A 57671-nucleotide genomic window follows, 5' to 3' on the forward strand; every position below is an offset into this window, starting at 1 on the left:
AATCACGGGTATTCCTGCTGAGCGCATCGTGCAACTGGCTCGTGAAATCGCCACGGCTAAACCCGCGTTTATCAGCCAGGGATGGGGGCCTCAGCGCCACTCAAACGGCGAGCTGGTTTCGCGCGCAATCGCCATGTTATCGATCCTGACGGGTAATGTGGGAGTCAACGGTGGTAACAGCGGTGCACGCGAAGGTTCTTACAGCCTGCCATTTGTGCGTATGCCGACCCTGGAAAACCCGGTGCAAACCAGTATTTCGATGTTCTTGTGGACGGATGCTATAGAACGCGGCCCAGAAATGACTGCGACTCGCGATGGTGTGCGCGGTAAAGATAAGCTCGATGTGCCGATTAAAATGGTCTGGAACTATGCCAGTAACTGTCTGATTAACCAGCATTCTGAAATTAACCGCACCCATGACATCCTTCAGGATGACAAAAAATGCGAGATGATTGTGGTTATCGACAACCACATGACTTCTTCTGCGAAATATGCGGATATCTTGCTCCCAGATTGCACCGCTTCTGAACAGATGGATTTCTGTCTTGATGCATCTTGCGGCAACATGGCTTACGTGATTTTTGCAGGTCAGGCCATCAAACCACGCTTTGAGTGCAAAACCATTTATGAGATGACCAGCGAAATCGCCAAACGAATGGGGGTTGAGCAGCAATTTACCGAAGGTCGCAACCAGGAAGAATGGATGCGTCATTTGTACAAACAATCGCAAGAAGCTATTCCTGAACTCCCGAGTTTCGAAGAATTCAGCAAGCAAGGCATCTTCAAGAAACGTGACCCGGAAGGGCATCACGTTGCCTATAAAGCTTTCCGTGAAGATCCGGCGGCCAACCCACTGACGACCCCTTCCGGGAAAATCGAAATTTACTCTGAGCAACTGGCTGAGATTGCCGCGACCTGGCAACTTAACGAAGGAGATGTCATCGATCCTCTGCCGGTTTACAGCGCTGGCTTTGAAAACTACGGCGATCCTTTGGCAGAGAAATGGCCATTACAGATGACCGGTTTCCACTATAAAGCCCGTACTCACTCAACCTACGGCAACGTGGAAGTGTTGAAGGCCGCCTGCCGCCAGGAAATGTGGATCAACCCGATTGACGCCCAACAGCGTGGGATCAAAAACGGTGACATGATCCGCATTTTCAACGGACGTGGTGAAGTCCATATCAACGCGAAAGTGACACCGCGTATCATCCCCGGTGTTGTCGCGATGGGGGAAGGGGCATGGTATAGCCCTGATGCCAATAAAGTGGACCATGCTGGTTGCATTAACGTGCTGACTACACAGCGACCATCGCCACTGGCGAAAGGCAACCCATCCCACAGTAACCTCGTCCAGGTCGAGAAGGCGTAAGGAATAGCTGATGACAACCCAATACGGATTTTATATAGATTCCAGTCGTTGCACCGGTTGCAAGACCTGCGAGCTGGCTTGCAAAGATTACAAAAACTTAGGCCCGGATGTCAGTTTCCGCCGCATTTATGAATACGCGGGCGGTGACTGGCAGGAAGACAACGGTGTATGGCAGCAAAACGTCTTTGCCTATTATCTTTCGATTGCATGCAATCATTGCGAAGACCCGGCTTGCACCAAGGTTTGCCCGAGTGGCGCGATGCACAAGCGCGAAGACGGATTTGTCGTCGTCAACGAAGACGTGTGCATTGGTTGCCGCTACTGCCATATGGCTTGCCCTTATGGCGCGCCGCAGTACAACGCAGAAAAAGGGCACATGACGAAATGCGATGGTTGCTACTCGCGTATTGCTGAAGGGAAGAAACCTATTTGTGTGGAATCTTGCCCGCTGCGTGCGCTGGATATGGCTCCGATTGCAGAATTACGTGAGAAATATGGCGAACAGGCAGCGATAGCTCCGTTACCGTCAGCACATTTCACCAAACCAAATATCGTCATTAAACCCAACGCCAACAGCCGCCCTTGTGGGGATAAAACCGGCTATCTGGCAAACCCGAAGGAGGTGTGAGATGGGTAACGGATGGCATGAATGGCCGTTAATGGTCTTTACGGTTTTGGGGCAGTGCGTCGCAGGTGGTTTCATAGTGATGGCGCTGGCGTTGCTGACTGGCATCTCAGACCGCGTACTACAAAAGCGCGTGCACTGGGCGATGATTGTGCTTTGGGTTCTGATGGGGATTGGCTTTATCGCCTCCGTTCTGCACCTTGGTTCACCGCTGCGGGCGTTTAACTCGCTTAATCGTATCGGTGACTCCGCATTAAGTAATGAAATTGCCAGCGGTTCGGTGTTCTTTGCGGTGGGCGGTTTCTGGTGGTTGGTTACCGTGCTGGGAAAAATGCCTCAGGTATTGGGCAAAATCTGGATGGTGCTGACCATGATTCTGGGCGTGTTTTTCGTCTGGATGATGTGCAAGGTTTACCTGATTGATACCGTGCCAACGTGGTATAGCGTTTATACGCCGCTCACTTTCTTCCTGACGATGTTTATAGGTGGCCCGCTTCTTGGTTATTTACTGCTGCGTGTTGCGGGCGTAACGGGCTGGGGAATGCGTCTTCTTCCCGCTATTTCGCTCTTAGCGATTGCGGCGAGTGCAGTCGTTATGATGTTACAGAGCACGGAACTGGCAACTATTCACAGTTCTATTGCGCAGGCATCAGCACTCGTGCCGCAATACGGTGCGTTGATGTCGTGGCGATTGCTGCTGCTTTCTGCTGCACTAATTTGCTGGATTGTTCCACAATTAAAAGGTGGGCTGGCAAGCCCGGCAGTCCTGACGTTTGCATTCGTGCTGATGATTGCTGGAGAGCTTATCGGACGCGGAGTTTTCTATGGCTTGCATATGACTGTCGGCATGGCGATAGCCAGTTAATCAACTTCTAATATTAAATGCGCCTCCGGGCGCATTTTTTTTTACCCTCGTATAAGAAAATGTCATCTGAATCACCATGAAATTTTTCATCTAATCCGCTTCGATTCACAGTTGCAGATGCTATCAAAAACAGAGACATAGCATTTTGGCGCTGTACTTCGCTTGTCACTTGGATAAGTTTTTCAAATCGACGGCTTTCAAATCGTGCCAGGCCCCGTCAGCGCTGGATTGACAATCATTTTTCCAGTGGCATGATGCGCACAAATTATTCTCTTCCTCGCGGTTTTTTACATGTCCACCTATACCCGACCAGTGATGCTTTTGCTCTGTGGTCTGATGCTTTTGACCCTGGCGATAGCAGTTTTAAATACACTGGTTCCACTCTGGTTAGCTCACGGAAATCTTCCTACCTGGCAAGTTGGGATGGTGGGTTCATCATATTTTACCGGAAACTTATTGGGTACATTGATTACCGGGTGGCTGATTAAACGCCACGGATTCAACCGTAGCTATTATCTTGCGTCACTGATTTTTGCCACAGGCTGTGTCGGTCTGGGTTTAATGACCGGTTTCTGGAGTTGGATGATGTGGCGTTTCATCGCCGGTATTGGCTGTGCGATGATTTGGGTGGTAGTTGAAAGTGCTCTCATGTGCAGCGGGACTTCACGTAATCGTGGACGCCTGCTGGCGGCATATATGATGGTTTATTACGTTGGCACCGTGCTGGGCCAATTGCTGATAAGCAAAATGCCGACGGATTTAGCCAGCGTTCTGCCATGGGTAACCGCGCTTATTCTGACCGCCATTCTTCCGTTGTTATTCACTCGTATTGTTAACGATCGCAGTGAAAACCAGGAGGCGACATCCGTCTGGCCGATGCTTCGCCTGCGCCATGCCCGCCTTGGAGTGAACGGCTGCATTATTTCCGGGATTGTTCTCGGTTCGCTTTACGGATTAATGCCGTTATACCTGAACCATCAGGGTGTGAGTGATGCGGGCATTGGTTTCTGGATGGCAGTCATGGTCAGTGCAGGCATTGTGGGCCAGTGGCCGGTAGGGCGCCTGGCCGATCGTTTCGGTCGTTTGTTGGTGCTGCGAGTTCAGGTGTTTGTGGTGATTTTGGGTTGCATGGCAATGCTGACTCATGCCGCAATGGGGCCAACATTATTTGTACTGGGCGCGGCTGGGTTTACACTTTATCCGGTAGCAATGGCCTGGGCTTGTGAAAAAGTTGAGCACCATCAACTGGTGGCAATGAACCAGGCTCTGTTATTAAGTTATACCGTTGGCAGTTTGCTTGGCCCAACATTTACCTCAATGCTGATGCAAAGCTACTCGGACAGCCTGTTGTTTGTGATGATTGCCGGAGTGGCGTTTGTTTACTTACTGATGCTGCTGCGCAAAGCGGGGCCACATTCCACACCTATTGCCCACGCCTGATACAAAAATGGCCCTCGTTGAGGGCCATTTTTGGTGGTGCATCAAGATCAGTACATCACTTTGTGACCGTACTGCTCCAGAATCCCTTTGACGCGTTCCATGGTTTCTTTCTTCGGTGGATGTACGCCATCAAGTTTGTACTCTTCACCCATAGCGACCCATTTGTGTTTGCCCAGTTCATGATAAGGCAAAAGCTCAATCTTCTCGACGTTGCCCATATCTCGCGTGAACTCGCCGAGGCGATGTGCAGAGTCATCATCATCAGACCAGCCTGGAACGACAACGTAGCGAATCCAGACGTTAACGTTTTTATCTGAAAGATAACGGGCAAATTCCAGGGTGCGATGGTTTGAAACACCGACCAGATTCTGGTGAATCTCGTCGTTCATTTGCTTCAAATCCAGCATCACCAGGTCAGTCACTTCCAGCAATTCATCAATGACCGGGTCGTAACGGCGCACAAAGCCGTTAGTATCAAGACAGGTATGAATACCTTCTTTACGGCAGGCACGGAACCAGTCACGCACAAACTCAGCTTGGAGAATGGCTTCGCCACCTGATGCTGTTACACCACCACCTGATGCGTTCATAAAGTGGCGATAGGTCACCACTTCTTTCATCAATTCTTCTACAGTAATCTCTTTGCCGCCGTGAGTATCCCAGGTATCACGGTTGTGGCAATACAGGCAGCGCATCAGGCAGCCCTGGAAGAAGGTAATAAAACGAATACCGGGACCATCCACGGTACCGCAGGATTCAAAGGAATGAATTCGGCCAATTACTGACATTGCGGTGTTCTCTCCAGTATTGGTCCAGGCTTTACAGCAAGAACCAGGTTGAGCGCGGTCTTTAAACAGAATGCCGCGTCGAATCAATTTTGCAAGATACCCTAAACTTAGCAGCTATCTTGCAAAATCGGTTCTGACATAAGAAAAGGCCCCACCGAGGTGGAGCCTTTATTCTACGCCTTTTCAGACAAACCGTGAATTACATGGTTTGAGTGAAGGTACGGGTAATAACGTCCTGCTGCTGTTCTTTAGTCAGGGAGTTAAAACGTACAGCGTAACCAGATACACGAATGGTCAGCTGAGGATATTTCTCAGGGTGTTCCATCGCATCCAGCAGCATTTCACGGTTCATTACGTTCACGTTCAGGTGTTGACCACCTTCGATGGACGCTTCGTGGTGGAAGTAACCATCCATCAGACCCGCGAGGTTAGTTTTACGAACTTCGTCGTCTTTACCCAGTGCGTTAGGAACGATAGAGAAGGTATAAGAAATACCATCTTTAGCGTAAGCAAACGGCAGTTTAGCAACGGAAGTCAGAGAGGCAACAGCACCTTTCTGGTCACGACCGTGCATTGGGTTAGCACCTGGACCGAATGGAGCGCCAGCGCGACGACCGTCTGGGGTGTTACCGGTTTTCTTACCATAAACCACGTTAGAGGTGATGGTCAGAACAGACTGAGTCGGGATAGCGTTACGGTAAGTAGTCAGTTTCTGAATTTTCTTCATGAAACGTTCTACCAGGTCAACAGCGATGTCATCTACGCGAGAATCGTTGTTACCGAACATTGGGTATTCGCCTTCGATTTCGAAGTCTACAGCCAGGCCGTCTTCGTCACGAACAGGTTTAACTTTCGCGTATTTGATTGCAGACAGTGAGTCAGCTGCAACAGACAGACCCGCGATACCACAAGCCATGGTGCGAACAACGTCACGGTCATGCAGAGCCATCAGAGACGCTTCGTAGCTGTACTTATCATGCATGTAGTGAATGATGTTCAGCGCGGTGACGTACTGTTTAGCCAGCCAATCCATGAAGTGGTCAAGACGATCGAGAACATTATCGTAGTCCAGAACATCTGCCATGATTGGTGCTTCTTTAGGACCGATCTGCAGTTTCAGTTTTTCATCAACGCCGCCGTTGATTGCATACAGCATGGTTTTCGCGAGGTTAGCACGAGCACCAAAGAACTGCATTTGCTTACCAACGATCATTGGGCTTACGCAGCATGCGATTGCGTAGTCATCGTTGTTAAAGTCAGGGCGCATCAGATCATCGTTCTCGTATTGCAGAGAAGAGGTATCGATGGAAACTTTAGCTGCGAACTTCTTGAAGTTCAGTGGCAGTTTTTCAGACCACAGAATAGTGATGTTCGGCTCCGGAGACGGCCCCATGGTGTACAGGGTGTTCAGGAAACGGAAGCTAGATTTGGTAACCAGAGTACGACCATCTACACCCATACCGGCGATAGATTCAGTTGCCCAGATTGGGTCACCAGAGAACAGCTCATCATACTCAGGGGTACGCAGGAAGCGAACCATACGCAGTTTCATGACCAGGTGGTCAATCATTTCCTGTGCTTCAAGCTCAGTAATTTTGCCTGCTTTCAGGTCACGTTCGATGAATGCATCCAGGAAGGTGGATACGCGACCGAAGGACATTGCAGCGCCGTTCTGAGATTTAACCGCAGCCAGGTAGCCGAAGTAAGTCCACTGAATAGCTTCTTGAGCATTTTTAGCAGGACCAGAGATATCGCAGCCATATTTAGCAGCCATTTCTTTGATCTGACCCAGAGCACGGTGTTGCTCGGAGATTTCTTCACGCAGACGGATTGTTGCTTCCAGATCTTCGCCGTTTTCCAGTTTGGATTGCAGAGAGTTGAACTGAGCAAATTTGTCTTTCATCAGGAAGTCGATACCGTACAGCGCTACGCGACGGTAGTCACCAATGATACGACCACGACCGTAGGCATCCGGCAGACCGGTGATTACGCCTGATTTACGGCAGTTCAGGATGTCTTTGGTATAAACGTCAAACACACCCTGGTTGTGGGTTTTGCGGTATTCGGTGAAGATCTTTTTAAGCATTGGGTCAAGTTCGCGACCGTATACTTTGCAAGAACCTTCAACCATTTTGATGCCACCAAACGGAATAATTGCACGTTTCAGTGGAGCATCAGTCTGCAAGCCAACGATAGTTTCGAGGGACTTGTTGATGTAACCAGCATCATGGGAGGTGATGGTGGAAGCGAGGTCAGTATCGAAGTCAACAGGCGCGTGAGTGCGGTTTTCCTGTTTAACGCCTTCCATGACGTTGTCCCACAGTGTGGTAGTTGCTTCAGTAGCACCTGCCAGGAAGGACTCGTCACCCTCGTAAGGGGTGTAGTTTTTCTGAATAAAGTCACGCACGTTGACTTCATTCTGCCAGTCGCCTTTGGCAAAACCTTCCCAGGCTGTGGCTAACTTCTCATTAAGCTCGGACATTTAACACCTACCTTCTAATGTGGATTTCTTATTCCCTGAACAATGGTTAGCACATTAGTGCTTATCGCCACCGCGCAGATAAATTACCCAGTACGTCAACCCAACCAGTACACCGCCACCAATGATGTTCCCGATAGTCACGGGGATTAAGTTATCAGTGATGAAGTTCAATACGGTCAAGTGTGTGAAATTGTCCGGAGACGACCCAACTGCGGTCCAGAATTCCGGGCTTGCAAAGTTGCGTACTACGATACCCAAAGGGATCATGAACATGTTTGCGATACTGTGCTCAAAACCACAAGCAACAAACATGGCGACCGGGAGGATCATAGCAAACATCTTGTCCATCAAACTGCGGCCCGAGTAGCTCATCCAGACAGCCAGACAGACCATCAGGTTAGCCAAAATACCGAGGCATACAGCTTCAATAAAGGTGTGATGCATTTTGTGGTCTGCAGTTTGAAGTACATTCAGACCCCACGCACCATTTGCTGTCATATACATGCCTGACAACCAAATCAACACCACGAATAGCAACGCACCAACCAAGTTTCCGACATAGACGTTAATCCAGTTCTTGGCTAGCTGACCCCAGGTGATTCGCCCGCTGGCTTTCGCAACAACGATTAACACCGTAGAGGTGAAAAGGTCGGCACCGCAGATGACACAAAGGATTAGCCCTAAGGAGAAGCAAGTACCACCAATCAGTTTTGCAATCCCAAATGGAATGGTTGCAGTACCGGTGGTAGCAGTGATGTAAAAGACAAAGGCAATCGAGATGAACATGCCCGCAGTGATCGCTAAATAAAACGTGGTCAGCGGGTGTTTTGTTGCTTTATAGACGCCAGCATCTTCGGCGACTTTCGCCATAGCGGCTGGGAGCAATAGATCAAAAGGGTTGTCAGCTTTCACACTAACTCTCTCTTATTTAATTCGGCGACGAGATACTAACAAAGCATTATAGAGTAAAAATTGATATGGATCATATCTCGCCAAGCTTATAGGCCTGTTAAAAGCAGGTGATTACCTGATTTTCAGCGTAAGTAATTGATATTAATTATAAAAATAAAGTTTAAAATTTATAACGTAATTTGATATTTACCCTCGAAGCCCAGGTGAATGGTTAATTAGAAATGAGTATTTCAATAATTTTGCAACAATATTTATAGCTTAAAATAATATTATTTCACCAATATTTAACTATTGGGTCACAAATGAAATTATTGCGGTGACAATAAAAACACGGGGCAATAAAAATCGCCCCGTAATATAGCGTAAACCTGATGATTTACGCACCTTTACTCATATTTTATTACTTTATTTCCAGAAAGCCGCTTTTGCGCGTTGCAGTTTTTCATACGCGCCTAACAATGCCTGATGTGCAGGGAAAGCTTTCAGATCGCTGTCTACAGCTTGCAAGCCATAGAATGGCGCTTCACCGCTCAGAGCAGCACTTGCTGCTTCTACTGTTTCTGCGCCGTACATACGGACGAAGGCATTCAGATATTGCAGTGGTTGGCGGTCTTCTTCCATCGCCAGTAACAGCAGGGTTTGCAGGCAGCGATAGTAGTTCGCACGCTCAGGGCTGAAAATAGAGGCGTTGAACTCCATCGTCCATTCAGTCCAGATAAGCGCCTGTTCGGTATCACCACCCGCCAACGCCAGCATGGCTTTCAGCTCGCCAATACGTAGCGTGTACCAACCGTTGTCTTTACCGGTAGCCAGGCCGAGCAGTTCACGCACACGGGTGAAATCATCATGACCTTCTTCATCTAACTGCGAGATCAGACCCAGATAATCCTGCTTTTCCCACTCACTTCCTGGCAGCGCCAGAATGGTGTCGCGCAGGTGATAACCCATATTGTTATTGGCAAGCAGCAAATCTTCTGCAGGATAGATATCGGACATTCCAGGCACGATGATACGGCAAGCGTAAACATCCAGATGTTGGTAATCGGCGATGTATACTTCTTGATCTTCTGCGTCAAAGATGGCCATCAAAGTGGCGAATTCTTCTTCTGTTGTGCCGGAGAAACTCCAGTCAACAAACGGATAGTCAGCATCCTGCTTGAACATATCCCATGAAATCAGGCCGCTTGAGTCAATGAAGTGAGTTTCCAGGTTCGCATGTTCGGCCACTTCTTCGTCATCAAAAGTAGGCGGAGTGAACACGTCCAGGTCTTTTAAACCACGGCCCTGAAGCAGTTCAGTCACTGTACGCTCTAGCGCAACACCAAAATCAGGATGCGCGCCGAAGGAAGCAAAACAGGTCCCGTTTGCTGGGTTGAATAATACAACGCAGATAACCGGATATTTGCCGCCTAATGAACCGTCGTAAGCGAAGATTGGGAAACCTTCAGCTTCCAGTGTGGCAATGGATTCAACCACGCCAGGATAGCGAGCCAACACTTCCTGTGGGATTTCCGGCAGGCTGATGCTTTCCGCGATAATGCGGTTTTTAATGTAACGCTCAAAAACTTCTGAAAGCCCCTGAACACGGGCTTCGTTTGCGGTGTTCCCTGCAGACATCCCATTAGAAACATACAAATTCCCGATGATGTTCATCGGAATATAGACTGTTTCTTGATCGGATTGGCGGGTAAATGGCAGAGCGCAGATCCCGCGCTCTTCATTACCTGATTGCAGGTCAATCAGCATGCCTGCGGTGACTTCGTTTTCAGGATCGTAGAACGCACGCAGACGGTCGTCGAGAATACCTTCTGGCAACTGCTCGTCTTCAGGAATCGGGAACCACTTCTCGTTTGGATAATGCACAAACGGGCCATTGGCAATGGTTTTGCCCAACCAGAAATCAGCGAAGAAGTAATTGGTCGACAGGCGTTCGAAATATTCGCCCAACGCGGATGCTAACGCTGCTTTTTTAGTCGCACCCTTACCGTTGGTGAAGCACAGTGCGCTGTCTTTATCACGAATATGAACGGACCAGACGTTAGGGACCGGATTTAACCAGGAGGCTTCTTCTATATTAAAGCCAAGATCGGCAAGCTTGGTCTGGAAGCGAGCGATGGAATCTTCCAGGGCGGCATCTTTGCCAGGAATAAAGGTTTGAGTCATGAGGTTTCACTTTTGTCGTACGCAAAGCGCGCAATGATACGGGTTTTAGCCAACTGACGCTATCGTCAGCGGCAAGCAGGCGGCCTTAGCATAACAGGCTATGCTTATTGCTAGTAACCTACTGTTATGGCGGTATAAATGAAGAGTTTTGATCTCCAGCGGATGGCGCTAGACAAAGTCCCTTTAGATTTTCTGTGGGAAGTGGCTTTTCGTAGCCTTTACACCTTTGTGCTCGTGTTCCTGTTTTTAAAGATAACCGGGCGGCGTGGCGTAAGGCAGATGTCGTTGTTTGAAGTGTTGATAATTCTGACTCTTGGCTCAGCGGCAGGTGATGTGGCGTTTTATGACGATGTGCCGATGCTGCCTGTCTTCGTCGTATTCATGACTCTCGCTTGCTTATATCGTTTGGCGATGTGGTTGATGAGCCACAGTGAAAAACTCGAAAATCTGATGGAAGGAAAACCCGCGGTAATAATAGAAGAAGGTGAGTTTGCCTGGGAAAAAATGAAGGCTCAAAACATGACCGAATTTGAGTTCTTCATGGAACTACGCCTGCATGGTGTAGAGCATTTGGGGCAGGTTCGGTTGGCGATATTAGAAACTAACGGACAGATTAGCGTCTATTACTTCCCCGATGATTTGGTCAGGCCGGGTTTATCTATATTGCCTGAGTATTGTAGCGAGCGTTTCGAGAGGGTTCCGGAGGATGGGGATTACGCCTGCATTCGATGTAGTGAAGTGTTGACGTTAAACGCAGGAGCAAAAATTCTTTGTCCACGCTGTAAACATCATCAATGGGTCAAAGCCAGCACGGCAACACGAGTCACCTGACGGGCGTTTATCGGGTGTTTAATTCAGCGATTAGTTGATTCTGTTGTGTGATTTTGCGCACATTACCGCAGCATGCCGTATTAACCATTGCAGCCTCAGCATCTCAATGATAAAACCGAATATGTGGTAAAACTTATGACTCTAAGCGTGGTGAGGGGAAATGACTCAGGTATACAATTTTAGTTCCGGCCCGGCGATGCTACCGGCTGATGTACTTCGTCGTGCACAAAATGAACTCTGTGACTGGCAAGGTTTAGGCACCTCCGTAATGGAGATAAGCCACCGCAGTAAAGAGTTTATTCAGGTTGCTGAAGAAGCTGAAAAAGATTTTCGCGATCTGCTGCAAATCCCCTCGAACTACAAAGTTTTATTCTGTCACGGTGGTGGTCGCGGACAATTCGCGGGCGTTCCGCTCAATATTCTGGGTGACAAAACTACCGCTGACTACGTTGACGGAGGCTACTGGGCGAGCAGTGCAGTAAAAGAAGCACATAAATACTGCAACCCCAATGTTATTGATGCCAAAGTCACTGTTGACGGTCTGCGCGCCATCAAACCGATGAGCGAATGGCAAGTTTCTGAAAACAGTGCTTATCTGCATTTCTGCCCAAACGAAACCATTGATGGCATTGCTATTCATGAAGCGCCAGATTTTGGCGACACCGTTGTTGTTGCTGACTACTCATCCTCTATCTTGTCGCATCCGATGGACGTTAGCCGCTTTGGCGTAATTTACGCTGGCGCGCAGAAGAACATCGGCCCGGCGGGTCTGACGCTGGTCATCGTGCGTGAAGATTTGCTCGGTAAGGCGCATAAAGCGTGCCCGTCGATTCTTGATTACACCGTGCTTAATGACAATGATTCTATGTTTAACACCCCGCCAACCTTCGCCTGGTATCTTTCAGGTCTGGTGTTTAAATGGCTGAAAGAGCAGGGCGGCGTTGAAACGATGGACAAAATCAATCGGGCGAAAGCAGAACTGTTGTACGGCGTGATTGATAAAAGCGATTTCTATCGTAACGATGTTGCTTCGGCGAACCGTTCACGCATGAACGTGCCATTCCAGTTGGCTGACAGCGCACTCGACAAACTGTTCCTCGAAGAGTCCTTTGCTGCGGGTCTGCATGCGCTGAAAGGCCACCGCGTTGTCGGTGGGATGCGTGCCTCCATCTATAACGCCATGCCGCTTGAAGGCGTTAAAGCATTAACCAACTTTATGGTCGATTTTGAACGTCGCCACGGTTAATTGCTGTTAGTTGTGATTATCCCCGCGACATGCTTCGCGGGGGTTTTATTCTGTTTTGAGTTGAGAGTATTTTCCCCATGCTGGAATCCCTGACGTTACAACCCATCGCATTGGTCGACGGCACAATTAACCTCCCTGGTTCAAAAAGTGTTTCTAACCGAGCACTGCTACTTGCAGCGCTGGCTAATGGCACTACCGAACTGACTAATTTGCTGGATAGTGACGATGTGCGTCACATGCTTAACGCGCTGAAAGCCTTGGGGGTGAGTTATACACTTTCCGCGGATCGTACGCGTTGTGAAGTCACAGGAATGGGTGGCCCGTTACAAGCCTCAGGTGAGCTTGAACTGTTTTTAGGTAACGCGGGTACGGCAATGCGCCCACTGGCGGCGGCATTATGTCTGGGCAGTAACAACATCGTGCTGACGGGTGAACCGCGCATGAAAGAACGTCCAATCGGCCATTTGGTTGATGCTTTACGCCAGGGCGGCGCGCAGATTGATTACCTGGAGCAAGAAAACTATCCGCCGTTGCGTCTGCGTGGTGGTTTTAGTGGCGGGCAGGTTTCTGTCGATGGCAGTGTCTCCAGCCAGTTCTTGACTGCACTTTTAATGACGGCGCCACTGGCAGCAAACGACACCGAAATCACTATCAAAGGTGAGTTGGTATCGAAACCTTATATCGACATCACACTGCACCTGATGAAAACCTTCGGTGTAGAAGTGGAAAACCGGGATTACCGTAGTTTTGTGATTCGTGGCAGCCAACAGTACACCTCACCAGGCGCTTATCTGGTGGAAGGTGATGCTTCATCAGCGTCCTATTTCCTCGCAGCTGGTGCCATTAAAGGTGGTACGGTAAAAGTGACCGGTATCGGGCGCAATAGCGTCCAGGGTGATATTCGCTTTGCAGATGTGCTCGAAGCAATGGGTGCAAAAGTGACGTGGGGAGAGGATTTTATCGCCTGCGAGCGCGGAGAACTCAACGCTATTGATATGGATATGAACCATATTCCTGATGCAGCGATGACCATTGCAACTGCGGCTTTGTTTGCTAAAGGCACCACTACATTGCGCAATATTTATAACTGGCGCGTGAAAGAGACTGACCGCCTGAGTGCAATGGCTACAGAGTTGCGCAAAGTTGGAGCGGTGGTGGAAGAGGGCGAAGATTACATCACTGTGACTCCCCCCGCTCAGCTACAAGTTGCAGAAATCGGGACTTATAACGATCACCGCATGGCGATGTGTTTCTCGCTGGTGGCATTGTCGGACACTCCGGTCACGATTCTTGATCCGAAATGTACAGCCAAAACCTTCCCTGACTACTTTGAACAATTAGCACGCATCAGCACTCTCGTGTAGCGTACAACATTATGCTCCGGTCATTGCGTGTACCGGAGCCTATTTTAACTACACCGCTTAGTATCAATCCCGCGCTTAATATCAACTCCGTTTTCATACCCTTGCTTTTATTGCACCAGCGTGTACCGCTGTTAATCTCGCTTCCGATTTAATCGACAAATCAATGATTTGTTTCATGTATAGCTCATCAATGGAAGATAACTATGAAGACGTTAAAAATGGCAGCACTGTTAATTACAAAGTGTATTTGACCAGTGATGTAAATGCCTGGGCAATGGCTGACGGTTGTGTGCGTGTGTATAGCGGCCTGATGGATATGATGACTGATAACGAAGTGGAAGGCGTTTTGGGCCATGAAATGGGACACATTGCGATGGGTCACACTCGAGAAAAAATGCAAACGGCGTATGCGACAATGGCCGCTCGTGATGCAGTCTCAGCAACCAGTGGTGTCGCTTCGCAGCTATCTCAATCGCAACTTGGTGATTTGGTCGAAGGGGTCATCAATGCAACATTCTCGCGTAGTGAAGAATCTGAAGCGGATGATTTCTCATATGATTTGCTGAAAAAATGCGGTATCAGCACCCAAGGTCTTGCCAGCAGTTTTGATAAACTGGCAACGCTGAGCGGAACAGCAAAATCTATGTTTGATTCACATCCACCTTCAACGGAACGTGCGCAGCATATTCGCGAACGCATAGCAGCTGATAAAAAATAATCTACCTCTCTGATTTTAGGGCTGGTTTTTCCCAGCCCTGTCTCAATTCGCGCAATTCTTCTACACTCAGCCCTATTAACGACGATAATTGGCACGAAAGATAACGGTCAGGGTTCTGGCGGCGTATAATACGCGGCGTTTCTATTTCAGGTCCGCAATTCCAGCGAGAGGAGAGTAAGATGACGGCACCCGCCCCGGTAATAACAATTGATGGCCCAAGCGGCGCAGGTAAAGGCACGCTTTGTAAAGCCATGGCGGAAGCGTTGCAATGGCATCTGCTTGATTCCGGCGCGATTTACCGCGTTCTGGCATTAGCGGCTCTACATCACCAGGTAGATGTGACCTCTGAAGATGCATTGGTTCCGTTGGCCGCTCACCTTGATGTGCGCTTTGTTGCCAATAATGGCAATCTGGAAGTCATCCTCGAAGGCGAAGATGTCAGCGCTGAAATCCGTACCCAGGAAGTTGCCAACGCTGCTTCTCAAGTCGCTGCTTTCCCGCGTGTCCGCGAAGCCTTGTTGCGTCGCCAGCGTGCTTTCAGAGAAGCGCCGGGCTTGATTGCTGATGGACGTGATATGGGGACGGTTGTTTTCCCTGATGCCCCAGTAAAAATATTCCTCGATGCGTCTTCCGAAGAGCGTGCGCACAGACGTATGCTACAGTTGCAGGAAAAGGGCTTTAGTGTTAACTTTGAGCGCCTTTTGGCAGAAATTAAAGAACGTGATGACCGTGACCGTAACCGTGCAGTAGCGCCGTTAGTGCCAGCCGCAGATGCGTTGGTGCTGGACTCAACCAGCATGTCCATTGAAGACGTCATCAAACAAGCGCTGAGTTATGCGCAGAAAATTTTAACACCAGCACAATAGTCAATATTGTGCTGGTGTGTGTTTTGTCATATTTGTCATGATATTGCCATAGTGGTATCCTGACATATCGGGTAGTTTTTTACCCCTGTAACCTAAACCCTGTCGGCATGGAGCCAATGGCGGGGTATGTGAAACAACCCCATTCGGCGGGATGCTAAATGGACGTTAAACTAAAGAACCTTGAAGATTAACAACATGACTGAATCTTTCGCTCAACTCTTTGAAGAATCCCTGAAAACAATCGAAACCCGTCCGGGTTCCATCGTTCGTGGCGTAGTAGTTGCTATCGACAAAGATATCGTACTGGTTGACGCTGGTCTGAAATCTGAGTCTGCAATTCCTGTAGAGCAGTTCAAAAATGCTGCTGGCGAACTGGAAATCCAGGTTGGTGACGAAGTTGATGTTGCTCTGGACGCTGTTGAAGATGGCTTTGGCGAAACTCTGCTGTCCCGTGAAAAAGCTAAGCGTCACGAAGCTTGGATCACGCTGGAAAAAGCTTACGAAGAAGCTGAGACTGTGGTCGGTATCATCAACGGCAAAGTTAAGGGTGGCTTCACTGTAGAGCTGAACGGTATTCGTGCGTTCCTGCCAGGTTCACTGGTAGATGTTCGTCCGGTACGTGACACTCTGCACCTGGAAGGCAAAGAGCTTGAGTTCAAAGTCATCAAGCTGGACCAGAAGCGTAACAACGTTGTTGTTTCTCGTCGTGCAGTTATCGAATCTGAAAACAGCGCAGAACGTGATCAACTGCTGGAAAACCTGCAAGAAGGCATGGAAGTTAAAGGTATCGTTAAGAACCTTACTGACTACGGTGCATTCGTTGATCTGGGCGGCGTTGACGGCCTGCTGCACATCACTGATATGGCATGGAAACGCGTTAAGCATCCAAGCGAAATCGTGAATGTTGGCGATGAAATTACCGTTAAAGTACTGAAGTTCGACCGTGAGCGTACTCGTGTGTCTCTGGGTCTGAAGCAACTGGGCGAAGATCCATGGGTCGCTATCGCTAAGCGTTATCCAGAAGGTACCAAACTGACTGGTCGCGTGACTAACCTGACTGATTACGGCTGCTTCGTAGAAATCGAAGAAGGCGTTGAAGGCCTGGTTCACGTTTCCGAAATGGATTGGACCAACAAAAACATCCACCCATCCAAAGTTGTTAACGTTGGTGATGTAGTGGAAGTTATGGTTCTGGATATCGACGAAGAACGTCGTCGTATCTCCCTGGGTCTGAAGCAGTGCAAATCTAACCCATGGCAGCTGTTCGCTGAAACCCACAACAAGGGCGACCGCGTTGAAGGTAAAATCAAGTCAATCACTGACTTCGGTATCTTCATCGGCCTGGACGGTGGCATCGACGGCCTGGTTCACCTGTCTGATATCTCCTGGAACGTTGCAGGCGAAGAAGCAGTACGTGAATACAAGAAAGGCGACGAAATCGCGGCTGTGGTTCTGCAAGTTGACGCAGAGCGTGAGCGTATCTCCCTGGGTGTTAAACAACTCGCAGAAGATCCGTTCAACAACTACGTTGCACTGAACAAGAAAGGTACTATCGTTACTGGTAAAGTAACAGCAGTTGACGCGAAAGGTGCTACAGTTGAATTAGCAGATGGCGTAGAAGGCTACCTGCGTGCTTCTGAAGCTTCCCGTGACCGCGTTGAAGATGCAACTCTGGTTCTGAGCGTAGGCGACGACGTTGAAGCTAAATTCACCGGTGTTGACCGTAAAAACCGTGTTGTGAGCCTGTCTGTTCGTGCTAAGGACGAAGCTGACGAGAAAGATGCAATCGCTACTGTTAACAACAAACAGGAAGATGCACCGAACTTCTCTAACGCTATGGCTGAAGCATTCAAAGCAGCTAAAGGCGAGTAATCGTCTGAGCACTAAATCAGGGCGGCTACGGCCGCCCTTGTTCGATTGATAGCTGTAAGTTAATTTTCCTGAAAGGAAACCGGAGGAATCATGACCAAGTCAGAATTGATAGAAAGACTTGCAACTTCGCAATCTCACATCCCGGCGAAAGCTGTAGAAGATGCAGTGAAAGAGATGCTGGAGCATATGGCCTCTACTCTCGCCCAAGGTGAGCGTATTGAAATCCGGGGTTTCGGCAGTTTTTCCTTACACTATCGCGCACCTCGCACCGGACGTAATCCAAAAACTGGCGATAAAGTGGATCTGGAAGGCAAATACGTTCCGCACTTTAAACCAGGTAAAGAATTGCGTGACCGCGCCAACATTTACGGTAATTAAGTCTTCGGACTTGATCCTCAAGAGCGGCACCTTAGGGTGCCGTTTTTTTATACTCAAAATCTGTCTTTTCGAGCAGACTCGCAAAATTCATGAGCGTTACTTTTTAGAGCGTAAAACCCTGGAACCCTCATCGGAAAGTCAATAAAACCTGACTGACTCTAATGATTAGATATCTCAGACTGCCCTCAACAAGGAGGTTCTGTGAACAATCTAATCGGTCTGTGTTTTTGCATAATTATTGGCATTATCCCCTTAATGGTGCTGCCTGCTATTCCTGCTGGCAACGTCATAGCCGCACTGCTTGTTATCGCCCTGTGCCTGGCTTTTATTCCATTCCGATTGATGCGTTTCGCTGCAATTATTGTGATTTGTTTTGGCTGGGCGCTTTTCAGTGCAAGGCAGAGTCTTATGCCCTTCGAAAGGTGGGCGGCGAAACCCGTTGTCGTCGAAGCGACGGTTACTCGCACTGATGGAAAACAGAATCATGAGCTGCAAATAATCTCGGTAGAAGGCAAATCCATTTTCCCAACCTTTGGTATCAGAAGTCAGGGAACTTACCTGGCAGAAAGTGTGTGCGCAGGGCAGCGCTGGCGCATGAAAGTCCTGCTTCGCCCGGTTCATGGCCAACTTAATGAGGGCGGTTTTGATAGCCAAAGATACGCACTTGCACAGCATCAGCCTTTTAGTGCACGTATTATTTCGGCTCAACAAATCTCTGAAAAATGCAGCCTGCGAGCACATTGGCTTACTGCAGTGGAGGGAGTGACCGAATCATTGCCTTATCAGGGAGTCATTCTGGCGTTGGCTTTTGGTGAACGTTCTGGCGTGAGCGATGAACAAAAGAACTTATTGCGCCAGAGTGGTACCGCTCATCTGATGGCGATTTCCGGGATGCATATTTCACTGGCGGCCATGGTCGGTTGGTTACTGGCGCGTTTGTTGCAACTGAGTTTTCCGGCCCATCGAATTCATTACAGGATGCCCTTAATAGCCAGTGTCATAGCCGCCGGCGTATATACCTGGCTTGCTGGCGGAAATCCTCCGGCAGTAAGAGCATTGATTGGTTTGAACATCTGGTTATTACTTAAGTTACAAGGCCGAAGCTGGTCGGGATGGGAAGTCTGGTTGTGTTGTATTGCCGGTATCCTGATTTACGATCCGCTAGCGGTATTATCAGACAGTTTTTGGTTATCGATACTTGCCGTGGCGGCACTTATTTTTTGGTATCAATGGATGCCGCTTCCGCGCAGTGTGGCAACGGCGCGATGGTTCTGTCGATATCCGCTTTATTTATTACACCTACAAATTGGCATTATGCTTTTACTGATGCCGCTCCAAATTTTTATCTTTCACGGAATCAGCCTCAGTGCGCTGTTTGCCAACGTGTTTGCGGTCCCGCTGATTTCATTTGTCGTTGTCCCATTGCTACTTGCCGGATTAGTATTGACCCACGCTCCGTGGCTCGGTGAACACTTATGGTGGGCAGTTGACCGCTTTTTAGCACTGTTATTTAACGTTTTATCTCTGTTACCAGACGGTTGGCTGACTGTGGACAGGCGCTTCCAGGCATTGAGCCTGAGCGGTTGGTTAATTGTCGTTATCCATCGTTTATCACTTTGGCGGAGCTCATTTGTATCAGTAGTGGCTCTGATGTTGTCTCTGGCTGCTTCTACAATGCGAGTAGATAAAAAAGATGATTCATGGCAGGTGGTTATGCTGGATGTGGGGCATGGGCTAGCTATCGCGCTGATCAGGCAAGGAAAAGTGTTTTTATATGACACCGGGAATGCCTGGCCTGGCGGTGACGCTGCGCAACAAGTCATTATTCCATGGTTGCGTTGGCATCATTTGTCACTCGAGCAAGTTGTCATAAGCCATGAACATCTTGACCATAGAGGGGGGTTAAACAGCCTACAACGTGAATGGCCTGCTATAAAAGTTCGTAGCCCTTTACGCTGGGCGGGGCATAATCCTTGTTTTCAAGGTGAGAAATGGCAGTGGCAGAAATTACAATTTACCGTGCTCTGGCCACCCGTTTCACCCACTTCGACCGGTAATAATGGCTCATGTGTTGTGATGGTGAGCGACGGACATTTTCGTATTTTATTAACCGGGGATGTGGAAGCTGAAGCAGAATTGGCTATGCTGAAGAGGCGATGGGGCATATTACATGCTGATATTATTCAGGTACCTCATCATGGCAGCCGTACATCATCTGGTGCTCCCTTACTACGAGCAGTCGCTGGAACTGCGGCACTTGCCTCAACATCGCGCTATAACGCATGGCATTTACCTTCTGGAAAAGTAGTCAAACGCTATCAGTCGCAGGGGTACACCTGGTACGACACTGCGCAATCAGGCCAACTTACTATCGATATAAATAGTGATAAATGGCAAATCAATAGCCTCAGAGCTCAAATTTCACCCCGTTGGTATCATCAGTGGTTTGGTGTATCCCGGGATAATGGGTAGAATATGCGGCTATTTCATCTAATGCTGGTTTACTGAATGCATAACGATAAAGATCTTTCCACATGGCAGACCTTCCGCCGCCTTTGGCCGATGATTGCTCCTTTTAAGCCAGGTCTGATTGTGGCTGGTATTGCGTTAATCCTCAACGCTGCCAGTGATACCTATATGCTGTCTTTACTCAAACCGTTACTGGATGATGGTTTTGGAAAAACCGATAAATCGGTTTTGCTCTGGATGCCTTTAGTTGTTATCGCACTGATGGTGCTGCGTGGCGTGACAAGCTATGTTTCCAGCTACTGTATCTCCTGGGTTTCAGGGCACGTGGTTATGAACATGCGTCGTCGTTTGTTCAGTCATATGATGGGGATGCCTGTTGCATTCTTTGACCAACAGTCAACGGGGACTCTGCTCTCGCGTATCACTTATGACTCCGAACAAGTTGCCTCGTCTTCTTCCAGCGCATTAATAACAGTTGTCCGTGAAGGTGCTTCAATCATCGGCCTGTTTGTATTGATGTTCTGGTATAGCTGGCAGCTTTCGCTGATTCTGATTGTGCTGGCACCTATCGTTTCTTTTGCTATCCGCTTTGTTTCAAAGCGTTTTCGTAATATCAGCAAAAATATGCAGAACACGATGGGCCAAGTGACAACCAGTGCTGAGCAAATGCTGAAAGGTCATAAAGAAGTGTTGATCTTCGGCGGTCAGGATGTTGAAACCGAACGTTTCAACAAGGTCAGTAACCGTATGCGTCTTCAAGGCATGAAACTGGTGTCTGCATCGTCTATCTCTGATCCGATCATTCAGCTCATCGCTTCTCTGGCTCTGGCTTTCGTCATTTATGCGGCAAGCTTCCCAAGTGTTATGGAAACACTGACTGCTGGTACTATCACGGTTGTGTTCTCTTCCATGATTGCACTGATGCGTCCGTTGAAATCATTAACCAACGTCAACGCACAGTTCCAACGCGGTATGGCCGCATGCCAGACGCTGTTCTCTATTCTCGATACTGAGCAAGAGAAAGACACCGGGACTCGCGTGATTGAGCGTGCTAAAGGTGATGTTGAATTCCGTGATGTGACCTTTACTTACCCTGGCCGCGATGTGCCTGCACTGCGCAGCATCAACCTGAATATTCCAGCAGGGAAAACGGTAGCGCTTGTCGGGCGTTCGGGGTCGGGGAAATCCACCATCGCAAGCCTGATGACGCGTTTTTACGATATTCAGGAAGGCAACATTACGATTGATGGTGTGGATATTCGTGAATACACACTGTCTTCTCTGCGTAATCAGGTAGCTCTTGTTTCGCAAAATGTTCATTTATTCAATGACACTATTGCGAACAACATTGCCTATGCGCGCAATGAACAGTATTCGCGTGCAGATATCGAAAAAGCTGCGCAAATGGCTTATGCCATGGACTTTATCAGTAAGATGGATAATGGCCTGGATACCGTCATTGGTGAAAATGGCGTGCTTCTTTCAGGCGGCCAACGTCAGCGTATCGCCATTGCCCGCGCACTGTTACGCGACAGTCCAATTCTGATTCTTGATGAAGCAACATCTGCTTTGGATACCGAGTCAGAACGTGCAATTCAGGCTGCACTGGATGAACTGCAGAAAAACCGTACCTCTCTGGTCATCGCTCACCGTTTATCAACTATTGAACAGGCTGATGAAATTGTCGTGGTAGAGGACGGTCGCATTGTGGAACGTGGTGCTCACGTCGAACTGCTTGAACACCGTGGGGTCTATGCGCAACTGCATCGGATGCAATTCGGTTCATGATTGAACGCATTTGGTCGGGAAAATCTCCCCTCTATCTTTTGCTATTACCGCTCTCCTGGCTTTATGGCCTGGTGAGCGGTGCTATTCGTCTTAGCTATAAAATAGGGTTACAAAAAAGCTGGCGCGCTCCTGTGCCAGTGGTGGTGGTCGGGAATCTGACTGCGGGTGGTAACGGCAAAACTCCGGTTGTTATCTGGCTGGTTGAGCAACTACAGCAGCGTGGTATTCGTGTTGGCGTGGTCTCGCGGGGTTATGGCGGTAAAGCAGAATCCTACCCATTGTTGTTGAACCCGGATACCACTACTACCCAGGCGGGTGATGAACCCGTACTTATCTATCAGCGCACTGGTGCCGCAGTCGCTGTGGCACCCCGTCGTAGTGATGCGGTAAAAATACTGGTGGAAAAAGTACAACCGCAATTGATTATTACCGATGACGGTTTGCAGCATTACGCGCTGGCCCGTGATAAAGAAATTGTGGTTGTTGACGGCATCAGGCGATTTGGTAACGGCTGGTGGTTACCGGCAGGGCCAATGCGTGAACGCACAGGCCGTCTGGCGTCTGTGGATGCCGTTATCACAAATGGTGGTGTGGCAAAAGCGGGAGAAATCTCGATGGCGCTCTATCCCGGTGATGCAGTCAATTTGTTGACCGGAGAAAAGCGCCCGGTACATCTGTTGACAAATGTGGTTGCAATGGCTGGCATTGGACATCCACCACGCTTTTTTGCCACGTTGCAGCAATGTGGTGTAAATCCGGTTCACACAGTCAGTCTTAGCGATCACCAGGCACTGAGCGAAAGTGATGTGGAAAAACTCGTTCAGACGGGGCAAACCTTGTTAATGACCGAGAAAGATGCGGTGAAGTGTCGTGCTTTCGTTAACGATCATGATAACTGGTGGTACTTACCGGTCGATGCGCATCTGGCGCAACCTCAGGCCGATGAATTATTGCACTCATTATTGGCGCTGGTGCGCTAAACAAAAGTTCGCGCACCAGAATTCAAGTTTGCTGACGACAGGTATTCTTTCATGTCTGTACCGCAACTGACTTTACGTGCAGCCCGCAACCTTCATCTGGCAGCACAGGGCTTATTACAAAAACCTCGCCGTCGTCCAAAACCTTCCGATGTTACCGCTGCGATTTCGCGCATGTCACTGCTTCAGATTGACACGATCAATATTGTTGCACGAAGCCCTTACCTCGTCCTATTCAGTCGCATTGGCAGCTATCCGCAAAGCTGGTTAGATGATGCTCTACTTGGTGGTGAGTTAATGGAATATTGGGCGCATGAAGCCTGCTTTTTGCCGCGAAAAGATTTCGCGTTGATACGCCACCAGATGCTGAATCCAGAAAAGATGGGCTGGAAATATCGCCCTGAATGGATGGTAGAACATGCCGCAGAAATTGAAAAACTTTTAGCCCATATCGAATGCAACGGCCCTGTTAGATCTGCCGATTTTGAACACCCGCGCAAAGGCGCTAGCGGGTGGTGGGAATGGAAACCACATAAAAAGCACCTTGAAGGTTTGTTCACTGCCGGAAAAGTTATGGTGGTTGAACGACGTAATTTTCAAAGGGTGTACGATCTCACCTCACGTGTTATGCCGCACTGGAATGATGATTTGCATCTCATTCATCAGCAAGATGCGGAACAACAAATGCTTGCAAACAGTGCCCGTAGTCTGGGGATTTTCCGTCCCGAATGGCTAGCTGATTATTACCGACTAAAGAATATCTCGCTCAAACCCCTGCTTGCACAATGGCAAGAGAACGGCATCGTGACTCGGGTCGATGTGGAGGGGATTGGTGAAATGTGGCTACATCATGAACAGTTGCCATTAATGGAAAAAGCCGAGAAAAATACCCTACGCGCCACGCATAGTGCGGTGCTTTCTCCTTTCGATCCGGTGGTATGGGATCGCAAACGTGCTGAAGTGTTGTTCGGATTCTCATATCGCCTTGAATGCTACACGCCTGCTGAAAAGCGCAAATACGGTTACTTTGTGCTTCCATTATTGCATCAAGGGGCTTTAGTCGGTCGTATTGATGCAAAAATGCATCGTAAAACCGGTGAGCTGGAAATTATCAGCCTCTATCTTGAAGACGGCGTTAAACCGGGTCAGGTATTGATCAATGGCTTGCACTCGGCACTGACAGATTTTGCGCAATGGCAAAATGCGAGCCGGATTCTTCTTGGAAATATTCCCGCCGTTTTAGCTTCATCCTGGGGTGAAGGCTGGGAAATTAGCCCGGAAAGCCCGTGAATTATGTTATTCTGCTGCCTTTGATGGCAGCCATTCTGGAGTAACCATGGATCATCGATTACTTGAAATCATTGCTTGCCCGGTATGTAACGGCAAGTTGTACTTTAATCAGGAAAAGCAGGAGCTTATCTGCAAACCTGATCACCTGGCGTTTCCCCTGCGCGATGGTATTCCAGTGCTGCTGGAGACTGAAGCTCGAGTATTGACTTCTGACGAGACGAATCCATGAGTTTTGTGGCAATTATTCCTGCTCGCTATGCTTCGACACGTTTGCCGGGCAAACCTCTGAAAGACATCAACGGTAAACCGATGGTGGTGCATGTTCTGGAGCGCGCCCGCGAATCGGGTGCCGATCGCATCATCGTTGCAACCGACCATGAAGATGTTGCACGTGCGGTTGAAGCGGCTGGTGGTGAAGTTTGTATGACCCGCGCGGATCACCATTCTGGCACCGAACGTCTTGCTGAAGTTATTGAAAAATATAATTTTAGTGATGATACTGTGATTGTGAATGTGCAGGGCGATGAGCCGATGATCCCTCCGGTTATCATTCGCCAGGTCGCGCTCAATCTGGCAAACAGTCAGGCAGGAATGGCGACACTGGCTGTGCCAATCGACTCTGCGGAAGAAGCCTTCAATCCCAACGCAGTAAAAGTCGTGATGGATGCGCAGGGTTATGCACTTTATTTCTCCCGTGCGACGATTCCATGGGATAGAGATCGCTTTGCCCAGTCGCGTGAAACAATTGGTGATTCTCTGCTGCGCCACATCGGTATCTACGGCTACCGCGCCGGTTTTATCCGCCGCTATGTGACCTGGGAACCTAGCCAGCTCGAACAAATCGAAATGCTCGAACAGTTACGCGTTTTGTGGAATGGTGAAAAAATCCATGTCGCTGTCGCTAAAGAAATCCCGAGTATTGGCGTTGATACGCCGGAAGATTTGGAACGCGTTCGTCAGGCAATGCGCTAATCCTTCTTCTCTAATAAAAAACCGGCGCTGAGCGCCGATTTTTTATTATCGTCAGTCAATTTGATCTGAATGGATGACATCCTGCGTTCTCAAGCTCATTATAAAAACACCAGTGTTGTAAGGGGTAATGAGTCATGGAGTTGCTACGCAAGGAATTGAGTCATCTGCTGGGTGAAAAACTAAGCCGGATTGAGTGCATCAATGAACAGCCAAACACCGCTCTGTGGTCGCTGTATGACAGCGACGGGAATGCGATGTCTCTGCTGGCAAAAAGTTTTAGCACCCCCGGCATTGCTGCTCAGTTAGCCTGGAAAATGTCGATGCTTGCACGATCCGGCACAGTGCGTATGCCTGTGGTTTACGGCGTTGTGACTCACGATGACACTCCTGGGCCGGATGTACTATTAATGGAGCGTTTACGTGGCGTACCCGTTGAAGCTCCCACCCGCACGCCAGATCGTTGGGAGCATCTCAAAGATCAAATTGTAGAAGGCCTGCTAGCCTGGCACCGGGTTGATAGCCGTGGCTGCGTCGGGAATGTCGACAACACTCAAGAGAATATCTGGCCTTCATGGTATCGGCAGCGCGTCGAAACGCTTTGGGCCACCATCAATCAATATCCGAATAATGGCCTGACTATGCAGGACCGGCGCATCCTGTTCCGCACACGGGAATGTTTGCCGCGTCTGTTCGAAGACTTCAACGACAATTGCGTGTTGATCCACGGCAACTTTACCCTCAGCAGCATGCTAAAAGATGGTCGTAGCGATCAGTTACTGGCAATGGTAAATCCGGGTATGACGCTTTGGGCACCGCGGGAATATGAAATATTCCGCCTGTATGAAGCAGGGCAGTCTGAAAGTTTGTTGTGGCATTATTTGCAGCGTGCGCCCGTGTCAGAGTCATTCTTGTGGCGGCGTTGGCTATATGTTCTGTGGGATGGTGTCGATCAACTGCTACAGACGGGCCGCTTAAATCGACCCGTCTTTGATGTGGCTGCGAAAAATTTACTTCCCTGGATCTCCTGAGGATCCTTTCATCCACTGCCAGATGCGTCCCAGAGTTTCATAACCAGCCCGGTCGCTGTGCATTAGCCACACTGGAGAAGGGATGATTCTCTCCCAGGGATTTAACGGAGACTCAATCGCCAGTTGGTTCGCGGGTGCCGGAAGGGGATGTAAACCTGCATTGTGGAAGAAAACCATCGCCCTCGGCAAGTGAGAGGCGGAAGTCACCAGCAAGAACGGTTGCTGCCCGATGGCTTTCTCCACCGCAGCCGCTTCTTCTTCGGTATCTTTTGGCGAGTCCAGAGTGATTATCTCGGAGCGTGGAACGCCCAGACTCTCAGCCACTCTGGCACCGGCTTCAGCGGTACTGACCGGATTTGTCATCGCTCTTGCCCCGGTAAAAATGAGCTTCGAACCAGGGTTTTCCTGCCATAACCGAATGCCTTCAGTCACGCGTGGCAAACTATTATTGATGAGATTGGAACTCGGCGCCCATTCTGGGTTCCACGTATAGCCACCGCCTAAAATCACGATGTAATCCACTTTCTCGCTACCGCGCCAGGTCGGGTAGGTATTTTCGATAGGCTTGAGCATTTTGTCGGCTACGGGCTGTAAGCTAATCAGCAGCAAAACTAACCAACTCACGCTTAACAGCGCTTTTGCGCTTTTTTGCCAACGGGTGAACCACAACAAGCAAAGTGCCACGCCCATCATCAATAATAAAAAAGGTAAGGGCAGAAGCAGTCCCCCGATAAATTTTTTCAGGATAAAAAGCATGAATTATGGGTCCTTTTTTAGCCATACAGCAGGTAAACGCAGGTGATCTTACACCAGACGGGTTCATTCCTGGCGCAGCTGTGCCAAAATACCCACCGATCTCGGATAATCCCTTTTCCCCCATGGAGCCGTACCCGTGCGTGACCGCAATTTTGACGACATTGCTGAGAAGTTCTCACGCAACATTTACGGTACAACCAAAGGACAACTTCGCCAGGCCATCTTATGGCAAGATCTTGATGCTTTGCTCTCCACTATGCCTGAGAAATTACGGGTTCTGGATGCAGGAGGCGGCGAAGGACAAACTGCCTGCGGTCTTGCTCAGCGGGGTCATGAAGTTCTGATCTGTGATGTTTCCGCTGAGATGATTTCTCGCGCTCAGGCACAAGCCTGTGAGAAAGGTGTGAGCGAGAACATGCATTTCGTACATTCCTCCGCCCAGGATATTGGTCAACATTTGGAAAAGCCGGTTGATCTGATATTGTTTCACGCTGTGCTGGAATGGGTCGTAGATCCTCAGGCCGTACTGAAAACATTGTGGGATTGTCTGGCACCCGGCGGTGCTTTATCCCTGATGTTCTACAATGCTAACGGCTTACTGATGAGAAATATGTTTGTCGGTAACTTCGAATATGTTCTCCAGGGCATGAAAAAGAATAAGCGAAAGACTCTGTCGCCTGACAATCCGCTACAGCCAGAACAGGTGTACCACTGGCTGGAGCAAATTGGCTGGCAGATAACCGGGAAAACCGGTGTGCGAGTGTTCCACGATTACTTGCGCGATAAGCACAAACAACGCGATGGTTTTGAGAATTTGCTTGAACTGGAAACGCGTTATTGCCGCCAGGAACCTTTTGTGAGCCTCGGCCGCTATATCCACGTGACTGCTATCAAGCCGCTTGAGCCAAGGAAAAATTATGAGTGATGTTTCCCAGACAGTGCCGGAGCTGGTTGCCTGGGCCAGGAAAAATGACTACTCGATTTCACTTCCAACAGAGCGCCTGACGTTCCTGTTGGCTATCGCCACTCTAAACGGTGAGCGCCTGGATGGTGAGATGAGTGAAGGCGAGCTGATAGATGCTTTCCGCCACGTCAGCGAAGGTTTCGACCAAACCAGCGAAACCATTAACGTTCGCGCCAATAACGCCATCAATGACATGGTGCGCCAGCGTTTAATCAATCGTTTTGTCAGCGAAATCAATGAAGGTAATGCGATTTATCGCCTGACGCCGCTCGGCATTGGTATTACTGATTACTACATTCGCCAGCGCGAGTTTTCGACCTTGCGTTTATCCATGCAGCTGTCGATTGTCGGGGGCGAATTGAAGCGCGCGGCAGATTCAGCGGATGAAGATGGTGATGAATTCCACTGGCATCGCAACGTTTTTGCGCCACTGAAATACTCGGTCGCCGAGATTTTTGACAGCATCGATCTCACCCAGCGCATCATGGATGAGCACCAACAACAGGTTAAAGATGACATCGCGCAACTGCTGAACAAAGACTGGCGTGCGGCCATTTCCAGTTGCGAAATGTTGTTATCCGAAACTTCCGGTACGTTGCGTGAGTTGCAGGACACCCTTGAAGCCGCAGGTGACAAGCTTCAGGCAAATCTATTACGCATCCAGGATGCCATTCTGGGGCGTGATGATCTGCATTTTGTTGACCGCCTGGTGTTTGATTTGCAAAGCAAACTGGACCGCATCGTTAGCTGGGGCCAACAGGCCATTGACCTGTGGATCGGCTATGACCGTCACGTTCATAAATTCATTCGTACCGCTATCGACATGGATAAAAACCGTGTTTTTGCGCAGCGTCTGCGCGTTTCGGTACAAAACTATTTCGATGCCCCTTGGGCACTGACCTACGCCAACGCCGATCGTCTGCTGGATATGCGTGATGAAGAAATGACGCTGCGTGACGATGAAGTCATGGGCGAGCTGCCAAGTGACCTGGAATTCGAAGAGTTTAATGAAATCCGCGAACAGCTTGCTGCCATGATTGAAGCTGCACTTCAGGTCTATAAAACCAGACAAGTGCCGCTGGATTTAGGTGTGGTAATGCGGGACTATCTGGCGCAATACCCACGCGCCCGCCATTTCGATGTGGCGAGAATCGTAGTCGACCAGGCTGTTCGTCTGGGTGTGGCTGAAGCAGACTTTACTGGCTTGCCGCCACAGTGGCAGGCAATTAACGATTACGGAGCCAAGGTACAGGCGCATGTCATCAACAAATATTGAAAAAGTGATGCCAGTAAAACTGGCACAGGCGTTGGCCAATCCGTTATTTCCAGCACTCGATAGCCAATTACGCTCCGGAAGGCACGTCGGGCTTGATGAACTGGATAATCATGCCTATTTGATGGACTTCCAGGATGAACTGGAAGAGTTTTACACCCGCTATAATGTGGAGTTGATTCGCGCGCCGGAAGGTTTCTTCTATTTGCGTCCGCGCTCCACCACGCTGATTCCGCGCTCTGTGTTATCCGAGCTGGACATGATGGTCGGGAAAATCCTTTGTTACCTGTATCTCAGCCCGGAACGCCTGGCTAACGAAGGTATCTTTACTCAGGTTGAACTCTACGACGAGTTATTGACGCTGGCGGATGAAAGTAAACTGCTCAAGCTTGTGAATAACCGTTCTACTGGCTCCGATCTGGACCGCCAGAAGCTGCAAGAAAAAGTGCGTGCCTCGCTAACCCGTCTTCGCCGTCTCGGCATGATCTGGTTTATGGGGCATGACAGCAGCAAATTCCGTATTACCGAATCCGTATTCCGCTTTGGTGCCGATGTGCGCGCCGGTGACGATGCGCGTGAAGCGCAGTTACGCATGATCCGTGATGGAGAAGCGATGCCGGTAGAAACTCGTTTGCAACTCAATGATGAAACAGAAGAGTCGCAAATTGTTCAGGACAACGCGGAGGATGAACAGGAATGATTGAACGCGGAAAGTTTCGCTCACTAACGCTGATTAACTGGAACGGTTTCTTCGCGCGTACTTTTGATTTAGATGAGCTGGTTACCACGCTTTCAGGCGGTAACGGTGCCGGTAAATCCACCACAATGGCGGCGTTTGTCACCGCGTTAATCCCCGATTTAACGCTGCTGCACTTCCGTAATACCACCGAGGCTGGGGCCACATCTGGCTCACGCGATAAAGGTCTGCACGGTAAATTAAAAGCCGGTGTCTGTTATTCCTTGTTGGATGTGGTTAACTCCCGCAATCAACGTGTCGTGGTCGGTGTGCGTCTGCAACAAGTCGCAGGTCGCGACCGCAAAGTCGACATCAAACCGTTCGCCATTCAGGGTCTGCCGACGTCTATTCAGCCAACACAATTGCTGACGGAAGCGCTCAACGAACGCCAGGCGCGCGTACTAAGCCTGCAAGAGTTGAAAGATAAAGTGGAAGCCATCGACGGCGTTCAGTTTAAACAGTTCAACTCGATTACCGATTACCACTCGCTGATGTTTGATTTGGGCATTGTGGCGCGTCGTCTACGCAGTGCGTCAGATCGTAGCAAGTACTACCGTCTGATCGAAGCCTCGCTTTACGGCGGGATTTCCAGCGCGATCACCCGTTCACTGCGCGACTATTTATTGCCTGAAAACGGCGGCGTGCGTAAAGCCTTCCAGGATATGGAAGCGGCTTTGCGTGAAAACCGCATGACGCTTGAAGCGATTCGCGTCACTCAATCAGACCGTGACCTGTTTAAGCATTTGATTTCTGAAGCCACCAATTACGTGGCCGCAGACTACATGCGTCATGCCAACGAACGCCGCATTCATCTGGATAAAGCGCTCGAATTCCGTCGTGAATTGTTGACCAGCCGTAAGCAACTGGCTGCGGAACAATACAAACATGTCGAAATGGCACGCGAGCTTGGCGAACACAGCGGTGCGGAAGGGGATCTGGAAACAGATTACCAGGCGGCCAGTGACCATCTGAACCTGGTGCAAACGGCGATTCGCCAGCAGGAAAAAATCGAGCGCTATGAAGCCGACCTCGATGAACTGCAAATGCGCCTCGAAGAACAAAATGAAATTGTTGCTGAAGCCTCTGAGCAACAAGAAGAAAACGAAGCCCGCGCCGAAGCCGCAGAGCTGGAAGTTGATGAACTGAAAAGTCAGCTTGCCGACTACCAGCAAGCGCTTGATGTGCAGCAAACTCGCGCGATTCAGTACCAACAAGCGTTGCAGGCGCTCGAGCGTGCGCGTTCACTGTGCCATCTGCCAGATTTAACCGCTGAAAGTGCGGAAGAATGGCTGGAAACCTTCCAGGCTAAAGAGCAGGAAAGCACTGAGAATCTGCTCAATCTTGAGCAGAAAATGAGTGTGGCGCAAACCGCGCACAGCCAGTTTGAGCATGCTTATCAGCTGGTGACGGCCATCAATGGCCCGGTGAGTCGTAGTGATGCCTGGAACGTTGCGCGTGAATTACTGCGTGACAGCAATAATCAGCGCCACCTGATGGAACAAGTTCAGCCATTGCGTGCTCGTCTTAACGAACTCGAGCAGCGCCTTCGCGAGCAGCAAGAAGCTGAACGGATGTTTGCTGAGTTCTGCAAACGTCAGGGTAAACACTTCGATCCCGAAGATCTGGAAGTGTTGCATGACGAGCTTTCTGAACGCATCGAAACCTTGCAGCAACGCGTTGCTGATGCCAGCGATCAGCGTGCCAATTTGCGTCAGGAACAAGAGCAAATTCAGGCGCGTATTAAACGCCTGCAACAGCGCGCCCCGATTTGGCTGGCAGCGCAAACCAGCCTGACTCAGCTTTGTGAGCAAAGCCATGAGCAGTTCGAGAGCAGTCAGCAAGTTACTGAATATATGCAGCAACTGCTTGAGCGCGAGCGTGAAGTCACCGTTGAACGTGATGAAGTCGGCGCCTGTAAGCGTGCGATCGATGAAGAAATCGAACGTCTCAGCCAACCAGGCGGTGCTGAAGACTCACGTTTAAATGCGCTGGCTGAACGGTTTGGCGGCGTACTGCTGTCGGAAATTTATGACGATATCAGCCTCGACGACGCACCGTACTTCTCTGCGTTGTATGGCCCATCGCGTCACGCCATTGTGGTGCCAGATTTATCGTTAGTGCGCGATCAACTCGATAATCTCGAAGATTGCCCGGAAGATTTGTACTTAATTGAAGGGGACCCGGCTTCCTTCGATGACAGCGTTTTCACCGTTGAAGAGCTAAATGCCGCGGTTCTGGTCAAAACTGCCGAACGCCAGTGGCGCTATTCGCGTTTGCCTCAGCTGCCATTGTTTGGTCGCGCGGCCCGTGAAAACCGTCTCGAAAAGCTGCATGCAGAGCGTGAAACTCTGGCGGAACGTTTTGCAACGTTGTCATTTGATGTTCAGAAATCTCAGCGCTTGCACCAGTCATTCAGCCGCTTCATCGGCCAGCATTTGGGCGTGGCATTTGACGATGATCCGGAAGCGGAAATTCGTCAGCTAAACACTCGTCGTGGCGAAGTTGAACGTGCTATCAACAGTCATGAAAACGACAATCAGCAACAGCGCCAGCAATACGATCAGGCTAAAGAAGGCGTTGATCAACTTAACCGCCTGTTGCCGCGCATTAGTTTGTTAAATGATGAAACACTGGCTGACCGTTGTGATGAAATCCGTGAGCGTCTTGAAGAAGCGGAAGAAGCGGCTCGTTTCCTTCATCAGTTTGGTAATCCGCTGGCGAAACTCGAAGCAGTGGCGTCGGTACTGCAAAGCGATCCAGAACAGTTCGAGCAGTTAAAAGAAGACTATCAATACGCGCAGCAAGTGCAGCGTGACGCGCGTCAGCAGGCGTTTGCGTTGACTGAAGTTGTGCAGCGTCGCGCACACTTTAGCTACTCAGATTCCGCCGCTATGCTTGATGGCAACAGCGATTTAAATGAAAAATTGCGTAACCGTCTTGAGCAGGCCGAAGCAGAACGTACTCGTTCACGTGAAGCGCTGCGTAGCCATGCCCAGCAATTGAGTCAGTTCAGCCAGCTAATGGCATCGCTGAAAAGCTCCTTTGACACTAAAAAAGAGCTGCTGACCGACCTCCATAAAGAGTTACAGGATATCGGGGTTCGTGCCGATCTCGGTGCGGAAGAGCGCGCACGTGCGCGTCGCGACGAACTGCATACTGCGCTAAGCAACAACCGCTCTCGCCGTAATCAGCTTGAAAAAGCGCTGACCATGTGTGAAGCGGAAATGAGCAACCTGACGCGTAAACTGAAGCAACTGGAACGCAGCTATTTTGAAATGCGCGAACAGGTTGTGACAGCGAAAGCGGGTTGGTGTGCCGTCATGCGCATGGTGAAAGAGAATGGGGTTGAGCGCCGTCTGCATCGCCGCGAACTGGCGTATGTGACCGGCGACGAGCTGCGTTCTATTTCGGATAAAGCATTGGGTGCTTTGCGACTGGCGGTAGCGGATAACGAGCATCTGCGTGATGTCCTGCGTATGTCTGAAGATCCTAAACGTCCTGAACGTAAAATTCAGTTCTTTGTGGCTGTCTACCAGCATCTTCGCGAGCGTATCCGCCAGGATATCATCCGTACTGACGACCCAGTTGAAGCCATCGAACAGATGGAGATTGAACTGAGCCGTCTGACTGAAGAATTGACCTCACGCGAGCAGAAACTGGCGATCAGTTCCCGCAGCGTGGCGAATATCATTCGCAAGACGATTCAGCGCGAGCAGAACCGTATTCGGATGCTCAATCAGGGTCTGCAAAGCGTTTCATTCGGCCAGGTAAACAGCGTTCGCCTGAATGTGAACGTGCGTGAAACCCATGCGATGTTGCTGGATGTGCTTTCAGAACAGCATGAACAGCATCAGGATTTGTTCAACAGTAACCGCCTGAGCTTCTCAGAAGCATTAGCGAAACTGTATCAACGCCTGAATCCGCAAATCGATATGGGCCAGCGCACGCCGCAGACCATTGGCGAAGAACTGCTGGATTATCGCAACTATCTTGAAATGGAAGTTGAAGTTAACCGTGGTTCAGATGGCTGGTTGCGTGCGGAAAGTGGCGCGTTATCTACCGGGGAAGCCATTGGTACCGGGATGTCAATTCTGGTTATGGTCGTTCAAAGCTGGGAAGAAGAGTCGCGCCGCCTGCGCGGAAAAGACATTTCCCCATGCCGTTTGCTGTTCCTTGATGAAGCGGCACGACTGGATGCCAAGTCCATTGCGACGTTATTTGAGCTGTGTGAACGACTTGAAATGCAACTGATCATTGCGGCACCAGAGAACATCAGCCCGGAAAAAGGCACTACTTATAAGCTGGTACGTAAGGTTGTTCAGAACCATGAACACGTACACGTAGTTGGGCTGCGAGGCTTTGCACCGCCGCTTCCCGAACCGGTTGCCGGAACAATAGATGCGTCATAAATAATCGCGGGCTACGGCCCGCGTTTTCTTTTCTCGATAGTTCTTAATCTTTAATTTTATTTACATTTATACGGGCAAATAATATTCGCTGTTTATATACTGAGTTTAAAACCCAGCGCTAAAAGCTGGGGAATGTAATGTGTATAAACAGGGGGCAAAGGATGTTGCTAAAAAAAACGCACGGTTTTCGACTGTCAGCGCTCGGTTACGGGCTGGCACTCAGTTTCGCTCCACTGTTTATGGCGCAGGCCGATGAGCCAGCGGTAGTTCCCTCTGACAGCTCTGCTGTAAGCATTGAACCAGCCAGCTCACCTGACCAGCCATTACCACAATCAACCGCTACCGCCACGATGGTGGGCGTGCTCCCGCTTAATTCTACCGGTATGTCAGCCGCGCAAAGCCGCTCTCAGCTCGTGGCGCATCTGCCTGCGGGTTACACACCGGTTTATTTGAATGCGCTATCAGCCTTCTATGCCGCACGTGAAATGAAGCCGATGTGGGAAAATCGCGATGCAGTTAAGGCCTTCCAGCAACAGCTCGCGGAACTTGCCATAGCCGGTATACAGCCTCAATTTACGACCTGGGTTGAGTTGCTGACCGACCCCTCCGTTACCGGTATGAGCCGCGACATCGTTTTATCTGATGCGATGATGGGCTATCTGCAATTTGTGTACGGTATTCCAACCGAAGGCAACCGCTGGCTTTACAGCACCAAGCCATACAAGATGCAGACCCCGCCAATTTCCGTAATTAACCAGTGGCAGGTGGCTGTCGATCAAGGAACGCTGGTGAGTTTTGTTGAGACCTTAGCGCCTCAGCATCCGCAATATGCCAAATTACATCAATCGCTCGTGCACTTGCTGAGCGACTCGCGCCCCTGGCCTCAATTGACCGGGAGCGAAACACTGCGCCCTGGTCAGTGGAGCAACGACGTGCCAGCCCTGCGTGAAATTCTTGCGCGTACCGGTATGCTGCAAGCTGAGCCATCTATTCCTCTGCCTGACCGCTCGGGCAGAGGCGATACCATTGCGGCGGTTAGCCCGTCAGCGATTCAGTTAGACAGTGACCAGACCGCGCAACAGGTTCCAGATGCTGTCGCCGGGAAGAAAAAGAAATCAGCTCCTGCTGTTCGCAGTGCCTATAGCAAAGAGTTGATTGAAGGGGTGAAGCGCTTTCAGAAATGGCAGGGGCTGGGTGTTGATGGCGCAATTGGTGCACTAACACGCGACTGGCTGAATGTGACACCACAGCAGCGTGCATCGCTGGTGGCGTTAAATATTCAACGTTTGCGCTTGCTGCCGAAGAAACTTGATACCGGCATTATGGTTAACATTCCTAACTATTCCCTGAGCTATTACCTTAACGGCAGTGAAGTATTGGCTTCGCGTGTGATTGTTGGGCGCCCGGATCGTAAAACTCCGATGATGAGCAGTGCGCTCAATAATGTGGTGGTTAACCCGCCATGGAACGTGCCACCAACGCTTGCGCGGAATGACATTCTGCCAAAAGTGCGCCAGGACCCGGGCTATCTCGAAAGACACGGCTATAGCGTACTGCGTGGCTGGAGTAACAATGCCGAATCTATCGACCCGTGGCGCGTTGACTGGGAAACCATCACGGCCAGCAATTTGCCTTTCCGCTTCCAGCAAAAACCGGGCACGCAGAACTCGTTAGGGCGTTATAAGTTTAATATGCCCAGTTCTGATGCGATTTATTTGCATGACACGCCAAATCACAACTTGTTCCAGAAAGACGCAAGAGCGCTGAGTTCAGGCTGCGTGAGGGTAAACAAAGCTTCTGAGCTGGCAAATATGCTGTTACAGGATGCGGGCTGGAACGATGCGCGGATTTCGAGTCAGCTTAAAGACGGCAGTACGAAGTATGTAAACATTCGTCAGACCATCCCGGTGAACCTTTACTACCTGACTGCTTTCGTTGGTGAAGATGGGCGCACCCAGTACCGTACAGATATTTACAATTATGATCTCACCGCGCGATCTGGCGCACAAATTCTTCCAAAAGCTGAACTATTGATCCGGTAAATGCAGTAATTCTAATGAATTAGCGGTCGTAATAATTGCGTAACCCAATCGGGGCCTCTACAGGCCCCGGTTTTACTGGGTTTAGCGCGCCTTGACTCGCATTGTTTTGGCAGTTAAGGTTCCCGGCAGTGCGCCTGAAGTGCATATTATTCGATCGTTTTTTACCTGTAGACCTGGACATCATGGACAAATTTGACGCAAACCGCCGCAAGCTGCTGGCGATGGGTGGCGTGGCTTTAGGTGCCGCTCTGCTTCCGTCGCAAGCGTTTGCCACACTCTCAACACCGCGCCCGCGCATTCTGACTCTCAATAACCTGCACACAGGTGAGTCATTGAAAGCCGAATTTTTCGATGGTAAAGGCTATATTCAGGACGAATTAGCAAGGCTTAATCATTTCTTCCGTGATTATCGCGCGAACAAAATGAAATCCATCGACCCTAAATTGTTTGATCAGCTTTATCGTTTGCAGGGTTTGTTGGGGACCAACAAACCGGTGCAATTGGTATCAGGCTATCGTTCGCTCGACACCAATAATGAATTACGTGCCCACAGCCGCGGTGTTGCTAAAAAGAGCTATCACACCAAAGGCCAGGCCATGGATTTCCATATTGAAGGGATTTCGTTAAGCAATGTTCGCAAAGCAGCATTATCTATGCGCGCTGGTGGTGTAGGATACTACCCACGCAGCAACTTTGTGCATATTGATACCGGGCCACTAAGGCACTGGTAAAACAACGGAATCCGGCGATTGCTGCCGGTATTGGAGTGTCATGAACTATCACATTATCCCGGTCACTGCATTCGGCCAAAACTGTTCACTGATTTGGTGTGAAGAAACTCAACAGGCAGCGTTGGTTGATCCCGGTGGTGAAGCCGAAAAGATCAAACAGCAAGTTGCAGCGAAAGGGGTGAAACTCACGCAAATCCTGCTAACGCATGGTCATCTTGACCACGTTGGTGCGGCTGCTGAACTGGCCGAGTTTTATGGCGTTCCTGTTGTCGGGCCGGAAAAAGAAGACGAATTTTGGTTGCAGGGATTACCTGCACAAAGCCAAATGTTTGGTCTGGAAGAATGCCTGCCGCTGACCCCCGATCGTTGGTTAAATGAAGGGGATAGCGTGTCAGTGGGAAATGTAACCTTACAGGTGTTGCATTGCCCAGGGCACACGCCTGGTCACGTTGTATTCTTTGATGCGCAATCTCAGTTGCTGATTTCCGGTGATGTGATTTTCAAAGGCGGAGTGGGGCGCAGTGATTTCCCGCAGGGCAATCATGCCGCGTTAATTGACTCCATTAAGCGTAAGTTACTGCCGCTGGGTGATGATGTGACGTTTATCCCAGGGCACGGCCCGCTTTCAACGCTCGGTTACGAGCGCCTGCACAACCCGTTCCTGCAAGACGAATTACCGGTCTGGTAAAGTCTGGTGAAATAAAAAAAGCCGCTTTAATCAGCGGCTTTTTTGTCTCTGCTATTTGTTTACAGCACAGCGACGATGGCTTCGCACAGCGGTGCCATGTTATCTGGCGTCATACCTGCAACGTTCACACGCCCGGATGCAACCGCATACACACCAAACTCTTCACGTAAACGCAGCACCTGCTCTTTGGTCAGGCCGCTGAACGAGAACATGCCGTTCTGGTTGATGATGAAGCTAAAGTCGCGGTCAGCACCTTTCTCTTGCAGAGTATTCACAAACAGCTGGCGCATGCGATGAATACGCTGGCGCATGTCAGACAGTTCCTGCTCCCAGATAGTACGCAGCGCTTCGTTGCTCAAAATGGTAGCAACAACAGATGCGCCGTGTGCTGGCGGGTTAGAGTAGTTAGCGCGAATCACTGACTTCATCTGGCTGAATGCACGGTCAACGGTATCGGCATTCGCGGCAACCAGCGTACAAGCACCTACGCGCTCATTGTACAGGCCAAAGTTCTTGGAGTACGAACTGGCAACAATCAGTTCCTGGTGGCTTGCAGCAAAGATACGCAGGCCTTCTGCATCTTCTTCCAGACCACGAGCAAAACCCTGGTAGGCGAAGTCAAACAGTGGCAGCCAGCCTTTGGCCTGAGACATCTCAGCCAGGACCTTCCACTGTTCAGCCGTTGGGTCGATACCGGTTGGGTTGTGGCAGCAGCCATGGAACAACACGACGTCGCCAGCTTGTGCCGCTTGCAGACTGCTAACCAGGCCATCAAAATTCAGAGAATGGTTTTGCGCGTCGTAATAGTCATATTCGCAAACTTCCAGACCCGCTGAATTAAATACGCTTTTGTGGTTCGGCCAGCTTGGATTGCTCACCCACACACGTTTAGCCGTGGTGTTTTTAGCGAGGAAATCAGCGGCAACACGCAATGCACCTGTGCCACCTGGGGTTTGTGCAGTGCGGGCGCGTTTGGCAGCGCTCAGCGCATTGCCTTTCCCGAACAGCAATTCCTGGGTGCAATGACCGAATTCAGGAATACCGTCGATACCGAGGTAATTCTTGGTGTTCTCATTCTCAAGAAGATACAGCTCTGCTTTTTTAACGCTGGTCAGAACCGGAGTTTTACCCGTTTCATCTTTATAAACACCAATGCCGAGGTTAATTTTTGTCGGACGGTCATCGGCGCGAAACAGATCGGCCAAACCAAGAATTGGATCAGCAGGGGCTGCGGTAATGTTCTCAAACATGACGGGTTTCCATTTTGATATCGAGGGAGTAACGCTCTCAGGTTAACTGCTGTTTTAGCAAATGCCAACCGTTTGCAACAAAAAGAAACAGGCTCCGTCACAAGTAATTTTTTTCATCTTTTCAGGCATAAAAAAACAGGGCCGAAGCCCTGTTTTTAAATCATCCTTGCAACAAAGTTGCGGGATAATTAGAACTGGTAAACGATACCAACTGTGGTCTGGTCGTCAGTTTCCAGACCAGTAGCAGCGCTGTATGCGTTATCATCCAACAGGTTGAATTTATACGCAGCGTATACGTTCATGTTTTTGTTGAAGTAGTACCAGGTACCCACTTCGACGTATTTAACCAGGTCAGCATTGCCGCCGTTGAAGCCATTACGTGCAACCAGGTCTTTACCTTTAGACTGAACGTAACCAATGGATGGACGCAGGCCGAAATCGAACTGGTACTGAACTACAGCTTCGAAGTTCTGAGTTTTGTTCGCGAAGTTAGCATCTGCTTCGCGAGTCATGTTGGTAGTCTCTGCATACTGGATAGCTGCGTAGACGTTGTTTGCATCGTATTTAGCAGCAGTAGACCATGCTTCAGCTTGATCACCGCTCGCGCCGCCGTTGTAAGCAACACCGGCTGGAGTCGAAGCTGTTAATGCATTTTTCTGTGCATCGGTACGGTCAGAGTTCGCATAACCCGCAGCAACGCTGAAGCCTTCTGCAAAATCATAAGTTACAGCCGTGCTGTAGCCTTCGCCGTTGGCTTTAGCGCCGTTACCGCTCAGGGAAATTGACGTTGGAGTACCGGTAGTGTTGTCGTATTCAACTGTCACTGGGCTGTTACGATCGTTTTTACCCTGATATTGCAGAGCAAAGTTCAGACCATCAACCAGGCCGAAGAAGTTGCTGTTACGGTAGGTCAGAACGCCATTGGTACGGCCAGTCATGAAGTTGTCAGTAGCAACCCAAGAATCGCCACCCCAAACAACCAGCATATCTGTATAAGCCGCTACGTCGTAGATTGCGCCGTAGTTACGACCGTAATCCAGGGAGCCTGCATCGCCAAATTTCAGACCAGCAAATGCCAGACGAGTGTTTTGGCTCTGAGCGCCTTCCGGATTGGAAGCGGTCATGTTGTATTCCCACTGACCGTAACCAGTCATCTGGTCATTGATCTGGGTCTCACCCTTGAAGCCAATACGAGCATAGGTAGAGTCAGCGTTGGTGCTGTTGCCGTTAGTTGTCCAGCCATGCTCACCTACAGCTTTACCGTAGAAGTCCAGTTTGTTGCCGTTTTTGTTGTAGATTTCTGCAGCGTTAGCTGCACCGGCTACCAGCAGAGCAGGGATTAACACTGCCAGAATATTGCGCTTCATCATTATTTATTACCCTCATTAGGTTTTTTTGTAACACCTGCCACTGCCGTCAATAATTCTGTACGGAACTATTGATGAGAGTTTGGTGTCTTTCTGTATCTGTCAGGCATCTTTCCATCCATGAAACCGTTTCGCTAGCCTGAAAGTGCTACAAACATCGAGAGTGAGTTACAAGAAGAAACTATGTGTAACTAAATGTGTATTTTACGGAACTTTGTGAACTATCTCAAACTTCCTGGCCGCTTCGTCTAAAATTCCACCTTTCTTATCCTATATATATGAAATACTTATGTTTAATTGGCATAAGTTAAACTTCAGTGAATATTTCGCTTACATTTGTACATTCTTTGAGTGATTTTTGGATGTCCAGACTTCTGTGTGAAAATTATCCAAATGTGCTAAGTCAATTCTCGGAATGAGGATGCAAGCCAAAAGTAGGGTTATTTTGTGTTTGTCTGTTTCGCAGACACAATTGGTAACGGGGAAGTGGCGAAATGGGGTTGAAATTGACGTTTGTTTAACTTTCGTTGAAGAAAAAAGACGAATTTGTTTCAGGTAGAAAAAAGGCCAGCAATGCTGGCCTGAGTAAAAATCAAATCTTAGAAGTTTGCATTACGCGGTGTACGTGGGAACGGAATCACGTCACGAACGTTTTGAACGCCGGTTACATAGGCAATCAGACGCTCAAAACCAAGGCCGAAACCTGAGTGCGGCACGGTGCCGTAACGACGCAGGTCGCGATACCACCAGTAATCTTCTTTATTCAGACCCATCTCGGCCATGCGCGCATCAAGCACGTCCAGACGTTCTTCACGCTGAGAACCACCGATGATCTCACCAATGCCTGGCGCTAACACATCCATTGCAGCAACGGTTTTACCGTCTTCGTTAAGGCGCATATAGAAGGCCTTAATGTCTTTCGGATAGTTTTTCACAACAACCGGAGCTTTGAAGTGTTGTTCAGCAAGATAGCGTTCATGCTCGGAAGAAAGGTCAACGCCCCAGTAAACTGGGTTTTCGAATTTCTGACCGCAGTTTTCCAGAATTGTAACTGCGTCGGTGTAATCCACCTGTGCAAAGTCAGCTTCGATGAAGCGCTGTAAACGTTCCACTGCATCTTTGTCAACGCGCTCGGCAAAGAACTCCATGTCATCCATGCGCTCATCAAGCACTGCTTTAAAGACATATTTCAGCATCGCTTCAGCCAGACCCGCAACGTCGTCGAGGTTGGCGAAAGCAACTTCCGGTTCCAGCATCCAGAACTCAGCCAGGTGGCGGCTGGTGTTGGAGTTTTCAGCGCGGAAAGTTGGCCCGAAGGTATAAACTTTGGACAGAGCACAGGCGTAAGTTTCGCCATTCAACTGGCCGGATACGGTCAGGAACGCTTCTTTACCGAAGAAGTCTTTATCGAAATCGATTTTGCCAGCTTCAGTACGCGGCAGGTTTTCCATATCCAGCGTAGATACGCGGAACATCTCGCCTGCACCTTCGGTATCAGATGCAGTAATCAGCGGGGTAGACACCCAGAAATAACCCTGCTCATGGAAGAAACGATGCAACGCCTGAGCCAGAGTATGACGAACGCGAGCCACAGCGCCGATCATGTTGGTGCGCGGACGCAGGTGAGCCACTTCACGCAGATATTCAATACTGTGGCGTTTTGCCGCCATCGGGTAAGTATCAGGATCATCAACCCAGCCGGTAACTTCGACTTCGGTCGCCTGGATTTCAAAGCTCTGGCCCTGACCAAGAGATTCAACCACTTTACCGGTGACAACAACGGAGCAACCGGTTGTCAGGCGCAGTACATCTTCATTGTAATTAGGCAGAGAATTATTAATGACGGCCTGTACAGGAGAGAAGCAGGAACCGTCATAGACGGCGAGGAATGAGATACCAGCTTTTGAATCTCTTCGAGTACGCACCCACCCGCGAACGGTGACTTCTTGGTCAACGGCTACACGGCCCTGGAGTACGTCGGCTACAGGCACAACGCTCATAGTTTTCTCTCTATTAAATGGTCAGTGACAAAAAAATAATTACCCACAATTGGGGGTTATCTATGTTACCTGTCGCGAGCTTTCAGACAAGCAGAAAAATCAAAGGAAATGAAGAAATACAATTAAAGAAGAGAACCCATGAACAAGTTGGATATTGTTTATGGGTTTTATCAGGATCAGCTGGCTTTTTTAATCTGCGGTAAATCGAAGGCTTTACGCAGCGCCCGAACGAAGGCTTTATCGTGGCAAATGGTTTTGCCTGGGCTATCAGAAAGTTTAGCGACCGGCTTGCCGTTACACTCCACCAGTTTGATTACAATATTAAGCGGTTTAACCTGTGGAATATCGCAGGTCAGACGCGTACCAATACCAAAACTCAAATTAACGCGGGTGCAGAAATGACGATACAGCTCAATCGCCTTTGGCAAATCGAGGTTGTCTGAGAACACCAATACCTTAGTTTTGGGATCAATACCCAGCTTCTCGTAATGCGCGATAGCTTTCTCACCCCATTCAACCGGATCCCCGGAATCATGGCGCAGCCCCTGGTATTGGCTGGCAAACGAGTGATCAAAATCACGTAAGAAAGCATCCATTGTGATGCAGTCGGTCAGCGCAATGCCGAGTTGGTCAGGATACTCGTCAAGCCAGGCCTGAAGTGCTGCGCGTTGGCTGTTTGCCAGAACCGGGCTGATTTGTTGGTGTGCCTGGAACCATTCATGAGCTTGAGTGCCCATTGGAGTTAAATCCAGGCGGCGCGCCAGGTCATAATTGCTGGTGCCGACAAACCACGATTCTTGTTGCAGACGGGTAACGATAGCCTCTTGCACTTCACGCGAGAAGCGGCGGCGGGTGCCGAAATCCATCAGGCGGAATGCGGAGAGATCGACCTGCGCCGTCAGTTCGTTGAACTGAACCAGTTTGCTTTCCAGGCTGTCGAGTGCCATTTGCGGGGTCACGCCCGGCGAACGATGTTGATGCACCACCTCGCTGATAACCGCCAGCAATGGCACTTCCCACATAATCACTTCCAGCCACGAACCGGTCAGACGAATGTCTAAATGACCATTATTATTGCTGATGTGAACTTGCGTGGGGTCGTAGCGGAAAGTACGCAGCCATGCGAGATAATCTGCTTCAAAAAACGGCAGACTTTCAAGGAATGCGAACTCCTCATCGTTGAGCGTGAGGTGGCGCATGAAATCCACCTGTTCACGGATGGCATCGGCATAGACACCCAGCAGGTCGTCACCACGGCAACGGAACTCGGCGGCGACGCTCACGTCGTGATAACGGTGGAATACCGCCTGCTGCATATGAAGCTTATAGGCATCAGTATCCAGAAGCGTTTGCAAAATCGGGGAAGCGTGTCGTGTCATGGCGCGTTGCAGCATCCTCTCACAGGAGCGTTTCCATCAAGGGCTAAGCAGATAAAAGACGCAGGAGTATACCCTGATTATCTGTTTATTAAACCCGGATCACAACACACGGACACTTTCTGGTCGATGGCAATTCGTGCCGCTTGTTATAAAAATGTAGCAATTCGCGTGAGAACCCCAGAAAAGATGATGATTCTGCGTGGCAACATTAGGGCAACAGGAATAGACTGAACCCCGAAAACTTACGGATGATATATAAGGTTTTTTATGACACAACAGCCACAAGCCAAATATCGCCACGACTACCGTGCGCCGGATTACACGATTACCGATATCGATTTGACCTTTGACCTTGATGCCACAAAAACCCTGGTCACTGCTATTAGTCAGATTACCCGCCAGGGCGCAGCAGGCGCGCCACTTCGTCTTGACGGCGAAGACCTGACGCTGGTTTCAATTGATGTGAATGGTGCCGCCTGGGAAGATTACCGCCAGGAAGAGGGCGCATTGATTATTGAATCACTGCCAGAAGCCTTCACGCTGACCATCGTTAATGAAATCAGCCCGGCGACCAACACCGCGCTGGAAGGGCTTTACCTTTCCGGCGATGCGCTTTGCACCCAGTGTGAAGCAGAAGGTTTCCGCCATATTACCTGGTATCTTGACCGACCGGATGTTCTGGCGCGTTTCACCACCAAAATCATTGCCGACAAATCCAAATATCCTTTCCTGTTATCTAACGGCAACCGCATTGCCGAAGGTGAGTTGGATAACGGCCGTCATTGGGTACAGTGGCAAGACCCGTTCCCGAAACCTTGCTACCTGTTTGCGCTGGTGGCAGGTGATTTCGACGTCCTGCGTGATACTTTCAAAACGCGTTCCGGCCGCGATGTGGCGCTGGAATTGTTCGTTGACCGTGGCAATCTCGACCGCGCAAGCTGGGCGATGACCTCTTTGAAAGCCTCGATGAAATGGGATGAAACCCGTTTCGGTCTCGAATACGACCTCGACATCTACATGATTGTCGCCGTTGATTTCTTCAATATGGGCGCGATGGAGAACAAAGGGCTTAACGTCTTTAACTCCAAATACGTGCTGGCGCGTGCTGAAACGGCGACTGACAAAGATTATCTCGATATTGAACGTGTTATCGGCCACGAATATTTCCATAACTGGACCGGCAACCGCGTGACTTGTCGCGACTGGTTCCAGTTAAGCCTGAAAGAAGGGCTGACCGTGTTCCGCGACCAGGAATTTAGCTCCGACCTCGGTTCACGTGCGGTCAACCGCATTCAGAACGTGCGCACTATGCGTGCCGCACAGTTTGCAGAAGACGCAAGCCCGATGGCGCACCCGATTCGTCCGGATAAAGTTATCGAAATGAACAACTTCTACACGCTGACCGTGTATGAAAAGGGTTCTGAAGTTATTCGTATGCTGCACACCTTGCTGGGTGAAGAGAATTTCCAGAAAGGGATGCAACTTTACTTTGAACGCCATGACGGCAGTGCGGCGACCTGTGATGATTTCGTGCAGGCGATGGAAGATGCGTCAAACGTTGACTTGTCTCACTTCCGCCGTTGGTACAGCCAGGCCGGTACGCCTGTCGTCACCGTGCGTGATGACTACGACCCGGAAACCGAGTTGTACACGCTGACCATCAGCCAGCACACACCGCCTACCGCCGAGCAACAGGAAAAGCATCCGTTACACATCCCGTTCGATATCGAGCTGTATGACAACGAAGGCAAAGTGATTCCATTGCAGAAAAACGGCCACCCGATTCACCACGTGCTGAATGTGACGCAGGCAGAGCAGACGTTTGTTTTCGATAACGTTTATTTCCAGCCGGTTCCGTCATTGCTGCGTGAATTCTCAGCGCCGGTGAAACTGGAATATAAATGGAGCGATCAGCAACTGACGTTCCTTATGCGTCATGCGCGTAACGATTTCTCCCGTTGGGATGCGGCGCAAAGTCTGCTGGCAACGTACATCAAGCTGAACGTCAACCGCAGCCAACAGGGCCAACCGTTGTCGCTGCCGCTGCATGTGGCTGATGCGTTCCGCGCGATTCTGCTGGATGAGAAAATCGACCCGGCGCTGGCGGCAGAAATTCTGACGCTGCCTTCGCAGAACGAAATTGCCGAACTTTTCCAGAAAATCGATCCGCAAGCGATCGCCGCCGTGCATGAAGCCTTAACGCGCACGCTGGCAAACGAGCTGGCGGATGAATTCCTGGCAGTTTACAACGCCAACAAACTTGATGCTTATCGTGTTGAGCATGCGGATATCGGCAAACGCGCGCTGCGCAATACTTGCCTGCGTTATCTGGCCTTTGGCGAGAAAAAGCTTGCTGAACAACTGGTGCGTAACCAGTTCGAAAGCGCTGATAACATGACCGATTCTATCGCTGCCCTGGCCTCGTCTGTTGCTGCGCAGTTACCTTGTCGCGCAGAACTGCTGGCCGAATTTGACGAGAAATGGCACCAGGATGGACTGGTGATGGACAAGTGGTTTGTGTTGCAAGCCACCAGCCCAGCAGCAGACACCTTGAGCAAAGTGCGTGAGCTACTGAACCATCGTTCATTTAGCATGGGCAACCCGAACCGTGTGCGTTCGCTGATTGGTGCTTTTGCGGCGGGTAATCCGGCGGCGTTCCACGCACTCGACGGCAGCGGTTATCAGTTTATGGTGGAAATGCTCAGTGAGCTAAACCACCGTAACCCGCAGGTGGCTTCACGTCTGATTGAGCCGTTGATTCGACTTAAGCGTTACGATGCGAAACGTCAGGAAATGATGCGTGCGGCGCTGGAACAGCTGAAAGGGCTGGAAAACTTGTCGGGTGATTTGTTCGAGAAGATTTCTAAAGCGTTGGCTTAAAAACCACCCTCACCCTAACCCTAACCCTAACCCTAACCCTAACCCTAACCCTCTCCCGGGGGAGAGGGCCGGGGTGAGGGCGAACAAACTTAACCGGTCCGCACCACGCGTGCCGGTTCTTCAACAACCTGCCGCTTCATCACACGCTTTAACACCTGCGCTTCCAGTTCAGCCAGCCGGACAGAGCCGAGCTTACGTGGGCGAGGCAAATCCACCGTCAGATCCAAACCGATCTTTCCTTCTTCAATCAGTAACACACGATCCGCCATTGCAACGGCTTCGCTAACATCGTGTGTCACCAGCAGCACCGTAAAGCCATGTTTCTGCCATAAAGAAACAATCAATTCCTGCATTTCAATGCGCGTCAGGGCATCGAGCGCACCTAATGGTTCATCCAGCAACAGCAGCCGTGGGCGATGAATCAGCGCCCGAGCCAGCGCCACACGTTGTTTCTGGCCGCCGGACAGGGCGGCCGGCCATTCATTAGCACGATTGGCAAGCCCAACCGCTTCCAGCGCTTTCATCGCCGATTCTTTCCAGTTCCCTTTCAGCCCCAGGCCGACATTATTAATCACTGACTTCCATGGCAGCAGGCGTGCATCCTGGAACATCAAACGCGTTTCATCCTGACTCTCGCGTAGCGGGGCATTTCCGGCAATTAACGAACCACCGTTAGGGTTTTCCAGCCCTGCCAGCAAACGCAGCAACGTACTTTTACCCCCGCCGCTGCGTCCAACAACCGCAACAAACTGCCCGGCGGGAATATGCAATTCGAGTTCATCAAGAATCGTTTTATCGCCGTAACGTTTAGTCACGCTGTTCAGTAGTAGGGGAGTACCCTGATTTAAACGAGCGGTATTCATGCATTCTCCTCCTGTAACTGATAAGCCGGGTGCCAGCGCAGCCAGACACGTTCAAGTAATTGCGCGCTGATATCGGCAAGTTTGCCGAGCAGGGCATACAGAATAATGGCGACAACGACGACATCGGTTTGCAAGAATTCGCGGGCGTTCATCGCCAGGTAGCCAATTCCCGAATTGGCCGAAATAGTTTCGGCCACGATTAACGTCAACCACATCAGACCAAGTGCAAAGCGAATCCCGACCATAATTGAAGGCAGCGCACCGGGGAGAATGACCTGGGCAAACAGGCTAAAACCAGACAGCCCATAGCTGCGTGCCATTTCCAGCAGACCCTGGTCGATATTACGGATACCGTGCCAGGTATTGATGTAAATCGGGAATAACGTGCCAAGTGCGACCAGGAAAATCTTCGCTGACTCATCAATGCCGAACCATAAAATCACCAGCGGGATAAGCGCGAGGTGCGGAACGTTACGCAGCATCTGAATCGAACTGTCCAGCAAACGTTCCCCCCAGCGTGACAGGCCACTTATCAGCCCGAGCACTAACCCAAGAGAGCCACCAATACTGAAACCGATCACCGCACGCCAAGAGCTAATCGCCAGGTGTTGCCACAATTCACCGCTTGCTGAAAGATTCCAGAAAGCGAGAACCACCCCTTCCGGAGAAGGGAGGATGCGCGAGGATAGCCAGCCTGCGCTTGAAGAGAGTTGCCAGATGACGATAACCGCAACGGGCAGCACCCAGGGTGCCAGTCTCAACAACAGTTTGTGCGTTGATGGGGTCATTGGCGGCTCCTTAGCTTTGCGCGACTTTGCGCGGGATGAAGTCATTCGCCACCACTTCACCTTTTTCCTGAATCTGGCGCGGCTGGGGAATTTGTGGGATCGCAACATCAAGATGTGGGAACAACAGTTCGCCGACCCGATAGGCTTCTTCCAGATGCGGATAACCGGAGAAAATAAAGCTGTCGATACCGAGTGCCGCGTATTCATTAATACGTGCCGCCACCGTCGGGCCATCTCCTACCAGCGCGGTGCCTGCGCCACCACGCACCAGACCAACGCCCGCCCACAAGTTCGGGCTGATTTCCAGATTGTCGCGCTTGCCACCGTGCAACGCCGCCATGCGGTGTTGGCCGACGGAATCCGTGCGTGCAAAAGCAGCCTGCGCTTTGGCGATCGTTTCGTCATCAAGTTGGGAAATCAGGCGATTAGCGGCTTCCCACGCTTCTTCATTTGTTTCACGCACTATCACATGCAGACGAATACCGAAACGAACGGTGCGCCCATGTGCTGCGGCTTTAGCACGAACCTGCTCAATTTTCTCTTTGACTAAATGCGGTGGCTCGCCCCAGGTGAGATAAAGATCAACTTGTTCGGCAGCCAAATCCTGCGCCACATCTGAAGAGCCGCCAAAGTAGAGCGGTGGACGCGGTTGTTGTACCGGTGGGAACAGCAGTTTCGCGCCTTTAACCTGAATGTGTTTGCCTTCGTGATCGACCGTTTCGCCTTCCAGCAAGCGCCGCCAGATGTGGGTAAATTCTGCGGAAGCTTCGTAACGTTCCTGATGATTAAGGAACACGCCGTCTGCGGCTAACTCTTCCGGATCGCTACCCGTGACCAGGTTAAATAAAGCGCGACCGTTGGAAAGCCGGTCAAGTGTTGCGGCCTGGCGTGCTGCCACGGTTGGCGAGGTTACGCTTGGGCGCAGTGCCACCAGGAATTTCAAACGCTGCGTCACCGGAATCATGGAAGCGGCAACCAGCCAGGCATCTTCGCAAGAACGCCCTGTTGGGATCAGTACACCAGTAAAGCCGATTCTGTCTGCCGCCTGGGCAATTTGTTGCAGGTAGCCATGGTCAACCGGGCGTGCGGAGTCGTTGCTGCCTAAGTAATGGCCATCGCCATGGGTAGGTAAGAACCAGAACATATTCAGACTCATGATTTATCTCCTTTAGCGGGTTGCCAGATGCGGGTGCGAATATCGACTTTCTTAGGCACTAAGTGGTTGTCGTAAAATAGATCTGCCGTTTGCTGTTGTTTTGCCGCAGTCTCGGCGCTGACAGGTGTAATCACCGTTGGTGGGCGATGTTCGAAATAGGTGGCAATCACGTTTTCCGGCAGTCCCATGGTTTTTGCCAGCAGCGCAACGCTTGCGTCACGTTGGGTGCGAGTTAACGCATCGGCATCACTAAAGGTCTTCAGAACGTGTTGCAGGAACGGACCGTTTTGTTCGGCATAAGGGCGTGATGCAAGATAGAAAGAACCCGTCTGATTCAGCTCGCTGCCGTCGGTTAACACGCGTACGCCACCGTTCAACAGTGCTGCGGAGTAATACGGATCCCAAATTGCCCAGGCATCAACGTTGCCTTGTTGGAATGCGGCGCGAGCATCGGCTGGTGTTAAATAAGCAGGCTGGACATCGGTAAATTTCAGCCCGGCTTTTTGTAGCGCTCTCAATACCAGGTTGTGGGAACTGGAGCCTTTCTGGAAAGCGATTTTATGCCCTTTCAGGTCGGCCACGGTTTTAAGCGGGCTGTTCTCTGGCACCAGAATCACTTCGGCTTTTGGTTTTGCCGGTTCAGAACCGACATACACAAGATCTGCGCCTGCCGCCTGGGCGAAAATTGGTGGAATGTCACCGGTGCTGCCCAGATCGATACTGCCAATATTCAACGCTTCCAGCATTTGCGGGCCAGCCGGGAATTCAATCCACTGGAATTTGGTTTGCGGATACTCTTTTTCCAGCAGCTGATGGCTTTTTGCCAGCACCATGCTCACAGAACCTTTTTGATATCCGATGCGTAACTGTTCTGGCACGGTTTCTGCGGCGTGCAGGGTGGTGCTGAGGCTCAGAGCGCCAGTCAGCATCAGCCAGGGCGCGGTTCGTTTTAGCAGATTAAACATGGGCAACTCCTTGCGCCTTAAAAGGGGAGGTGACGATAAAATCCCGGCGGTGCAGTGCCTGCCAGAACGTTTCCAGCGAGCTATCAAGACGCTGTTGTAAGTTATTGCTGAACACCGGTTTGTGCTGGTAATCCGCAATTTGGCTGTCGTCGGCAAATACGCCATGAAGGATTTCCTGAGCTTTCAGGGCGTTAAGCACAGGCTTTAAGGCGTAATCGACCGCCAACATATGTGCCACGGTGCCGCCAGTTGCCAAAGGCAGAACGACTTTTTTATCCAGCGCACGCTCAGGCAGCAGATCGAGCAAGGTTTTCAGCGCACCGGAAAACGAAGCTTTATAGACAGGAGTTGCGATGATCACCCCATCGGCTTGCTGTAATTGTTCAATTAACGCGAGCAGTGCCGGGCTGTCGAAACGGGCGTACAGCAAATCTTCTGGAGCGAAGTTATGTAGATGCCAGTGACATACCTCGATATCCAAAGCGCTTAATTTTTCGCGGGCATATTCCAGCAGCGCACTGGAACGAGAGGGGAAGCGCGGGCTTCCAGCCAGGGTTATCACACGCATATTGTTTCCTTATAACTAAATGTTTGCTTTTAGGTAACATTGATAACAATTGAGTGTGATATTCGCGCAGAAGTGTTATTCCACTAAATGATTTATCTGGTTTTCATTTGCCAGAAATCGCATAAAGGACAAAGAGAAGAAAACGTTTGCGTTGATTCGGTGTTTTTTGTTGCAGGTCAATTCCATTCAGGGGCGTTATCGTTAATAATACTGCCCCGGTTTGCATACCGGGAATCCAGGAGAGTTCATGTACTACCCCTTCGTTCGTAAAGCCCTATTCAAGCTCGATCCAGAGCGCGCTCATGAAGTGACATTTCAGCAATTGCGTCGTGTAACAGGTACACCTCTCGAATGGCTGGTGCGGCAAAATGTGCCGTCAAAACCTGTGACTTGCATGGGACTGACATTTAAGAACCCATTGGGTCTGGCCGCAGGCCTGGACAAAAACGGTGAGTGCATTGATGCGTTGGGTGCCATGGGCTTTGGCTCCATTGAAATTGGCACTGTCACGCCTCGCCCACAGCCTGGAAATGATAAGCCACGCATTTTTCGTCTGGTTGAAGCTGAAGGTTTAATTAACCGCATGGGGTTCAATAACCTCGGGGTTGATAACCTGGTTGAGAATGTCAAAAAATCTCATTTCGATGGGGTATTGGGCATCAATATCGGCAAGAATAAAGACACTCCAGTTGAGCAAGGCAAAGACGATTATTTGATCTGCATGGATAAAATTTATCCGTATGCGGGTTATATCGCGATCAATATTTCTTCGCCAAATACCCCTGGATTACGTACGCTGCAATACGGCGAAGCCTTAGACGATCTTTTAATTGCGATTAAAAATAAGCAGCAGGAACTTCAGGCATTGCACCATAAATATGTGCCGGTCGCCGTGAAGATCGCGCCGGATCTTTCTGAAGAAGAATTGATCCAGGTGGCTGATAGTTTAGTTCGCCATAATATTGATGGGGTAATTGCCACCAATACCACATTAGATCGTAGCCTGGTTCAGGGCATGAAATATTGCGATGAAATGGGTGGATTAAGTGGTCGCCCGGTTCAGTTAAAAAGTACCGAAATTATTCGCCGCCTGTCGCAAGAATTAAATGGTCGCTTGCCGATTATTGGCGTCGGTGGGATTGATTCAGTGATTGCCGCGCGTGAGAAGATGGCGGCTGGCGCTTCACTGGTTCAAATATATTCCGGCTTCATATTTAAAGGCCCACCGCTGATTAAAGAAATCATTTCAGGTCTGTAATCATTTTACTTTCCAGACAACCGGAGCTTTATTTCCTGCTCCGGTTGTTTTATATTCCATCACTGTTGCTAATTTGAACATATTGGTCTTTTATTAATGTGTTCATTTACGAAGCGGCGATGGCGATAAGGATATTTTTAATCGCGGGAAGAAGAGAGAAGGTAATAATTATGCGGATTAAACCGGACGATAATTGGCGTTGGTATTATGACGAAGAGCACGATCGTATGATGCTCGATTTAGCCAATGGTATGCTTTTCCGTTCGCGTTTCCCACGTAAAATGCTCACTCCTGATGCCTTTGAAAATACTGGATTTTGTGTCGACGATGCCGCGCTTTTTTTCTCTTTTGAAGAAAAATGTCGCGACCTGGTTTTAAGTAAAGAACAACGCGCGGAACTGGTATTAAATGCGCTGGTGGCGATTCGTTACCTCAAGCCGCAAATGCCAAAAAGCTGGCACTTTATGTCTCACGGTGATTGCTGGCAGCCGATTCCTGGCGACGCCGCTTGTGTATGGTTAAGCGATGATATGCAGCAGGTGAATCTGCTGGTGGTCGAAACGGGTGACAACGCGGCACTCTGCTTACTGGCGCAACCGGGTCTACAACTGGCTGGTCGCACGATGCAGTTGGGTGATGCAATAAAAGTGATGAATGACAGATTAAGGCCGCAACCGTTAAGCAACGACCTTAACCTCGATCAGGCTGTTTAATTTCCCGCTAATTCCACATCGCCCGCCGGTATACAGCTGCAGCACAGAATTGTTCCGTCGTCATTGATAGCGCTTTTCTTCAACGCTTTGACTTCTCCGCTAACCAACTTAATTCGGCAACTTCCACAAATTCCTGCCCGGCAAGAATAGGGCACACGAATGCCTTGTTGTTCTAGCTGTTCGAGCAAAATTTGCTGATTGTTACCGCGAAACTGTTGGCCCTGCCAGTCAATGGCGACCATGCTCTCTTGCTGCTCGAAAGGTTCGAGTGACTCTGCCAGCGCCCCGGCGCCATATATTTTGGCGGGCTTAGTCGCTAACACCTGAAGTTCATCCCCGACACGAATCACGCCGCTGTTACGAGCAATGAGATTCTGGCCAAAATCAACATCGCCATTATCCAGCGCTGTACGGAATTTTTGCAACGTCGCCAGTGGTTCGCTACTCGGATGCTTGCGCCCACGTTCCGGGCTGACGGTTGTCAAAATACAACGGCTGCAAGGCTTGGCGACATCAAACGTCACACCACCCATTCGCACCACTTGCCAGGTGTCTTCTTCCCAGGCTTGCGCACCCGTCACCACAATGTTCGGGCGAAACTGTGTCATTTTGACGCTTGCCGGGCAGCGGTTCTGTAAATCACGCAGTGACGCTTCGTTAGCCAGTAGGAAAGGGTAGCCGTCGGCAAAAGATAACGGGACTTCTTGATGACGTTTTACGCGGCGCGTTAAGGATTCGCCCAACCAGCGTAATTGAACCGGGCGAGAAAAAAAACCGCTCAACCATTGATTGATTTCATCAGGCGCTATTTGCGCGGTGAAGTGATTTCCCCAGACTTCGGTCGGTTCAGCCTGAGGCTGAAAATCCGCAAAACGCACGGTGGCGGAGCTGCCGTCTGGTGCGCTCAGGAACAAACCATCGTGAGTAATTGCCGGAGTAAACAGCACCATTTCCGGTGAAGTACGTGCGGTAATAAAAGTGCCGTCAGGTTCTGTCACCATAAAGATGCGATCAAAGGCCAAACCGCTTGGGGTTACCTGCGCATGAGAGAGGGCAAGACCGCGCATTGATTTCACCGGGTGAATAAAAAGTTGAGACAGGCTAATCATGGCGTCCTCCTTGCCCGTAAAAAAATAATAAGAAGCCAACTTTATGACATGCGTGGCGGATTGGCTATAATGCGCCACAATTTTCTTTTTACACCTGATAAGTGACGATATGAATTCTCTGTTTGCCAGTACGGCGCGTGGGCTTGAAGAGCTATTAAAAACTGAACTGGAGGGCCTTGGTGCGCAAGCATGCCAGGTGGTTCAGGGCGGCGTACATTACCAGGGGGACTCACGTCTGCTCTATCAAAGCCTGATGTGGAGCCGCCTTGCGTCCCGCATTTTGCTGCCTTTAAACGAATGCAGTGTTTATAGCGATCTGGATTTGTACCTCGGCGTACAGACCATCGACTGGCCTGCGCTGTTTGGCCCGGATGCGACCTTTGCGGTGCATTTCAGCGGTCTGAACGACGTTATCCGTAATAGCCAGTACGGTGCGCTAAAAGTGAAAGATGCGATTGTTGACTCCTTCACGCGCAAAAACCTGCCACGTCCAAACGTCGAACGTGAACAGCCAGACCTGCGTATTAACGTCTGGTTGAATAGAGACACCGCCAGCATTGCACTGGATTTAAGTGGCGAAGGCCTGCATCAACGCGGCTACCGCGATAGCACTGGCGCCGCGCCTATTAAAGAAACGCTGGCATCCGCCATTGTGATGCGTTCTGGCTGGCAGCCGGGTAATCCGTTGCTCGATCCTATGTGCGGTTCCGGCACGCTGTTGATTGAAGCGGCAATGATCGCCACCGATCGCGCTCCGGGTCTGCATCGCAAGCACTGGGGTTTCCTGGGCTGGGCGAATCACGATGTCGATTTGTGGAAAGAGATCACCACCGAAGCGCAGGTTCGTGCGCGTAAAGGTCTGGGTGAATACACTTCGCGTTTCTATGGTTCGGATAATGACTCTCGGGTTATCGAACGCGCGCGCGCCAATACCCGTCGTGCGGGTCTGGGCGATATCATCAGCTATGAAGTCAAAGACGTGGCTAAATTGACCAACCCGCTGCCAGAAGGTCCGGTTGGTACGGTTGTCAGTAACCCGCCATACGGTGAGCGTCTGGACAGTGAGCCTGCGCTGATTGCGTTGCACAGTCTGCTTGGCCGCAATATGAAAAACCATTTTGGCGGCTGGAATTTATCACTGTTTAGCGCATCCCCAGATTTGCTAAGCTGCCTGCAACTGCGTGCCGAACGTCAGTTTAAAGCGAAGAACGGCCCGCTGGATTGTGTGCAGAAAAACTATCAATTATCGGCTACCAGCACGGGTGCGCAATCAGGCCAGATTGCTGATGATTACGCAAACCGCCTGCGTAAAAATATCAAAAAACTCGACAAATGGGCGCGCCAGGAAGGCATCGAATGCTACCGAATTTATGATGCCGATTTGCCCGATTATAACGTTGCTGTTGACCGCTACGGCGAGTGGGTTGTGGTTCAAGAATATGCGCCGCCGAAAACGGTGGATGCCAACAAAGCGCGCCAGCGTCTGTTTGATGTGATTGCTGCAACAATGTCTGTACTGGAATTGCAATCCAACCGACTGATCCTGAAAACCCGTGAGCGTCAGAAAGGGAAAAGTCAGTATCAGAAAATGGATGAGAAGGGTGACTTCATGGAAGTGAGCGAATATAACGCTCGTCTGTGGGTCAACCTGACGGATTACCTTGATACCGGTTTGTTCCTCGACCACCGTATCGCACGTCAAATGCTGGGTAAAATGAGCAAAGGGAAAGATTTCCTTAACCTGTTTGCTTATACCGGCAGTGCGACAGTTCACGCAGGGTTAGGTGGTGCTAAAACGACGACCACCGTCGATATGTCTCGTACTTACCTGGAGTGGGCTGAGCGTAACTTGCGTCTTAACGGTTTGAGTGGCCGTGCACACCGCCTGGTTCAGGCTGATTGCCTGGGCTGGTTGCGTGAAACCGATGAACAGTTTGATCTGATTTTTATCGATCCGCCGACGTTCTCAAACTCAAAACGTATGGAAGAATCTTTTGATGTCCAGCGCGACCACATCGTGCTGATGAAAGACCTTAAGCGCCTGTTGCGCCAGGGCGGCACCATTATGTTCTCCAACAACAAACGTGGCTTCAAAATGGACTTTGACGGGTTAGCTAACCTGGGCCTTAGCGCTCAGGAAATCACGCAGAAAACCCTGTCGCAAGACTTTGCCCGTAATCGCCAAATTCATAACTGCTGGCTCGTTACTCACGTAGCCAAGGATTAATTGTCATGTCATTAATTAGTATGCACGGTGCCTGGTTGTCGTTTAGCGACGCACCGTTATTAGATAACACCGAACTTCATATCGAAGAAAACGAACGTGTCTGTTTAGTTGGCCGTAACGGCGCGGGTAAATCCACGCTGATGAAAATCCTCAACCGTGAAGTGCCTCTCGATGATGGCCGCATGGTTTACGAACAGGATTTAATCGTCGCGCGTTTGCAGCAAGATCCGCCGCGTAATGTTGCCGGCACGGTTTATGACTTCGTTGCTGAAGGCGTTGAAGAACAAGCGGAACATCTGAAGGCTTATCACGATATTTCCCATAAAGTGATGACCGATCCGAGCGATAAAAACCTCAATGAGATGGCGCGTATCCAGGAGATTTTGGATCACCAGAACCTCTGGCAACTGGATAGCCGCATTAATGAAGTGCTCGAACAATTAGGTCTGGAAGCTGATACTGAACTGTCGGCACTTTCTGGCGGCTGGTTGCGTAAAGCGGCACTAGGCCGTGCGCTGGTGAGTTCTCCACGTGTTCTATTGCTTGATGAGCCAACCAACCACCTGGATATCGAAGCTATCGACTGGCTGGAAGGTTTCCTGAAAGAGTTCCAGGGCAGCATTATTTTCATCTCGCACGACCGTTCATTTATTCGCAATATGGCTACGCGTATCGTCGACCTTGATCGCGGCAAACTGGTTTCTTACCCTGGCGATTACGATCAGTATCTGCTGGCCAAAGAAGAAGCTCTACGTGTTGAAGATCTGCAAAACGCCGAGTTTGATCGCAAACTTGCTCAAGAAGAAGTGTGGATCCGTCAGGGCATTAAAGCACGCCGTACGCGTAATGAAGGCCGCGTGCGTGCCTTGAAAGCGATGCGTAACGAACGCAGTGCTCGTCGTGAAGTGTTGGGCAGCGCCAAAATGCAAGTTGGTGAAGCGGCGCGTTCCGGCAAGATCGTCTTTGAAATGGAAAACGTGTTTTACCAGATCGCTAACAAAAACCTGGTGTCGGATTTCTCAGCCCAGGTGCAGCGCAGCGACAAAATCGCGCTGGTGGGGCCAAACGGCTGTGGCAAAACCACATTACTGAAACTGATGTTA

The 57671-nt window shown here is 50.0% G+C and carries 44 protein-coding genes and 1 pseudogene (2 of these 45 cut by a window edge); 30 read left to right on the forward strand and 15 right to left on the reverse strand.

Features of this window, described 5'->3' with window-relative positions; all coding sequences use genetic code 11:
- The 4 genes from dmsA to GBAG_RS06345 all read left to right on the forward strand — a co-directional run.
- Window positions 1-1372, forward strand: partial view of a dimethylsulfoxide reductase subunit A gene (gene dmsA, locus GBAG_RS06330; RefSeq protein WP_034494311.1) — the 3' portion only. It extends 1073 nt beyond the left edge of the window; 1372 of the gene's 2445 nt are visible here — the last part of the coding sequence; its start codon lies off the left edge, out of view; the stop codon is at window positions 1370-1372.
- 10 nt (window positions 1373-1382) lie between these two features.
- Complete coding sequence (locus tag GBAG_RS06335; RefSeq protein WP_034494312.1) at window positions 1383-2000, forward strand: DMSO/selenate family reductase complex B subunit; 618 nt, start codon at window positions 1383-1385, stop codon at window positions 1998-2000.
- A gap of 1 nt (window position 2001) precedes the next feature.
- Window positions 2002-2862, forward strand: a complete 861-nt coding sequence (locus GBAG_RS06340) for a dimethyl sulfoxide reductase anchor subunit family protein (protein WP_034494313.1) — start codon at window positions 2002-2004, stop codon at window positions 2860-2862.
- 291 nt (window positions 2863-3153) lie between these two features.
- On the forward strand, window positions 3154-4302 hold the full coding sequence (locus tag GBAG_RS06345; protein ID WP_034494314.1) for an MFS transporter: 1149 nt from the start codon (window positions 3154-3156) through the stop codon (window positions 4300-4302).
- A 47-nt stretch (window positions 4303-4349) separates the two neighbouring features.
- Here GBAG_RS06345 and pflA read toward each other — a convergent pair whose 3' ends face one another.
- From pflA to ycaO, 4 genes are all read right to left on the reverse strand, one after another.
- On the reverse strand, window positions 4350-5090 hold the full coding sequence (gene pflA, locus GBAG_RS06350) for a pyruvate formate lyase 1-activating protein (RefSeq protein ID WP_034494315.1): 741 nt from the start codon (window positions 5088-5090) through the stop codon (window positions 4350-4352).
- 199 nt (window positions 5091-5289) lie between these two features.
- Window positions 5290-7572 carry a formate C-acetyltransferase gene (gene pflB, locus GBAG_RS06355; protein WP_034494316.1) on the reverse strand — a complete coding sequence of 761 codons (2283 nt, stop codon included), beginning with the start codon at window positions 7570-7572 and terminating at the stop codon, window positions 5290-5292.
- A gap of 54 nt (window positions 7573-7626) precedes the next feature.
- Window positions 7627-8484, reverse strand: coding sequence for a formate transporter FocA (gene focA / locus GBAG_RS06360; protein ID WP_034494317.1), 858 nt, complete (start codon window positions 8482-8484; stop codon window positions 7627-7629).
- Window positions 8485-8889: 405 nt separating this feature from the next.
- Entirely contained in the window at window positions 8890-10647 is a 1758-nt protein-coding gene (ycaO, locus tag GBAG_RS06365) for a 30S ribosomal protein S12 methylthiotransferase accessory factor YcaO (protein ID WP_034494318.1), read from the reverse strand.
- Window positions 10648-10785: 138 nt separating this feature from the next.
- On the opposite strand from ycaO, the gene GBAG_RS06370 reads away from it, so the two are divergent.
- The 14 genes and pseudogenes from GBAG_RS06370 (at window position 10786) to GBAG_RS06435 (ending at window position 26446) form a co-directional block, all read left to right on the forward strand.
- Window positions 10786-11478: a DUF421 domain-containing protein gene (locus GBAG_RS06370; protein ID WP_034494319.1), complete on the forward strand. Its 693-nt coding sequence runs from the start codon at window positions 10786-10788 to the stop codon at window positions 11476-11478.
- A gap of 160 nt (window positions 11479-11638) precedes the next feature.
- Window positions 11639-12724: a 3-phosphoserine/phosphohydroxythreonine transaminase gene (gene serC, locus GBAG_RS06375; protein WP_034494320.1), complete on the forward strand. Its 1086-nt coding sequence runs from the start codon at window positions 11639-11641 to the stop codon at window positions 12722-12724.
- An 80-nt stretch (window positions 12725-12804) separates the two neighbouring features.
- Complete coding sequence (gene aroA / locus GBAG_RS06380) at window positions 12805-14088, forward strand: 3-phosphoshikimate 1-carboxyvinyltransferase (RefSeq protein WP_034494601.1); 1284 nt, start codon at window positions 12805-12807, stop codon at window positions 14086-14088.
- Window positions 14089-14305: 217 nt separating this feature from the next.
- Window positions 14306-14806, forward strand: a pseudogene (locus GBAG_RS06385) (M48 family metalloprotease); the annotation flags it as partial.
- A 179-nt stretch (window positions 14807-14985) separates the two neighbouring features.
- Window positions 14986-15672 (forward strand): (d)CMP kinase, encoded by a 687-nt coding sequence (gene cmk / locus GBAG_RS06390; protein WP_034494321.1) that lies wholly within the window; start codon window positions 14986-14988, stop codon window positions 15670-15672.
- 195 nt (window positions 15673-15867) lie between these two features.
- Window positions 15868-17544, forward strand: a complete 1677-nt coding sequence (gene rpsA / locus GBAG_RS06395) for a 30S ribosomal protein S1 (RefSeq protein ID WP_034456368.1) — start codon at window positions 15868-15870, stop codon at window positions 17542-17544.
- A 90-nt stretch (window positions 17545-17634) separates the two neighbouring features.
- Window positions 17635-17922 (forward strand): integration host factor subunit beta, encoded by a 288-nt coding sequence (ihfB, locus tag GBAG_RS06400; RefSeq protein WP_034494322.1) that lies wholly within the window; start codon window positions 17635-17637, stop codon window positions 17920-17922.
- A gap of 201 nt (window positions 17923-18123) precedes the next feature.
- Window positions 18124-20394 (forward strand): ComEC family protein, encoded by a 2271-nt coding sequence (locus GBAG_RS06405; RefSeq protein ID WP_034494323.1) that lies wholly within the window; start codon window positions 18124-18126, stop codon window positions 20392-20394.
- A 36-nt stretch (window positions 20395-20430) separates the two neighbouring features.
- The gene (gene msbA / locus GBAG_RS06410) at window positions 20431-22179 is read left to right on the forward strand and encodes a lipid A ABC transporter ATP-binding protein/permease MsbA (RefSeq protein ID WP_034494324.1); all 1749 of its coding nucleotides are present in this window, start codon (window positions 20431-20433) and stop codon (window positions 22177-22179) included.
- Window positions 22176-23159, forward strand: coding sequence for a tetraacyldisaccharide 4'-kinase (lpxK, locus tag GBAG_RS06415; RefSeq protein WP_034494326.1), 984 nt, complete (start codon window positions 22176-22178; stop codon window positions 23157-23159). The genes msbA and lpxK overlap by 4 nt, the downstream gene beginning before the upstream one ends.
- A gap of 51 nt (window positions 23160-23210) precedes the next feature.
- Complete coding sequence (locus tag GBAG_RS06420; protein ID WP_034494327.1) at window positions 23211-24446, forward strand: winged helix-turn-helix domain-containing protein; 1236 nt, start codon at window positions 23211-23213, stop codon at window positions 24444-24446.
- Between the two features lie 46 nt (window positions 24447-24492).
- Complete coding sequence (ycaR, locus tag GBAG_RS06425) at window positions 24493-24675, forward strand: protein YcaR (RefSeq protein WP_034494329.1); 183 nt, start codon at window positions 24493-24495, stop codon at window positions 24673-24675.
- Window positions 24672-25418: a 3-deoxy-manno-octulosonate cytidylyltransferase gene (kdsB, locus tag GBAG_RS06430; protein ID WP_034494330.1), complete on the forward strand. Its 747-nt coding sequence runs from the start codon at window positions 24672-24674 to the stop codon at window positions 25416-25418. The genes ycaR and kdsB overlap by 4 nt, the downstream gene beginning before the upstream one ends.
- A 134-nt stretch (window positions 25419-25552) precedes the next feature.
- Complete coding sequence (locus tag GBAG_RS06435) at window positions 25553-26446, forward strand: YcbJ family phosphotransferase (protein ID WP_034494331.1); 894 nt, start codon at window positions 25553-25555, stop codon at window positions 26444-26446.
- Here GBAG_RS06435 and elyC read toward each other — a convergent pair.
- Window positions 26426-27202, reverse strand: a complete 777-nt coding sequence (gene elyC, locus GBAG_RS06440) for an envelope biogenesis factor ElyC (RefSeq protein WP_034494332.1) — start codon at window positions 27200-27202, stop codon at window positions 26426-26428. The genes GBAG_RS06435 and elyC overlap by 21 nt on opposite strands.
- A 136-nt stretch (window positions 27203-27338) precedes the next feature.
- On the opposite strand from elyC, the gene cmoM reads away from it, so the two are divergent.
- From cmoM to GBAG_RS06475, 7 genes are all read left to right on the forward strand, one after another.
- Window positions 27339-28127, forward strand: a complete 789-nt coding sequence (gene cmoM, locus GBAG_RS06445; protein ID WP_034494333.1) for a tRNA uridine 5-oxyacetic acid(34) methyltransferase CmoM — start codon at window positions 27339-27341, stop codon at window positions 28125-28127.
- The gene (mukF, locus tag GBAG_RS06450) at window positions 28120-29442 is read left to right on the forward strand and encodes a chromosome partition protein MukF (protein WP_034494334.1); all 1323 of its coding nucleotides are present in this window, start codon (window positions 28120-28122) and stop codon (window positions 29440-29442) included. Before cmoM ends, mukF begins: the two co-directional genes overlap by 8 nt.
- Window positions 29423-30139 (forward strand): chromosome partition protein MukE, encoded by a 717-nt coding sequence (gene mukE / locus GBAG_RS06455; RefSeq protein ID WP_034494335.1) that lies wholly within the window; start codon window positions 29423-29425, stop codon window positions 30137-30139. Before mukF ends, mukE begins: the two co-directional genes overlap by 20 nt.
- The gene (mukB, locus tag GBAG_RS06460; protein ID WP_034494336.1) at window positions 30136-34584 is read left to right on the forward strand and encodes a chromosome partition protein MukB; all 4449 of its coding nucleotides are present in this window, start codon (window positions 30136-30138) and stop codon (window positions 34582-34584) included. The genes mukE and mukB overlap by 4 nt, the downstream gene beginning before the upstream one ends.
- A gap of 161 nt (window positions 34585-34745) precedes the next feature.
- A complete protein-coding gene (gene ldtD, locus GBAG_RS06465) occupies window positions 34746-36626 on the forward strand; it encodes a L,D-transpeptidase (RefSeq protein WP_034494337.1) in 1881 nt (626 codons plus the stop codon).
- A gap of 182 nt (window positions 36627-36808) precedes the next feature.
- Window positions 36809-37357: a peptidoglycan L,D-endopeptidase MepK gene (gene mepK / locus GBAG_RS06470; protein WP_034494606.1), complete on the forward strand. Its 549-nt coding sequence runs from the start codon at window positions 36809-36811 to the stop codon at window positions 37355-37357.
- 40 nt (window positions 37358-37397) lie between these two features.
- Window positions 37398-38045 carry an MBL fold metallo-hydrolase gene (locus GBAG_RS06475; protein ID WP_034494338.1) on the forward strand — a complete coding sequence of 216 codons (648 nt, stop codon included), beginning with the start codon at window positions 37398-37400 and terminating at the stop codon, window positions 38043-38045.
- Window positions 38046-38104: 59 nt separating this feature from the next.
- Here GBAG_RS06475 and GBAG_RS06480 read toward each other — a convergent pair whose 3' ends face one another.
- The 4 genes from GBAG_RS06480 to pncB form a co-directional block, all read right to left on the reverse strand.
- Entirely contained in the window at window positions 38105-39295 is a 1191-nt protein-coding gene (locus GBAG_RS06480; RefSeq protein WP_034494339.1) for an amino acid aminotransferase, read from the reverse strand.
- Window positions 39296-39483: 188 nt separating this feature from the next.
- On the reverse strand, window positions 39484-40665 hold the full coding sequence (locus GBAG_RS06485; protein WP_034494340.1) for a porin: 1182 nt from the start codon (window positions 40663-40665) through the stop codon (window positions 39484-39486).
- Between the two features lie 596 nt (window positions 40666-41261).
- Window positions 41262-42662 carry an asparagine--tRNA ligase gene (gene asnS, locus GBAG_RS06490; RefSeq protein ID WP_034494341.1) on the reverse strand — a complete coding sequence of 467 codons (1401 nt, stop codon included), beginning with the start codon at window positions 42660-42662 and terminating at the stop codon, window positions 41262-41264.
- Between the two features lie 176 nt (window positions 42663-42838).
- Entirely contained in the window at window positions 42839-44041 is a 1203-nt protein-coding gene (gene pncB / locus GBAG_RS06495; RefSeq protein WP_034494608.1) for a nicotinate phosphoribosyltransferase, read from the reverse strand.
- 267 nt (window positions 44042-44308) lie between these two features.
- On the opposite strand from pncB, the gene pepN reads away from it, so the two are divergent.
- Complete coding sequence (pepN, locus tag GBAG_RS06500) at window positions 44309-46921, forward strand: aminopeptidase N (protein ID WP_034494342.1); 2613 nt, start codon at window positions 44309-44311, stop codon at window positions 46919-46921.
- 89 nt (window positions 46922-47010) lie between these two features.
- On the opposite strand, the gene ssuB is transcribed toward pepN, so the two are convergent.
- Genes ssuB through ssuE form a run of 5 tightly spaced genes read right to left on the reverse strand, consistent with a single transcriptional unit; the run spans window position 47011 to window position 51261 of the window.
- Window positions 47011-47784: an aliphatic sulfonates ABC transporter ATP-binding protein gene (ssuB, locus tag GBAG_RS06505; protein WP_034494343.1), complete on the reverse strand. Its 774-nt coding sequence runs from the start codon at window positions 47782-47784 to the stop codon at window positions 47011-47013.
- Window positions 47781-48572, reverse strand: coding sequence for an aliphatic sulfonate ABC transporter permease SsuC (gene ssuC / locus GBAG_RS06510; RefSeq protein ID WP_034494344.1), 792 nt, complete (start codon window positions 48570-48572; stop codon window positions 47781-47783). The genes ssuB and ssuC overlap by 4 nt, the downstream gene beginning before the upstream one ends.
- A gap of 10 nt (window positions 48573-48582) precedes the next feature.
- Complete coding sequence (gene ssuD / locus GBAG_RS06515; protein ID WP_034494345.1) at window positions 48583-49728, reverse strand: FMNH2-dependent alkanesulfonate monooxygenase; 1146 nt, start codon at window positions 49726-49728, stop codon at window positions 48583-48585.
- Window positions 49725-50693 carry a sulfonate ABC transporter substrate-binding protein gene (locus GBAG_RS06520; RefSeq protein WP_034494346.1) on the reverse strand — a complete coding sequence of 323 codons (969 nt, stop codon included), beginning with the start codon at window positions 50691-50693 and terminating at the stop codon, window positions 49725-49727. The genes ssuD and GBAG_RS06520 overlap by 4 nt, the downstream gene beginning before the upstream one ends.
- The gene (gene ssuE, locus GBAG_RS06525) at window positions 50686-51261 is read right to left on the reverse strand and encodes an NADPH-dependent FMN reductase (protein WP_034494347.1); all 576 of its coding nucleotides are present in this window, start codon (window positions 51259-51261) and stop codon (window positions 50686-50688) included. Before ssuE ends, GBAG_RS06520 begins: the two co-directional genes overlap by 8 nt.
- Window positions 51262-51508: 247 nt before the next feature.
- Here ssuE and pyrD point away from each other — a divergent pair, with 247 nt between their 5' ends.
- Together pyrD and zapC are read left to right on the forward strand one after the other, a co-directional pair.
- Entirely contained in the window at window positions 51509-52519 is a 1011-nt protein-coding gene (gene pyrD / locus GBAG_RS06530; RefSeq protein WP_034494348.1) for a quinone-dependent dihydroorotate dehydrogenase, read from the forward strand.
- Between the two features lie 170 nt (window positions 52520-52689).
- Window positions 52690-53232 carry a cell division protein ZapC gene (gene zapC / locus GBAG_RS06535; protein ID WP_034494349.1) on the forward strand — a complete coding sequence of 181 codons (543 nt, stop codon included), beginning with the start codon at window positions 52690-52692 and terminating at the stop codon, window positions 53230-53232.
- Here the strand turns inward: zapC and GBAG_RS06540 are convergent.
- On the reverse strand, window positions 53229-54341 hold the full coding sequence (locus GBAG_RS06540) for a YcbX family protein (protein ID WP_034494350.1): 1113 nt from the start codon (window positions 54339-54341) through the stop codon (window positions 53229-53231). The genes zapC and GBAG_RS06540 overlap by 4 nt on opposite strands.
- A gap of 109 nt (window positions 54342-54450) precedes the next feature.
- Here GBAG_RS06540 and rlmKL point away from each other — a divergent pair, with 109 nt between their 5' ends.
- Complete coding sequence (rlmKL, locus tag GBAG_RS06545; protein ID WP_034494351.1) at window positions 54451-56568, forward strand: bifunctional 23S rRNA (guanine(2069)-N(7))-methyltransferase RlmK/23S rRNA (guanine(2445)-N(2))-methyltransferase RlmL; 2118 nt, start codon at window positions 54451-54453, stop codon at window positions 56566-56568.
- A 5-nt stretch (window positions 56569-56573) separates the two neighbouring features.
- On the forward strand, window positions 56574-57671 hold the 5' portion of the coding sequence (locus tag GBAG_RS06550; RefSeq protein ID WP_034494352.1) for an ABC transporter ATP-binding protein. Its footprint extends 810 nt past the window's final position; the window shows 1098 of its 1908 coding nt (coding positions 1-1098); its start codon is at window positions 56574-56576; its stop codon lies beyond the right edge, outside the window.

This window comes from Buttiauxella agrestis ATCC 33320, assembly GCF_000735355.1.
Lineage (GTDB): Bacteria > Pseudomonadota > Gammaproteobacteria > Enterobacterales > Enterobacteriaceae > Buttiauxella > Buttiauxella agrestis.

What these genes read in the sequence shown, in the direction of transcription:
- GBAG_RS06335 (WP_034494312.1), top strand. Translation starts at nt 1,383, where the DNA reads ATGACAACCCAATACGGATTTTATATAGATTCCAGTCGTTGCACCGGT.
- GBAG_RS06340 (WP_034494313.1), top strand. Translation starts at nt 2,002, where the DNA reads ATGGGTAACGGATGGCATGAATGGCCGTTAATGGTCTTTACGGTTTTG.
- GBAG_RS06345 (WP_034494314.1), top strand. Translation starts at nt 3,154, where the DNA reads ATGTCCACCTATACCCGACCAGTGATGCTTTTGCTCTGTGGTCTGATG.
- pflA (WP_034494315.1), bottom strand. Translation starts at nt 5,090, where the DNA reads ATGTCAGTAATTGGCCGAATTCATTCCTTTGAATCCTGCGGTACCGTG.
- pflB (WP_034494316.1), bottom strand. Translation starts at nt 7,572, where the DNA reads ATGTCCGAGCTTAATGAGAAGTTAGCCACAGCCTGGGAAGGTTTTGCC.
- ycaO (WP_034494318.1), bottom strand. Translation starts at nt 10,647, where the DNA reads ATGACTCAAACCTTTATTCCTGGCAAAGATGCCGCCCTGGAAGATTCC.
- GBAG_RS06370 (WP_034494319.1), top strand. Translation starts at nt 10,786, where the DNA reads ATGAAGAGTTTTGATCTCCAGCGGATGGCGCTAGACAAAGTCCCTTTA.
- serC (WP_034494320.1), top strand. Translation starts at nt 11,639, where the DNA reads ATGACTCAGGTATACAATTTTAGTTCCGGCCCGGCGATGCTACCGGCT.
- cmk (WP_034494321.1), top strand. Translation starts at nt 14,986, where the DNA reads ATGACGGCACCCGCCCCGGTAATAACAATTGATGGCCCAAGCGGCGCA.
- rpsA (WP_034456368.1), top strand. Translation starts at nt 15,868, where the DNA reads ATGACTGAATCTTTCGCTCAACTCTTTGAAGAATCCCTGAAAACAATC.
- ihfB (WP_034494322.1), top strand. Translation starts at nt 17,635, where the DNA reads ATGACCAAGTCAGAATTGATAGAAAGACTTGCAACTTCGCAATCTCAC.
- msbA (WP_034494324.1), top strand. Translation starts at nt 20,431, where the DNA reads ATGCATAACGATAAAGATCTTTCCACATGGCAGACCTTCCGCCGCCTT.
- lpxK (WP_034494326.1), top strand. Translation starts at nt 22,176, where the DNA reads ATGATTGAACGCATTTGGTCGGGAAAATCTCCCCTCTATCTTTTGCTA.
- GBAG_RS06420 (WP_034494327.1), top strand. Translation starts at nt 23,211, where the DNA reads ATGTCTGTACCGCAACTGACTTTACGTGCAGCCCGCAACCTTCATCTG.
- ycaR (WP_034494329.1), top strand. Translation starts at nt 24,493, where the DNA reads ATGGATCATCGATTACTTGAAATCATTGCTTGCCCGGTATGTAACGGC.
- kdsB (WP_034494330.1), top strand. Translation starts at nt 24,672, where the DNA reads ATGAGTTTTGTGGCAATTATTCCTGCTCGCTATGCTTCGACACGTTTG.
- GBAG_RS06435 (WP_034494331.1), top strand. Translation starts at nt 25,553, where the DNA reads ATGGAGTTGCTACGCAAGGAATTGAGTCATCTGCTGGGTGAAAAACTA.
- elyC (WP_034494332.1), bottom strand. Translation starts at nt 27,202, where the DNA reads ATGCTTTTTATCCTGAAAAAATTTATCGGGGGACTGCTTCTGCCCTTA.
- mukF (WP_034494334.1), top strand. Translation starts at nt 28,120, where the DNA reads ATGAGTGATGTTTCCCAGACAGTGCCGGAGCTGGTTGCCTGGGCCAGG.
- mukE (WP_034494335.1), top strand. Translation starts at nt 29,423, where the DNA reads ATGTCATCAACAAATATTGAAAAAGTGATGCCAGTAAAACTGGCACAG.
- mukB (WP_034494336.1), top strand. Translation starts at nt 30,136, where the DNA reads ATGATTGAACGCGGAAAGTTTCGCTCACTAACGCTGATTAACTGGAAC.
- ldtD (WP_034494337.1), top strand. Translation starts at nt 34,746, where the DNA reads ATGTTGCTAAAAAAAACGCACGGTTTTCGACTGTCAGCGCTCGGTTAC.
- mepK (WP_034494606.1), top strand. Translation starts at nt 36,809, where the DNA reads ATGGACAAATTTGACGCAAACCGCCGCAAGCTGCTGGCGATGGGTGGC.
- GBAG_RS06475 (WP_034494338.1), top strand. Translation starts at nt 37,398, where the DNA reads ATGAACTATCACATTATCCCGGTCACTGCATTCGGCCAAAACTGTTCA.
- GBAG_RS06480 (WP_034494339.1), bottom strand. Translation starts at nt 39,295, where the DNA reads ATGTTTGAGAACATTACCGCAGCCCCTGCTGATCCAATTCTTGGTTTG.
- GBAG_RS06485 (WP_034494340.1), bottom strand. Translation starts at nt 40,665, where the DNA reads ATGATGAAGCGCAATATTCTGGCAGTGTTAATCCCTGCTCTGCTGGTA.
- asnS (WP_034494341.1), bottom strand. Translation starts at nt 42,662, where the DNA reads ATGAGCGTTGTGCCTGTAGCCGACGTACTCCAGGGCCGTGTAGCCGTT.
- pncB (WP_034494608.1), bottom strand. Translation starts at nt 44,041, where the DNA reads ATGACACGACACGCTTCCCCGATTTTGCAAACGCTTCTGGATACTGAT.
- pepN (WP_034494342.1), top strand. Translation starts at nt 44,309, where the DNA reads ATGACACAACAGCCACAAGCCAAATATCGCCACGACTACCGTGCGCCG.
- ssuB (WP_034494343.1), bottom strand. Translation starts at nt 47,784, where the DNA reads ATGAATACCGCTCGTTTAAATCAGGGTACTCCCCTACTACTGAACAGC.
- ssuC (WP_034494344.1), bottom strand. Translation starts at nt 48,572, where the DNA reads ATGACCCCATCAACGCACAAACTGTTGTTGAGACTGGCACCCTGGGTG.
- ssuD (WP_034494345.1), bottom strand. Translation starts at nt 49,728, where the DNA reads ATGAGTCTGAATATGTTCTGGTTCTTACCTACCCATGGCGATGGCCAT.
- GBAG_RS06520 (WP_034494346.1), bottom strand. Translation starts at nt 50,693, where the DNA reads ATGTTTAATCTGCTAAAACGAACCGCGCCCTGGCTGATGCTGACTGGC.
- ssuE (WP_034494347.1), bottom strand. Translation starts at nt 51,261, where the DNA reads ATGCGTGTGATAACCCTGGCTGGAAGCCCGCGCTTCCCCTCTCGTTCC.
- pyrD (WP_034494348.1), top strand. Translation starts at nt 51,509, where the DNA reads ATGTACTACCCCTTCGTTCGTAAAGCCCTATTCAAGCTCGATCCAGAG.
- zapC (WP_034494349.1), top strand. Translation starts at nt 52,690, where the DNA reads ATGCGGATTAAACCGGACGATAATTGGCGTTGGTATTATGACGAAGAG.
- GBAG_RS06540 (WP_034494350.1), bottom strand. Translation starts at nt 54,341, where the DNA reads ATGATTAGCCTGTCTCAACTTTTTATTCACCCGGTGAAATCAATGCGC.
- rlmKL (WP_034494351.1), top strand. Translation starts at nt 54,451, where the DNA reads ATGAATTCTCTGTTTGCCAGTACGGCGCGTGGGCTTGAAGAGCTATTA.